Source organism: Variovorax palleresanus (genome assembly GCF_051144945.1).
Lineage (GTDB): Bacteria > Pseudomonadota > Gammaproteobacteria > Burkholderiales > Burkholderiaceae_C > Variovorax > Variovorax paradoxus_S.
In genome coordinates this window covers 1225714-1281411 of record NZ_JBJNVP010000002.1, presented here as the reverse complement: position 1 = coordinate 1281411, position 55698 = coordinate 1225714, and the positions used below count along the sequence as shown (strand labels likewise).

Genomic DNA, 55698 nt, shown 5'->3' with positions numbered 1-55698 from the left:
GGTGCCCAACGTGGTGGTGGTGAATGCGTCGGTTCCCGCCAAATCGGTGCAGGACCTTATAGCCCTCAGCAAAGCCGAGCCGGACAAGTACAACTATGGCTCGGCGGGTCCTGGGTCTGCGCATCATTTGATTGGGGAAATGTTCAAGCTGCGCACCGGCGCGAAGCTGATGCACATTCCGTATCGCGGGAGCGCGCCGGCGGTCGCGGATCTGCTGGGCGGCCAGGTTTCGGTCATGTTCGACACGGTCACTTCGGCGCTCCCGCATATCAAGGCCCAGAAGACCAGGGCTCTGGCGGTCACTACCGCCAAGCGCTCCAGCGCACTGCCGGACGTGCCCACGCTCGCCGAGGCTGGCGTTGCCGAATTCGATGTCGGTACCTGGTTCGGCCTGCTGGCACCTGCGGGGACGCCGCAGGCGATCGTCGACAAGTTGAATGCCGAGGTCGTCGCAATCGTCAACGACCCCGAAGTTCGAAAGCAGATGCTCAACCAAGGCATCGAGCCACTCACCAGTTCGCCCGCTGAGCTGAAAGCCCGGATCGCCAAGGAGCTGACCGAGTTCGGCGCATTGGCAAAGCAGGCCAAGTTGTCCGTCGAATAAGGAAGACCAATGAAGCCACTCGAAGGACTGCGCATCCTCTCCATTGAGCAATTCGCGGCCGGTCCGTACGGCTCGATGTTCCTCGCCGACATGGGAGCCGAAGTGATCAAGATCGAGAACAAGGAAATCGGCGGCGATCCAGCCCGCTTCATGGGGCCCTATTTCCTTGGGACTGACGACAGCTTGGTGTTCCAGGGATGGAACACCAACAAGAAGTCCGTCTCGCTTGACTTGAAAACCCCGGAGGGACGCGCTGCCTTCGAGTCACTCGTGGCAGGCGCCGATGCCGTCGTCAACAACCTGCGCGGAGATCAGCCGGAGAAACTCAGGTTGGAATACCAGCATCTCCAGGCGGTCAAGCCGGAGGTCGTCTGCCTGCACATTTCCGCCTATGGCCGCAACAACTCACGCGCGGCCTGGCCCGGGTACGATTTCTTGATGCAGGCGGAGTCCGGCCTCATGGATCTCACAGGCGATCCCGAAGGTGAACCTGCGCGTTTTGGCGCATCGGTGATTGACTACATGACGGGCATTACCGGCATGTTGGGCCTGCTCGGCGCAGTGCGGCGCGCGCAAATGACGGGGGTCGGCTGCGATGTGGATGTCAGTCTCTTCGACGTCGCGCTCCATCAGCTGGGATACGCAGGCACCTGGTATCTGAACGAAGGTCATGCGTCCCGACGGCTGCCTCGAGGTGCTCACCTCTCTGTCACCCCGGTGCAGACTTTCAAGACGGGTGATGGTTGGATCTATGTCATGTGCATGACCGACAAGTTCTGGAATGCGCTGCTGGCGGTCATTGGCAAACCGGCGCTCACGGAGGATGCACGCTTCACTTCCCAGAAAGTCCGCGCCCAGTACCGTGCCGAACTGACGAAGGCACTCGATCTGGCGTTCAGCGAGTATCCAACGGCGCACTGGCTGGAAGTGCTGACTGGGGTGCTTCCGATCTCGCCGGTCCTCAACGTAAAGCAGGCGCTTGAGAATCCATTTCTCCAAGAGATCGACATGGTCGCGAATGTTCCGCACCCGTGCGACGCCGAAATGAAGCTCTTGTCCAATCCCATCAAATTCAATGGCGCCCGGCTTGCGCAGCGGGTGTGTGAGCCGATCAACCTGGGTGAGCCGGAGGGCGCCCGGAGGACGAGCCGGCGTGCCGGCTGAAAGCCAGTTCGCGGAACGCTGTGGGTGGTTCGAATTCTTTGTGGCGAGTGAAGGCCACGCGTGATGCCCGGCTCGGAAGTAAGGGCTGCGTTCAGGGGGAGGCCCTCGGTCGCGGCACGCCTGTGGTGGTGATTCCGATTCTTGGACGGCATCGACAACTGTTCCGATGTTGCTCCAAAAAACAAGGCCATCGCATCCCTGTGGCAACAGCTCGGGAACCAGTCTGGAAGACGGGGAGCCACGCCTTTCGTTTTCTTCCTTCCGATCTCTGCGGGTGAATGCGTGTGCCAGGCCGCTGCAAGTGCGCCCAAAAGCCCGTGAGAGAAGCCAGCCGCTGTAGACGTTGTCTCTTGGTGCTCGCCGCCGATCACCCGTGGCCATCAAGAACGCTGATGGCAGGTATGCCAATATTCTATTGTTATCTGTCTTTGATCAAAACCTATGATTCTTGTTGATCCTGCCCATAAATAAACGGAGACATGAGCATGACCGCCACCAAGCTATCTCGGCGCAATATGATGAAGTGGGGTGTTGCAGCCACGCTGGGCGCGCCGTTGTCGCACGTCTTCGCGCAATCGGTCTTGCCGAAGGGATCGATCTCGTTGGTGGTCCCTTTTTCGGCCGGAGGAGCGACGGATATCGTTTCCCGCCTGATCGCGCAGAAGCTGTCGGAACGCATCGCGCACAGCGTGGTAGTGGAAAACGTTGCCGGGAGCGGCGGGGCCATCGGCGCCGTGAAGGTTGCGAAGGCAGCCGCGGACGGCAGCATGCTGCTGATGGGCACGGTTGCGACGCACGCGATCAACCTGCTATCGACACCGCCTGCTCCCTACGACGCCCAGCGCGACTTCACGGCCATCTCACTTGTCGCGACGGTCCCGAACGTCCTTCTGGTCAACTCGTCCGTGAAAGCGCAAAACGTGCAGGAGCTGATCGCGCTACTTAAGTCGCAACCGGGCACATTCAGCTACGGATCGTCCGGTGTCGGGACGCCGCCGCACCTCTCGGGCGAGCTGTTCAAATCCATGGCCGGCGTGGACATCGGTCATGTTCCGTACAAGGGTGGCGGCCCCGCCATGACCGACCTGGTCGGCCGCCACATTCCCATCCTGTTCGACGTTCTCACCGGTGCGGCCTCGCACATTCGGGCTGGGTCGGCACGTGCACTGGCAGTGACAACCAGCAAGCGTTCGCCTTCTTTTCCAGACATTCCGACGCTCGCCGAAGCTGGGATCCCTGGTTACGAAACCTACACCTGGAACGGCGTGTTCGGGCCCGCAAAGCTGCCCCGGCCATTGGTCGAACTGCTGAGCCGTGAGCTGCAGGCAGTGGTCGCGCTGCCGGAGGTACAGGCGAAGCTGAAGGACCTCAGCGCGGTGCCCGTGGGATCGATGCCCGAAGTGCTGGATGCACTGGTCAAGTCCGAACTCGCCAAGTGGGGCGCGGTCATCAAATCCATCGGCGGACTCAAGAGGGAGTGAGTCGTGTGTGTCATTGCCCAGGAGAAAGCATGAGTCTCGACACCGCTGCTTTGCTCGACCAGTTCGCCAAGATCGTCGGCGCTACGCGGGTGCTGACCGATACGGGCATCACGCAGCCGTACCAGCAGGACTGGCGCGGGCGATACCGGGGTGCGGCAATCGCGGTCCTGCTGCCGGGCAGCACGAACGAAGTGGCCGAGATCGTGAAGGCCTGCGCGAGCCAGCAAGTGGCGATCGTCCCGCAAGGCGGCAATACCGGGTTGACGGGCGGCGCGGTCGCGGAACCCGGGCGCTCGGCCGTGATCCTCAATCTGTCGCGCATGAACCGCATCCGGGAGATCGATGCCGGCAACAACTCGCTGACGGCCGAAGCCGGATGCATCCTGGCCCATGTGCGAGAGGCCGCCGAACAGAGCCAGCGCCAGTTCCCATTGGCGCTGGGCAGCGTCGGCAGCTGCGAGATCGGCGGGCTGGTTTCGACCAATGCCGGTGGGACGGGCGTCTTGCGCTACGGCAACATGCGTGAACTGGTGCTGGGTCTTGAGGTCGTGCTACCGAGCGGCCGCGTGTGGGACGGCCTGCGGGCGCTGCGCAAAGACAACGCCGGCTACGACTTGAAGCAGCTGTTCATCGGCGCCGAGGGCACGCTCGGCGTGGTGACAGCCGCAGTGCTAAAGCTCTTTCCCCGTCTCAATGTCTCCGCCACGGCCATGGTGGCGCTGCCGGGCGTCCAGCCTGCGGTGGACCTGCTGCGCTTCATGCAGGAACTGGTGGGTAATCGCATCGAAGCTTTCGAGATCATGTCGCGCCGGCAGGTCGAGATGGTCCTGCAGCATGGCCATGGCCTTCAGTTGCCAATGGAGCTGGATAGCCCTTGGTTCGTGCTGATGGAGATCGCGGACAGTTCGCTGCACTGGGATGCTGTCGCGGAATTGCAGAACACGCTCGAACAAGCCTTCGAGCGCGACTTGGTAACCAACGCAGTAGTCGCGACCGATTTGGCCAAGGCGAACCGCATCTGGGAGCTGCGGCACAACATTTCCGAAGCCAACAAACGAGCGGGCTTTACCGTCTCGAACGATACGTCGGTGCCGGTCTCGAAGCTCTCGCGCTTCATCGACCTCGTGACCGAGCGCATCGAGCAGCAGGTGGCGGGAGCTGCGGTGTGCCACGCCGGACACATCGGCGACGGTAACATCCACGTCGTTGCGGTGCTGCCACGCTCGGTCTACGGCACGCCGGAGCAATGCGAAAGGGCGGCCGCGAGCGTTAACCTCATCGTGCACGCGGCAAGCGTGGAACTCGGTGGCAGCATCAGCGCCGAGCATGGCATCGGCAGGATGCACGTAGAGCGCCTGGTGCGATTCAAGCCGGCCATCGACCTGCAGATGATGCTGATGGTGAAGTCGGCATTCGACCCATGGAATCTGATGAACCCAGGGAAAATCCTTCGCTCTATCTCGTAGGCACGACTGGCCATAGGAAATGTTACGCCCCAGGACCTTGGAGCTGTGCACCGGCGCTAGATGCCCAATTCTCCCAAGACTACGGTAAGCGTGGCCTCAAGCTTTCAATTACCCACAACTTTCGCCGCGAGTTGCATACCGAGGACGATGTCGGTTAGGCGTGTGAGGCCGCGCCACATGACGATGTTGCCGGGTGGAGGGTCGCCTTTGCGCGCGAGGTAGCCACCGAGCTTGGCCAACTTGATGGTGTAGTGCGACAGCGTCCGAGGCAAGAACTCGGGAACAGCCGTGGTCGGTGACAGCTGATCCAGCACCGTGATCTCGGTATCGGTGAACGCCTCGCCTGGGCCGGTGTCAGGGTGGGCGCGGTTGAGCATCGTCAACCAGAAGATGCGCCAACTCAGGATGCAGTAGATCGCGATCAGATTGGTCAGGCGGTCGGCTGTTCGCAGCCGGGAGTCCTCGGCTCGGCAACCCGACTTCAGGATTTTGTGGAAGGTCTCGATCTTCCAGCGCATGGCGTACCAGTCGATTTTCTCGATGGCCTCGGCCTTGGAATGCACCGGCAGGTTTGTGATGAGCTTCCACTGCAGCGGGGCGCGACTGGCTGGCGCTTCACGCTCTTGCGCATGGAGTACCGTTAACTCGAGCGCCGGGTACAGCTTCTGCTTGCCGATGGGCGGCAGCACTCCAATACGGCGGTATCGGATCTCGAGGGTGGCTTGGCAAGGCTGGCCCCGCTCGTCGCGGAACTCGACGCGATGCAGACCCCGCACGCGAACCTCGGCCATTTCGTCAGCGATCGTGTGACCGCCATCGCCAGCCAGCCGATCGACGCAGGTTCGCACCAGGAAGCGAGTTCCGAGCTCATCGGCCAGGCAGAACAACTCGTAGATGTCGCTCTCGCGATCACCAATATGCACGCAGCGCTCGGGCTCGTCGATCAAGGCGCTCGACTGGCGCAGGTTCAGCAGCCACTTGACGCTTTCCTTCTCTTCAATCGGAACACGCGTCGGGTTGATCTTGCGTTTCAGCGCGCTGGTGCCTTTGAACTTCTGACGGCTCCAGAACTTGATCGCGCACAGGCCTAGCGGCAGCCCCTGTGCCGTCACGACGAGGCTCGAGTGCATCAAGATGCCGCAGGTAGTGTGCGGTTGGGGACGGCCCGCTTCGTCACGTCGGCTGTGAGTCACCCCCTTGAAGCCGATCAATTCCGGCTTGTCCCTCTTGTACGAGAACTCCGTGGTGTCCTGAAGGATGAGCAATGGGCCGCAACTCGCCTGGGCCCGATCACGCGTGGCCTGGAAGTGCCCAGCAAGAATGGCATGTTCGTCGACATCGACGTTGGACAGGAATCGGTAGGCAGCCTTGGTGTTAGCCCAGTCCTGGCATGCGAACGGGATCGTGCCTCCGATGTTGCCGCCGAGTTTTTGAAGCAAGCTGCTCAATCTCTTGCCCAATCGTGAGTCGCGAAACTCGCAACCGGCGACCTCGCCGGTTATCCATGACCCATTGTCGGATGGCTTGCTGGCTCCATCAATCCGCACAAACTTTGTCATCCGTTCCCGTTGGCAGAGTCCTCTTGCGAGGAATAACGGGAATCTCGATCATTCCGTGGACCGCCGAGACGCCAGACTTGTGGGTAATTGAAAGGTTAATTGACGGCTTACCGTCGACCGGCTGCAGAAGGTTGTCGATTCCGGCACGGTTCTTCCGGTGATTTCTCTGCGTGCAGACTTGGTCTCGCCCGTCGGGCCCAAGGTGTCTGGAGAGCCCGCGGAAATTGATCTGCATGTCACGCACTTGGAGGTGCTCTGGTGCTTCATCTACGCATGGTTGATTCGCTACGAAGAGGTGGTGCAGAGACCGAAACTGGAGCCTACCTCCGTCGTTGACCCTCAACTGCTTGCTCGAGCCGAGAAACTGCGCAACTGGGCGCAGACGGTGGCGGATGTCTACACGCCGTGGCCGAAGGGCCTGCCCTCCCCAATCACATCGGCGAGCGACCAAGAGCGCTACTTCACGGAGAAAACCAACCTAATTTTTCAGGAGGCCATATCGTTCTTGCTGTTGCACGAGTGGATGCATGGCATCAGCAACCACGCACACGGCTGGCGCGAGTTATCCGCGGAAGACAAGCTCGAGCGCGAAAAGGAAGCCGACAACGGCGCCTGGGACATCCTTGTGGGAGACCGCGACGACAAAGCCAAAATGCACCTGGCCTGGGCGGTAATGAGCGCGGTGTTGAGTTCGTTCTATCTTTTGTCGACCGACACGCCCGTCAAGCAGTTTCACCACCCTGAGCTACACCATCGCATCCAGCACTTGCTTCTGCGCTTCGATTTTTCCGAGGAACGACTTCAGGTCTACTTCCACGGACTTTGCGTCGAAGTGCTGATGAGCATCTTCGCCATCCCGTGGGAGCATCCCAGCGAGGGCTATGACACCTATGTTGAGTTGCTCCAGTCCCTTCTGGACCAATTGGACGCAGCACTGGGGCCGGCTGCGACCACCCCGTTGAAACGGTCTCGCGTTCCGTGATGTCTCGCCCGCGTAGAGAGGTCGAATGGAGCCACAGTACGCGGCTCATCAGCATTGATATACCGCTTTACAGCGGGCGGATCGCGCGTGGAGGTCCGACGGGATGAGGGGTTCATTTCATATGTGCGTCGAAGTGGCGATGAAGCTTGAGTGCCGCAGCTTTCTTGAACCAAGCACAGTTCGCCAACTGATCCTATGGCGGTTCAACGGCCGGCCGCGAACCGCAAGAAGTGCGAGCGCAGTTCCTGAAAGCTATCTTGATCGAACGCACGCTTGGGGTCGATGAGCACGAGCCGTTCGAAGCCCGCTTCAAAGTGCGAGGGCCAATCGTCAAGTGCGACCCATTCAGCGTCGCTGCGGCCGTTTCCGTCGAGCCAGGCATGGATCTCCAGCTGCCGCCGATGGTGGACAGCGACATGGGGGTCAATCTGCGGCGTCGCGCCGATGATCCGGTGTCGGATGTCGGCACTGAAATACCGCTGCAGCTGTTCGATGCTTTCGGCTCGCCGCCAATCCGACGAGATGACGACCTCTACAGACTTGAACTCTCGAAGCAGCTCTTCCAGCAGCGGCAAATGGCTGAAGAACCTGCTGCTGAACGAGTGGCCGGTCTCGACGGGATGAAGAACGCCATCGATATCCAGGAACAGCAGGTCGCTGGAGTCACCAACGTGGGTGGTGCGCGGAGTTGTCATCCGACGAAACCGGCTTGGAAGGACTCCAGGAGATCGAGCACATCGGCGGCTCGCCCCTCGGCCACCAGCGACTCAGCTGTCTTGTAGTCGAATGGCGCGAGTGGCTCTTTCCTGTACCAGAGGATGGCCGCCTCGAGGTCCCCGCCCGAGACCGCAGTCGCGGCAGCCAGCACTTGCTGGATCGTGCGGATAGATGACTGGATGTCACTCATAGCTCGACCATGAACTCGGGGTTGAACTGCTTGTTCTCCTGGTCACGGCCATGCCGCATGTATCCCCGGGGGTTGCACACCACGCGGCAGTTGCCGACCTGGTAATCGAAGCTCTCGTGGATGTGGCCGTGTACCCAGAGCGAGGGAACGTCGAAGAAAGAGCCCGGAAGCTCGCTCACGAAGGCGCCGGACAGCCAATTGGCCTGGTAGTGTGGTGCGAGCGATCCGCGGTGCGGTGCATGGTGGGTCACGACCACCGTCGGTCCGTCGAAGGGCTCGGCCAACTTCTGGGCCAGCCAGGCTCGGTCACGCTGGTGCAGCGCTCGCGTGTCCTCGGGCGTCAGGCGGCGCTTCCTCGGCTTGACGTGCACCATGGACTGATCGGCAGGCTCTGGTGTCTCGGCCCACCGGATCGATGAGTAGTCGTTGAGTTGGAGCTTGGCGATCTTCATGGCGCGCTCGATGTCGACGGTGGGGCCGGCCTTGGCCTGGATGGGCAACTCGAAATCGGTCCACAGCGTGCAGCCCAGAAATCGGACGCCCTCGATCACGGCCTCGCCAGGCGCCAGCAAATGAACCTTGCACGCGGCCGCAGACAGCGCCATTTCCTTCTGCGTGGTCTGCAGCACGCCGCTGTAGAACTCGTGGTTGCCCGGCACGAAGACGATCGAGACCGTGTCCCCGAAAGTGTCTGCCCGCCGGGCCCAGCGCATGGCCTTGGAGCCTGGCACGAAGACGTCCCCGGCAAGGATCACGACGTCGTAGTCGATCTTCGGGACGTTGAAGACGCCGAACTCGAGATGCAGGTCCGAAAGGATGAGCAGCTTCACGAGTCCTCACCTCCAGTAACATTTTGCACATCGATGACCAGACCAGGATCGAACGCCTTGTTCTCGATCCTGCCGCTCCAGTTCACATAGCCGCGCGGGTTACTCACGACTCGGCAGGAGCGGACCCGATAGTCGAACTGCTGATGCGTGTGCCCATGCACCCAGAGCACGGGCACATCAAAGAAGGTATCCGGAAGCTCGGTGACAAAGGCGCCCGAGGCCCAGTCATCGGCGTAGCGCTGCGCCAGCGAGCCGCGATGAGGTGCATGGTGTGTCACAACCACTGTCGGTCCGTCGAACGGTTCCGAAAGTTCGTTGCGCAACCAAGCGCGCTGCGCCTGATGAATCCGAAGCGTGTCGGCCGCTTGAAGCTTTCTGCCCTGCTTGTCACGCCAAGTGTCGGGCTCCGCCGACTCGTCGGCCGTGCGGATCAGCGCGTAGTCGTTCAGCAGATTGGTCGCCATCTTCATGGCACGCCCGACATCGCTGATCGGACCTTCAGGTGTCTCGATGGCGAGCGCGAAGTCGGTCCACAGCGTCGCGCCGAGGAACCGCACGCCGCCGATCACCAGCTCGTCACCGTCGAGCAGATGGACATTGCTGCCTTCAGCTTCGCGGCGCGCTTCTGCCAGTGTTGTATCCAGCCGTCCATCGTAGTACTCGTGGTTGCCAAGCAGGTAGATCACGGGCTTGCCGCGGAAGCGATCCATCGCCCACTGGAGGGCGCGCTTGGCCGGCGAATGAATGTCGCCGGCGAGGATGACGACATCGAATTCGAGATCAGGCACCGGCTCGAACGGAGCGAACTCGAGGTGGAGGTCGGAAAGAATCAGCACTTTCATCGGGACACCCCTTCAAAGCGCGTGCGAAGCTCGGCACTGGCCTTGTCGTCGAAGCCGGTGAATGAGCCACACACCACCAGGTGGTCCTTGCAGCGATCGAACTGCCAATAGGCATCGTCGAGCGCGACCCATGGCTCGTCGACCGCATCGTGGATCTGTAGCCAAGCGAGGATTTCTCCTTCACGCTTCCTGTACGGCGGCTGAAGGCCAAACCCCGAAGGAGGGGTAGCTCCAACGATGCGGGCCCGGATGTCGCTGGAGAACGGCTTCAGCAGCGTCTTGTTGAGCAGGTGCTCACGCCAGGACGAACTGATCACGATCTTCACGAACGGGAACTCGCGCAACAACGCCTCCAGGCGTGGCAGGAAGCAGAAGTCGACGCCGCCGTTGTGGATGTGATCCTCCCCTTCGGGATGAAGCACGCCGTCGAAGTCGAGGAAGAGGATCACTCTGGACCTCCGAATCCACTCTCATCGGGCCTCATACGACACCACCGTATTGGATGGCGTTGAGCATCGATCGGACCTTTTCCGACCCACCCCCGGCTGCGAAAGCTGCTGGCGTCTGGCCGTCGAGCAGCTTGTGTGGCTTGTCCAGCCAAGCTGGAGCCTCTGCGCCGAATACCTGCATGGCAAGGTCCAGCAAGTCTTGTGGAAGAACTTCCGATCCAGCCTCCTTTTTTGGATCCCGCGGCCACGTCAGGTGCGAGCCCATGTCGACGCCGAGGGCACGGAACGGTGCTGCAGCACTCTGCATCCCTTCCGCGAGATAGTCGATGCTCTGGTGATGGTGACCATGGACTACGAGCTGGACGCCGAGCGTCTCGGCGAGCTCGTCGATCGCCTGCCAGCCGTGCGGATGTGCTGCCGGCGCCTCGTGCGTCACCAGAATGTCGGCGGGCGGGCTCCGGAGTAGCTGAAGGTAGTCATCCGGGAAGATGGTGGAGCGGTGCCGGCGGGCAATGCCGTCCCTCCACCGCTCTTCGGGGCGCATGGAGCGGCGCAGCGCGTCGGTCGAGGCGAATGCGGCCTCTTCGATCGGCCGGCGCGGATCCCAGATCTTGCTGCGGAAGATGCCGCCCAGGCCCGCGACCCTGTACCCGGCGATATCGACGATCCGTCCATGCAGGTTGCGGTCCACGAGCTCCGATCCCCACAGGTTGTCATAGTCGGTATCGGAGTCCGTGTCATGGTTCCCGTGAATGAACCAGACCTCGGTGAGAGCCAGGATCGGCTGAAGCTCGAGGTGCACAGGCTGGCGCGCCTGGATGTCGCCCAGCAGCACGATCGCCCTGGGCCGCAAGCGCTCGACCGCGGCGATCACGGGGGCGAAGTCGCTATGAGGGTCGCCGACGAACAGGAGCTTGGGGCTGGCGCTTGTTGGCGGGAGAGAGGAAAACTGCTTCGGGCTGACCATTCTGGGCTCCTGGAGGGAGCCGAATCTGTCAGCTCCTGGACTGGGGAACGAGGATGAGGCGAGGCGATATCGCCGCCGCTATCCGGTTCGAGGTTCGGGTCGACGTCCGCGAACATATGACCATGTGCACAGCTGCGCCCGCGTCGAATGCGACGCGTTGTGTGGTTGCGGCTGAGAAGTTCAACATGGCGTTTGAAGTGGGTCTTGAAGGAGCGTTTTCGTCGGGCTTATCTTAGCGGTGGCTACTGCATCGGGCAACCGAGATTGTCAACATGCAACGGCTGAGCGGGGGCGGGCTCATCAGAGCGATGCTTGCCGGATTCGACCGGCCAGCCGCTACTGCAGCAGGATCGCCAGCTTCGCGTTCCATTGGTCACCCTCTGCCTTGGAAGACACATTGACCCGGATGGTCGGGCGATCGAAGTCACTCGTCTCAAAGAGGAAGTGCACGTGCAGGTACGGGCTCAGCGGCCCTTGAAACTGCTCGATCCACTTGAGATGCCACATCCGGAAGTAGTCGAAATCGACGGTATGGGCTGTCTTGCCTTTGACGACGATGCATGCCTTTCTGGCATCCGGGTCAAAGACGATGCACGTTCCCTCCCAGGATCCCAGCATGCGGCGCGGATCGAGCGGAAAGAATGCCGCCCCCGTCGCTCGACCTTCCGTCTGGAGGAGTGCCTCGCGTTGCACCTGGATCCCGCGCGGGGCCACGACCCAGACCCAGTAGAACAGGACAACGGCGACAGCCAGCGCGAGCAGGAGCGGAAGAGTCATGCACACCCTCTGCGCACTTGGGTCGAAAACCGCCATTTATTTGACGGCGTTTCTGCATCCATTCCGAAAACACTGAGCATCCAGTTTTCCTTCAATCTTCTGATGCATCAATTTGTACCATACAAGCGGGTGCATAAAGTAGGCCGTGCAACGAGATTCGTTGCATGCGGTCGACTCAAGATCCTGCGCTGCTGAGAGCCTTTGCGGCCGAGCTGAAAGCTCGGCGGGCAGCGCTTGGCTTCAATCAGGAGGAGCTGGCATTCGCAGCCGGACTCAACCGCACCTTCGTGGCCAAACTGGAGACAGCGACGACCAGTCCGTCCCTGACCAGCCTGGTTTCGCTTTGTGCAGGACTGACCGTCGAGCCGTCGGAGCTGATGCAATCTCTGATGAAGCGGTACAAGAAGGAACTTCGCACACAGTCGGCGCAATCTTGAGGTGATCCGACGAGCGCGACGTGTAAGCTCGATTCGCACCATTCTGAGTTTCTGGCGGACCTTTCATCCATAGAGCGCATCCGCCGGCCCTGATCGACTACTCACGAGCAAGCATGCGATTGACAAAAGAGACGCTGGCCCAAGGCGCCAGCGACAGAGGGGGATTTTCGCGCAGGCAAACGGACATCCTCGGTGTCAGCTGGCCCAGAGTACGCGGATGGCAAAAGGCACTGATGGGGAGTGAGGTCCCGGACGAGGTGTTTGCTGAATTCGTACGGCTCGCCAAGCGGGTTTCCTCCGCAGCGAGCCCGTTGAATAGCGTTCACCAGGAGCCTGCCGCCGTCGACCAAGGTGGCCGGCCCGGCGCCAACTCGCGCGTTCTCTATATTTACGCGCTCGCCTTGGAGGATGGGTTTTTCTATGTCGGAATGACCGACAACTTCGAGCGTCGATTTCGGCAGCACTGTGCGGGGATTGCTTCGGACTGGACGACCTTGCACCGGCCAGTCCGGCGCTTGCATTGCGTGTGCACGGGAACGAGTGACAGGAGCCAGGCTGCCAGGATGGAGGACGAGGTCACGCTGGAGCTCATGCTGCAGCATGGCGCCGACAAGGTCCGGGGCGGTCAATACATCTTCGCGTCCCAGGAGCTGGTCGATACGGCGCTCAGGTCGCACGGACACTGGCACAGGTTCAAGCGAAGGGACCTTGACCGGCAGACATTCGAATCGCAGGCAAGCTGGAGTGAGGCATTGGACGACTTCCTGAGGGTCGCGCTCGCCTACTACGAGGCAGGTGCGCCCACAGATCAGCGCGATGCCGTTTTCACGGCGTGCTATCGGCTCACCAGGTACCGCTATTGGCGCGAAGAGTTCGCTCCGGGACTCAGCTGGCACTTCTGGAACACGAAGGGCATCTTGCCGGTACTTCTCACTTTCAAGCACGGCCGTGTCATCGGTAGCCGCTCGAACAGCCCTTCCGAGGTGCTCGCTGCTGCCCTCCAGCGCGGTCGTCGAAACGAGCCCACGCTACGGCGCCTGTTCCTGCTCGCGTGGCAAGGCCATCGGCCGCCTGCAACGCCCAAGCAAGACCAGACCATCAGAGGCCTCAGGGACAAGCATCTGGTGCCAGGGGCGGTTTTCGACAACCGATACGACGAGTTCGTCTCGGTTCTGCTTCCTTCCTTGAGGCATCTGCTCAGGCGTTGATGCACGCATGAAAACATCCCGTCCGTCGAACGGTCCGGCAGCGCTGGATAGAGGATTTGCCGCGGCTCGGTACTCAAACGAAATGGGTGCGGACGTCGAACAACTCGTTGCCGCTCCATTGCTGCCCCGGAGAAGAGCTTGCGGCGCTGCGCGCCCGGTTCGCAATATCGGGCGGAAGCCTGGACAACACCTTCGGAAAGGCTCGGCAGTACGCGGTGGCTACGCCCGCCAGTTGCCGGTATGCGACGAGCGCTCAAACGACCCATGTTGAATTCCGGACCCGGTCAGGCAGGGGGCGACTTCCAGAGGGGGGCAGAAGTACTTCGATCCGGCTGTCGAGCCGCGTAGGCAGTCGCTGCAATTCGCCTCTGATGTAAGCGCAAGGGGCGTGCCAGCTGATCCGCACCGTGGGCGCAGCGTGCGATTTACTCGTCAAGGCAGTCTTCCCACCCCGCGAGCAGCGTGCTGATTCAGTGCAAGTAGACCTTGAAAATGCCCGGCTGGTCGATCCCGTTCTTCACTCCGGCGTCGAGGATCTTTCCGTTGATACCCTGAATCGCGTTAATGAGTTGGCCGCGCTCCAACTCGAGTTCGGCGGCGGCGGCCGCCGCCCGAGCCCCAGCGCCTTGCACGGCCCTCACAACATCTGCCGAAGTCTTCAACGGCGCAGTGGTCGACTTCGAAATCGCCTCTCCACCCATCATGCCGCTGGCCATGGTCATCACTTGCGTGAACTGGAGAGCTTGGCTGATCCCCCCCAAGAGTTCGGCAGTATTGGCAGCCTTGGCAGCCCGCCGAAGCTCATCCTGCAACTGGACCTCCACCTTGTCCCGGCGGTCCATCGCCTTGTTTCGATTGGCAATGAGTTCGCCTACGGCGGACCGTTCAGCTTTGGAGTTCAGATTCTCCGCGAGTGCCTTCGCGTATCCCGTGAGTGACTGCTGGTACGCGAAGTCACGGTTGGACATTGACGCGAACAGCGAAGACGTCGTGGAGGGCGCAGCAAAAGAGTTACTTGAGTCGGAGAAGCTAAAAACCGCATTCAAAGCCGATGTTGGATTTGAGTTGCAAAACCTGATCACAGCTCTGGCGGTACTGTCCCAGGCTCAAAGGTCCGGGTTCGACGACGAGCTCTCACTCTCGTACGCGGCGGCCCCCGAGCGGATCGTGCAAGTTCTTGTTGAAAGCATCGATCGGCTCGAGCCTGAGGAGGCGAAAAACATCGTGTCGTTCCTGACGCTCTCAGAAAAGGGCGTTCTCAGGCTTTTCGGAAGAGATGTCGACGAAGCGGAAGTTCCCTACTGGGAGCACAGCAAGCGAACCCATCGCTACGCGATCAGGCCACTGGTTGTAGATGGCGCCCAACTACGTTGGGGCGCGGAGGCGACGAGCCGGTCCATGTACAACTGGATGTCACCGGTGCGTGATGGCTACCTTCCCGCAGATTTCGATTGGCCCAACGTCGAGCCGCTTATCCGCGAAGTCAAAGAGGGAATCGAAAAGCGCCTGGAGATTCGCACCAAAGATATATTTGACCGTCACACTCCATTCGTCGAGCGGGGCGTCGATTTCTACAGGAGGTTTCGCAGCGAGCGCTTCGATGACGTTGGCGACTTTGACGTTTTCGCCTATTGGCCGGAAGAGAACCTTCTCGTGACTGGGGAGTGCAAGTACAACCAGCCGACATATACGGCCAAGGATGGACGTCGACTCCGCGACCGGATATTCGGCAAGTCGGAGAGCGACAGGGCGGGGCAGTTCAGTCGAATCCTGGGGCGCAGGCAGTTTCTTGAAAAGAATCGCTCAAAACTGCTTGAGCTATTGCGATGGCCGATTCCGGAAGGGAAACCCGCCAGGCACCTGGAGCTCTACGTGAGTCGCAACGTGTACTACTGGATGGTTCATCCGCCATATCCTGTGCCCACGAAGTTTGTCCGGGTGGACACCCGAATGCTGATTGGCGATATCGAAGGAAAACGAGCACAAGCCAACGAGTTGCGGCTCGCCGCAGTTGGTGCGTCAGTGCAGAGCTTTACAGGGCCGGCGCTTCAGACTGTTGATGCAATGATCAAAGCCGTGCCATTCGGCTCATTGGTTTTGGCTTACATCGACCCGTACAACCTCGAATACCTCTCCTTCTCAATCATCGAGCGCCTAGCCAAGCTGCAATACGTGGACTTTGCCGTTCACTTCAGCCTGATGGACCTGACGCGCAATATCGATATGGAATTGAACCCCAAGCGGGATCGGTTCGACCACGCATTGCCGGGCTGGCGCGCCTCGGTGCCCGCCGATGCGCTGTCCAAGTCCAGCTTGCCTGGTTGGTTCTTCACTGCCTGGTGTCAGGCGGTCGAGGCGCTAGGCTTCACGGTCAGCGGCCAGATGCCTCTCATCACCGATGGCAAGGGCCGCTCTATCTACCGTCTCGTGTTTTTCTCACGACATTCATTGCCCGATCGCATCTGGGGCGACATTGCGCGCAGCCGCAACTTCAATCTGTTCTGACCAGCAACTCCAACCTCATCTGACATTGCCTGAAGAGTGCGGCCTCGGCTGCATCCGCAACTTTTCTTTGATTAGTGGACGATTGTTCACTAAAATGCCGCGATGGCCCGACCGAACAACGACCACGCGCATCTGCGCCGTTTGCGCGACACATATGCCCGCATGGGTTGCTTTCCGTCGTACAGCCGAATGGCCGAGGCTCTGGGATTCAAGGCGAAGAACGCTGCGTTCAAGTTCACCCAGCGGTTGATTGCTACCGGCCACCTGGCCAAGTCCGTCGGTGGACGACTGGCGCCTGGGCCAAGCTTCTTCACGCTGGACCTCAGTGACGACGAAGTGCGTGCGGGTTTCGGCGCGGGCGGAGACGCCACTGGTCTTGTGCAGGCTCAGGCGCTGGACCAACTCTTGGTGGCTCGGCCTTCCAAGACCGTGCTCGTGAAAGTGCGCGGCGACTCAATGGTGGACACAGGCATTCTGAGCGGTGATGTGGCGGTGGTGGAGGCGAGTGTGCAAGCCACACACGGTGACATCGTGGTGGCTGAGATCGATGGCATGCACACCATCAAGGAATTCAGGACAGACCACGGGCGGCCTCACCTGATGCCACATGGCGTTGATACACAGGCTGTAGACCCTCGGGAAACGCTGAACATCATCGGCGTCGTCAGAGGAATTGTTCGTAGTTACCGACCGCTCGCGCCAAGGAGCGCTAAGCTAACTAAGCATTGGAAATCACAATGACAACCATCAGCAAGATCGAATGGACTGAGCAGACTTGGAACCCGACTGTCGGGTGCACCAAGATCTCGCCTGGCTGCAAGCATTGCTATGCGGAGGCCATGGCCAAGCGGCTGAAGGCCATGGGAACGGCAGGCTATGAGAATGGATTCGCGCTTACCTTGCTGCCTGATCGGCTGAACGATCCGCTCAAGCGAAAGAAGTCGACGGTCTACTTCGTGAACTCCATGTCGGACCTGTTCCACGAACGCGTGCCGGACGAGTACATCGCCAAGGTGTTCGAGGTGATCGCGCAGACGCCCCACCACACCTACCAGATTCTGACCAAGCGAGCGGCCCGGATGGCGCGCTATTTCCGTACTCGCCCTGTCCCGGCCAACGCCTGGCTGGGCGTTTCGGTCGAGGATCGGAAGTACGGTGTGCCGCGTATCGACTATCTTCGAAAGGTACCCGCCACGATCCGCTTCCTGTCGGTCGAACCCCTACTGGCTGATGTGGGAGAGCTCGACCTTACCGATATCCATTGGGTGATCGTTGGCGGAGAGTCTGGGCCGAAGGCACGTCCAATGAAGACCGAGTGGGCAGAGGCTGTGCGGACCCAGTGCCAAGAGCAAGAGGTTGCATTTTTCTTCAAGCAGTGGGGCGGATGGGGCGCTGACGGCAAGCGTCGGGCCAAGCAAGCAAATGGCCGCTTGCTAAATGGCCGTACCTGGGACGAAATGCCTGCCGCAGCGGCAATTTAACGCAGGAGATGAATTGGCCGTGTTGGAGAGCGCGGTTAGGATCGGCCTATTCCCACTGCGCCACCCACGATGGTCAAACGAGACGAAAAGTACGCTTGGCACCTAGGCAGCCGCCCTCCGCCCATAGATCCACACAGCTTGGTCAAGCACCAAATTGTTCGAAGTTATCTTGAGCGATACATCCAGGTGCTCATGAGCAACGTGCTCATCGAGAAGTTGACGCTGTCAATCGTGGATGGCTTTGCCGGCGGCGGGGAGTACATGGCCGAAGACGGCATCAACTTCCACGAAGGCTCGCCACTCATTGCTTTGAATACAGTCGCGGAGCAACAAGTCGCACTCAACGTTGGCCGACTGAAGCCGCGGCACATCGCCGCGAAGTATTACTTCGTCGAAAAAGACAAAGGCAATTTCGACTACCTGCGGCAGCTGGTTTGCGCGCGGGTAGAGCAGAGCAGACTGGGGAGCGACATCGAAATGCTTCGAGGCACGTTCCAAGAACGCGTTTCTTCGATCATTGCGGACATCCGCGCACGAGAGCGCGGTGAGCGTGCCATCTTTTTGCTCGACCAGTATGCGTATGATCAGGTTTCGGCACCGCTGCTTCGAACGATCTTCTCGCAGGTCAAAGGCGCGGAGGTCCTCCTCACGTTCAACGTCGACTCGTTGATCGCGTTCCTCAGCAACACCGCGCAGAGCCGAAAGAAACTCAAGGAATTGGGGCTAGACCGGTACATCAATTGGGAGACCATTGATGGTCTCAAGCTCGCTGGCGGCAATGTCTGGCGATCGGCCATCCAACGCAACCTGGCCAAGAGCCTGGTCGAGGTCAGCGGGGCCAAACACTACACGATCTTCTACATCACCCCGAAGGGCAGCACGGCCTGGACGTATTGGCTTGTGCATCTCTCCAACAGCTTCAAGGCGCGCGACGTGATGATGGAGTTGCACTGGAAACTCTCCAATCATTTCTCGCACTACCTCGAGCCAGACATTTTCACGCTCGGCTACAGCACAAATGTTGACGGTTCGGTCACGGGGCAAGACTCACTCGACCTAGGAGAAGCCCATCACTTCGATAAGGTTGCTTCGGAGCGGTGCCTGTCAGGGCTGGCTGCGAAGTTGGTCCCGACAATTTACGATCACGGCAAGCCCATCCTCTTCGGCGAACTTTTGGAGCGATTCGGAAGCTCGACGCCGGCGACTGCCGACATGATCCGTATGTCCCTCGATGCGGCGATTCGCAGCGGCGATATCGGCGCGTCAGCAGCCGCCGACGGCAGCCGGCGATTGCGCGGCTCCACTCTGCGACCTGGCGATGTTCTGACCGCTGCTCCGCAGCGGCCCATGATCTTCCTTTGACCGCGCTTGGACGATCTGTGGTGCCCCGCGCCTGTGATCGGCAGGGGACACGTCAACGTCGTTAACAGCGCCTCGATCGCGCTCTACGCCACCCAAGCAAGGCGCTCGCCGATGCCTGCTTCAAAATGCAGGGGGCGCTTATAGCGACGCGACGCGTCGGCCGATCGGTTGACGATACGACCTGCCTTGATCAGCCTTACAAGTGAAGATTGAAGATCGCCTTCAAACCAGTCTGTCTTTTCGAGGATGTTGGCGAAGGCGGCGGTATCGATAAGACGATCACCGTCGGCGAGGTAGGCCTGCCAAAACTCGTCGACATCCTTTGGGGCGGCATGAGTGGCGTCGAAATCCACCATCGATCCGACGGGCCAGAGCTCGTCCATTCCCTTGTCGACCGCCTTCTTCTTATCGCGCTTGACCGCACGCACCTGGGATTGAATGCGATCGGCGGCTTCCGATATCTGCATAAACTTCACGATACCCAGCGGGTGCGACGTCACGTATACCAAGTGGTATTTCGTGCGATCACGCTGTGGGTTCATCACGCGCGCATGTGCCGCTCGTGCCGGGTGGGTCGTCGACGCGGGAACGCAACGCTTGAGGTTTTCACGATAGGTGCGAACGATGGCGCGTTCACGCTGCCGCGGCGCTAGATCGGCCACCTCGAGTTTCTCGCCAAGCAACGTCGTCATGGCACTCTTCATGCCGTGCATCGACATCGCACGGTTAGCGTGGTCGTACATCAAGTTGATGAGGAACTCCGAGCGCGGGCGGCGGAGCAGCGGGCAAAGCGTTGGGACAGCAATCTCGGTGTAGCCCATGGGGTCGATGAAGAAGAACGCGAAGGATTCCGAACCGACCCAATCCAGGATGTCCTGCCGAAGCGAGACAAAGTCACCTTGCATGCAATGCGATCGGACGCTCCGAGGCGTGCTAGCAGCCAAGTAGGTCTGTAGCCGCTGAAACGACGCGAGTTTCTCTTCGACGTAGAGAGCCCTGATTTTTACGTAGACCCCGAGGCTGGCAAGCTTTTGACGGCAGCCGTCAAGAGTCTTGAGCGAGATCGCTATCGATGTCGTCTGCATTTCCTCTGACGAGTCTCCCCAGGGACCGGCGAAGCAGTCGACATAGCAAAGTTCGGCGGTACCACCGCTTCTGGACGTCAGACCGATGATTAGAAAAAGCTTCTCGAGGTAGTCCTCGAGCATTCGATGCTTAACGAGCGCTTGTTCGCGCCCGTCATAGGCGGCAGGGATCATCGTGTTGACAACGTCGTCCATGTGCGTTTCATCATGTCGAAACTGTATAGACGACCAGTATGCCAGTGATGATCGCTGGCGCGAAGGAGCGATGCACCCTTCAGAGAACTGCCCTAGGCCCTCCAGGTAAGCCAGTCCAGAACACTATTACTTGCACAGTTGCCCCATGGGGTCGGGGCTGAAGGAGCGAGTCCATAGCTTTGTTGTTTTGACCACTTCTTGCGGCCATGGCGGATCAATGACTTAACCGTCTTCTGGTCCATCAGTTTGTTCCCCTTGGGCAAATGTAGGCAAGAAGACTTCGGAGGGGTCAGAGGGTATTCCCGGGCTCGCTCTTCAGCACCCACCCACCCGATATCGCGCTTCAATCCGCCCGGCTGACAAGGACGTCGCCGGTCTCGGGCCCGTTGACGATGGCGCCTGCCGCGTCCCGCCGTACCTTGATGCCGACTCCGCACCGCTCCCGGTCCATCCGCCACACCCAGCCGTAAAGTGCGCGCGGGCTGCCTTGGGGCGACATGAGCGGCATGTTCTTCCGCAGCCCGTCGTTGCTTCCCAGATCCACCCAGACCATCACGGTGTCGTCTTCCGGGTCGCTGTTGGCGGCGACCTCGACGATCGTCGCCCTCAGCGGCTCGCGGTGCACCAGGGCCTGCAGCGCAACCGGCAGGTCCTCGAAGGGCGGAGTGTCCATCCCGTCGGAGTCCTCGACGGGAAAAGGATCGTCCAGACGCACGGGCCGGAAATAGTGCTCGGAGCTGCCCATCGTTGCTGCGCGGCCGCCGATGGCCGTCGCCATGTCCTCGAGGCGGGCGGCCTGCAACAGCAGCGGCTGTCCGCCGCTGCGCATCAGATACAGGCCGTCATCGTTGGCATCGCTGCCCAGCGACTTGCTGGTGAACACCAGGTCGAGCTGCAGCAGGCAGTCGCCTTCTTCGGTTTCGAGCACCCGATACTGCCCGCTGTAGCGCCGTATGTCCGATGCTTCGCCCGTCTTGTGATCGTTCTTCCAGAAGAGCAGTTGGTAGCTGCCATCCGCGTCGAGCGCGACCAGCCGGCGCCAATCGATGTAAGTCGATAGATAAAGCCCGCTCGGGTGGCCGTCTTTTCTTTCCAGGTCCTTGAAGGCCGCGCGATATTTGTCGGGCAGGGCCGCGCGGACGCTGTCCGGGGGCGGCGCGGGCGGCGTCTGCTCGTGGTCGACCTGCGCGCGAAGCTTCTGGTGAAGCGCGAGCGCATCCGTCCTCGCGATCTTCAGCATCTGCATGGACAACAGCATCGGGTCGACGTGGTACGCCTCGCCGGGAGCCAGCGTGCCGGCTTGTTGCTGCGCGGTTTCGAGCATGGCCGGTTGGATGAATTCATCGATCTGGCTCGGGTCGCTCAGAACGTTGTTGAACAGATCCACGAGGTCCCAGCTCAGGATGCTGATGCTGCGGGTCACGGGGTTCAGTGCCGCAACGTCCTCGTCTGCAGCAGTGAGCTTTCTGTAAAAAAGAAGCGTGCCGAATGGCGTCAGCGCAATGGGCACGCGCACGGTGGCGCTGGGTGGCGAAACGATCCATCGGTCGAGCATGGATTGCCACGCCTGCGGATCGATCAGGCAGATCTGCCGGCGGCCATAGAACCCAAGTCCGTGCTTGCGCCACAACTCGAGCAGCGCGGCGGGCAACTGCCCCTCGTACATGTGCAGCAGTGCCTTCGTCGCCGGCGCGCAGTCGGCATGCGGAGGGTTCGCCTTGATGAATGGATGGAGCTTGATTCGACCGAACATGGACTTCGATTTCGAAAATGAGTTTGAATTTTTCTCAGAGGCACAGGCCTCCTGGCGAAGAGGGTGCGACCTCGCGGCCATCCGTGCAGGCTTTCAGGGACGAGCGGGCATGCCGGGCCACTTGCCGTACGCAAGCCGCCAGAGCACGCCGATGTCCACCAGGGGGATGAAGAACAGGACTGCCATGGCGCCGGGTTGCCCGTGCGTGCGACGATCCGCCAAAGCGGTACGCCGAATATCACTGCGGTGACCCAGTGCTCGAGAATGTAGCCAGGGGTGCGTGCCGGCGTCAACCGATCGGCGTGGACCAATGACCGCTCCAATGCTTCGGCCGACTCGAAGCATCCCGCTGGCCCGACAATGGCGGCCCCCGCAGCACGACGAGAATCCGATGAGACCCGACCTCGATTCGCTGGCGCTTTTCCTGCGCGCCATTGAGCACGGCAGCCTGTCGAAGGCCGCCGCCGAGAGCCACATGGTGCTGTCGGCCGCGAGCCGCCGCCTGGCCATTCTCGAAGGCCACCTGGGCGTCGCGCTGCTCAACCGCACCTCGAAGGGCGTGACGCCCACCGGCGCTGGCGAATCGCTCGCCATGCATGCGCGCCAGATCCTGCGCGACGTCGACCGCATGCGTGCCGACCTCTCCGACTACGCCCAGGGCGCTACCGGCCGCGTGCGGCTGCATGCCAATGCATCGGCCATGGGCCAGTTCTTGCCCGACGACGTGGCGAGCTTCCGCCAGCGCTACCCGGAGATCCGCGTGAGCGTGGAAGAGCACCGCAGCGTCTACATCGTGCAGGCCATTCGCGACCGGCAGGCCGATGTCGGTGTCATCACCAGCGAGGCGGCCGACCCCGCGCTCAACTTCATTCCCTACCGCACCGACAGGCTGGTGGCCATCGTGCGGCAGAAGCATCCGTGGCGCGGGCGCGAGGTGTCGTTCGAGGAACTGCTCGACTTCGATTTCGTGGGGCTGGAAGACGACTCCGCCATCTCCCGCACGATGGAAGACGCCGCCATGAGCGCGCGCAAGGTGCTGAAGCTGCGCGTGCGGGTGAAGAGCTTCGAGGCCGTGTGCCGGATGATCGAGGCGGGCATGGGCGTGGGCATCCTGCCCGAGGGGGCTGCGGTGACCTATCGCAAGGAGATGAAGCTGCGGTTCATCAACCTCACCGACGCTTGGGCTTCACGACGGATGTATCTGTGCACGCGGCAGGAGGCGTTGAGTTTTCCGCAGCGTCGGCTTGTCGATCATTTGCTGGCGCGGGGGATGCCTTAGGGCTCGGGCTCGGGTTCATTCGCGGCGACGCTCCCGCCGACGGGGTACCTTGCTCCGCGAATGTCCTCCGGCCTGCGGCCTCCCCCTTTATTTCGCTGCGCAAGGCACCCCATCGACGGGAGCGTTATTCGGAGCGGTTGTTGATCGGCGGTACACCAGCAGCGTGCCCAGGTGCCCAGGTGCACAGGGCGCCGGGTACTCCCCGCAGCGAAATAAAGGAGGAGCCGAAGGCGGGGGACATTCGCGGAGGGGAGTACCCGGTGTCCTGTGCACGCGCCCTGAACAACAGCGCACAGAACACAATAAAAAATCAGCGCATCGCTTCGACCAGATCGAGCACCATGCGATCCGGCCCGAACTTCTCGACGCCATGCGTCAGCAGCGCATCCACAGCCTGCGCAATGCCATGGCTGGAAGACGACTGCTCCGCCATGTCGTTGTAGTACCCCAGGTCCTTCTTGGCATTGGCCATCGAGAACTTCAGCGAATCGGTGCTGCCCGTCAGCAGCTTGGGCTTGACGCGCTCCAGCGCCACGCCATTGCCGCCGCCCTTGGCGAGCACGTCGACGAACACGTCGGGCTTCACGCCGGCGCGCTCCGCACAGGCAGCAGCTTCGCACAGCAGCGCCACGGTGCCCAGCGACACGAAGTTGTGCAGCAGCTTCATCGCATGGCCCGCGCCGATGCCGCCCACGTGCGTGACGTTCTCGGCAAAGCAACGCAGCAGCGGCAGGCACGAGGCCAGCACCTCGGCGTCGCCGCCCACCAGCAGATTCAGCCGGCCTTCTGCGGCTTCCTTTGCGGTGCGGGTCATCGGTGCATCGATGAACTTGCCGCCCTTGGCGCTCACCGCTTCCGCCACCTTGGCAGTGGAGGCGGGCACGGCCGTCGAGCAGTCGATCACCACCGTGCCGGGGCGCAGCGCAGTCAATGCACCCTTGTCGCCCAGCATCACCGCCTCGACCTGCGGCGTGCCCGTAACGCACAGGATCAACACGTCGACCTGCGCGGCCAGCGCGGCCACGTCTTTCACCGAAGTGGCGCCGGCCTTCAGCAGGCCGTCGATGGGCTGGTTGCCCGCGTGCTCCAGCACGGTGAGCTGGTGGCCGTGCTTGACGATGTTGCTGGCGATGCCGTGGCCCATCAGGCCGACGCCGACGAGGCCCACGCGGCGGGGGGCTTGTTGCTGTTCAGTGCTTGTCATGAATTCATCCGTGCTTGATGGCGATGGTCTTGAGGGTCGTGAATCCGAGCAGGGCCTCGAAGCCCTTCTCGCGGCCGAAGCCGCTCGATTTCACGCCGCCGAAAGGCAGTTCTACACCACCCGCCGCACCGTAATTGTTGACGAAGACCTGGCCGCAGTGCAGCTTGTGCGCCATGCGCAGCTGGCGCGCGCCGTCGCGGGTCCACACGCCGGCCACCAGGCCGAAGTCCGTGCCGTTGGCCAGGCGAACCGCCTCGGCTTCGTCGGCGAAGGGCATCACGACCAGCACCGGGCCGAAGATCTCGCGCTGCGCCAGGTCGCTGTCGTGCGGCACGTCGCGGAACAGCACGGCCTCCTGGTAGTAGCCGGTGGCCGATGCATTCGGCGACACCGTGCCGCGCGCCGCCACCTTCAGGCCGTTGGCCTCGGCCGTCGAGACCATGTCGCGCACCTGGCGAAACTGCTTCTCGTTGATCAGCGGCCCCATGTCCAGGTCTTCGGCGGGCGTGCCCGCGCGCACGGCCGTGAAGCGCTTCGCGAGCCGCTGCACCACCTCTTCGTAGACCGACTGCTCGACCAGCACGCGGCTGCCCGCCGAGCAGGTCTGGCCGGCGTTCTGGATGATGGCGTTCAACAGCACCGGCTCGGCTGCGTCCAGGTCGGCGTCGGCGAACACGATCTGCGGCGACTTGCCGCCCAGCTCCAGCGTCACAGGGCAATGGCGCTCGGCCGCGGCCAGGCCCACGCTGCGGCCCGTCATGGTCGAGCCGGTGAACGAGATGTGGTCGATGCCCGGGTGCGCGCACAGCGCGGCGCCGGCTTCCTTGCCGTAGCCCGTCACCACGTTGAGCGCGCCAGCCGGAAAGCCCACCTCGGTCGCAATCTCGGCCAGGCGCAGCAGCGACAGGCTCGCGTCTTCCGCCGGCTTCACCACGCAGGCGTTGCCCGCGGCGAGCGATGCGCCCACGCTGCGGCCCGCGATCTGCATCGGGTAGTTCCAGGGAATGATGTGGCCCGTCACGCCATGCGGAATGCGCACCGTCAGCACGGTGTAGCCGCGCTCGTAGGGCAGGGTGTCGCCGTGCAGCTTGTCGCAGGCGCCGGCGTAGTACTCCATGTAGCGGGCCAGCGCGGTGGCGTCGTTGCGCGCCACGCGCAGTGCCTTGCCGGTGTCGCGGGCTTCGAGCTGCGCGAGTTCTTCATGGTGCTGCATCACGGCGGCCCCCAGCTTGGCGAGCAGCCGGCCGCGCTCCAGTGCGGTCATCGCGCCCCAGGGGCCGTCGAAGTTCTCGCCCATGGCCTGGCGTGCGGCGCGCACGGCCGTGTCCACGTCGGCGGCCGTGCCGCGCGCGATCTGGCCGAATTTCTGGCCGTCGCTCGGGTCGATCACATCGATGGTGGCGTTGCCTTCGGACGGCACGCGGCGGCCGTCGATGTAGTGGGTTGCGTCCATTTGATTTGTCTCCTTGCGGCCGGTCACCTAGGCTCCGGCCAGGGGTGTTGTGCTTCGCGGATCTGCTCGAAGGCGCGGCTGAACTGCAGCACGCCCAGGTCGTCGAAGCGTCGTCCGGCAATCTGCAGGCCGATGGGCAGGCCCTCGGCTGAGTAGCCGCAATTGATCGAAGCAGCGGGCTGTTCCGACATGTTGTAGGGCACGGTGAAACCGATGTGCTCCAGCGGCAGCATCGGGTCGTTGGTCGGCGAGGCATGGTCCGCGGGCGCGGGCATGTTGGGCGACACCGGCGAGATCACGAAGTCGTAGGCCTTGGTGGCTGCGACCGTGGCCGCTCGCGTGGCGACGAACTGGCTGTAGGCGTCGAAGATGTGCGCGCCGGAGAACCCGGCGGCGCTCTCGGCCCAGTCGCGGATGTACGGCAGGATCTTCGCGCGCTTTTCGGCCGGCATGGCCTGCATGTCGAGGCACGAGCGCATGCGCCAGAAGTGGTCCATGCCCTGCAGCATCTTCGGCGTCATGAAGGGCTTGATTTCCTCCACCAGCGCGCCGGCCGCCTCGATGCGGTTCGCCGCGCGGCGCACCGCATCGGCGATCTGCGCATCGAGCGGCAGGCCGCAGCCCGCGTCCATGTGCAGCGCCACGCGCTTGCCCTTGAGGAACGACGGGTCGACCTCGAAGGCGGTCCAGTCGATGGCTGGCGCGGGCAGTTCCGAATAGTCGCGGTCGTCGGGTTGCGCGACCGAGGCCATCATCAGCGCCGAGTCGGCCACCGTGCGCGTCATCGGTCCCGCGCAGCGGCCCATGTAGGGCGTGCTCAACGGAATGCGGCCGAAGCTGGGCTTGAGCGTGTAGATGCCGCACCAGCTGGCCGGCAGGCGCAGCGAGCCGCCGATGTCCGTGCCCACGTGCAGCGGGCCGTAGCCCGCGGCAGCCGCCGCACCGGCACCCGCGCTGGAGCCGCCCGGCGTGCGAGACAGGTCCCACGGGTTGCGCGAGAGTTCATGAAAGCTCGACAGGCCCGACGACAGCATGCCCAGGTCGGGCATGGTGGTCTTGGCGACCAGCACCGTGCCGTCTTTCTTCAGGCGTGCGGCGGGCGGCGAGTCTTGCGCCATCGGCACGAGGTCGTAGGCGGCGGTGCCCAGCGGCATCGGATCGCCCTCGGTCGCGAGGTTGTCCTTGATGGTCACGGGCACGCCGTCGAGCGTGCCGCGAGGCGAGCCGGCCAGCCAGCGCGCTTCGGAGGCGCGGGCCTGTTCGAGCGCAAGCTCGGGGCGGAACAGCCACGTCGCGTGCAGTTCGGGCTCGCAGGCCGCGATGCGTTCGTTGACCGAGCGCGTCACTTCCACCGGCGAGAGTTCCTTGCTGCGATAGGCCGCGTGCAACTCCTGCACGCTCAGGGAGTACAGGGGCTTGGCCATCGCATCAGCTCCACGAGATTGCGGCCAGGTCGTTCACCACGATCGGCATGCTCGGCCACAGGCCCTTCACTTCCTTGCGCGCGATGGTCGGGAACACCGCCTGGTACAGGAAGCCGTTGACCGCGTCGGTCGCAAGCTGGCGCTGCGCCTCGGCCAGCAGGTCGGCGCGTCGCTTCTTGTTCTCTTCGTTCTGGATGGTGACGAACAGGTCGCGGAACTTCTTCGAGTCGTAGCCCCAGTAGTAGTCGGGCTCGGTGTACTTCACGAGGTCGAAGGGCTCCACGTGCGCGACCATCGTCAGGTCGAAGTCGTGCGCGCCACCGAAGGTGCCGCTGAGCCATTGGGCCCACTCCACGTTCTGGATCTTCACGTTGATGCCGATCTGCGCGAGTTGCGCCGCGATCATCTCGCCGCCCTGGCGTGCATACGAGGGCGGGGGCAGCTGCAGGCGCAGTTCGAGCGGCGTCTTCACGCCGGCCTCGGCCAGCAGCTTCTTCGCCTTCTCGATGTCGAAGGGGTTCATCGCCGTGGTGTCGATGAAGCCCGGTGCGCCCAGGGCGTAGTGGCTGCCGATGGGCCTGCCGAAGCCGTCCGCCGCGCCCTGGACGATGGCGTTGCGGTCGATGGCCGCGAGGATGGCGCGGCGCACGCGCACGTCGTCCAGCGGCTTCTTGCGGTTGTTGATGGTCAGGATCACCTTGCCGCGCGTGCCGACCTCGATCACCTGGAAGCGCGGGTTGCCCTTGAACTGGCTCACCGAGCGCGTGCCCGCGCGCGGGAAGATGTCGATGTCGTTCGACAGCAGTGCGGCGGTCTGCGCGGCCGTGTCCGACATGAAACGGAACACGAACTTCGCGGTCTTCGCAAGGTTCGGGTCGCGGTAGGTCGGCGACTTCACCAGCGTGCACGAAGCGCCGCGCTGCCATGCGCTCAGCTTGTACGGGCCGGTGCCGACCGGCGCGGTGACGTTGGTCTCGGCACTCTTGGGCTCGACGATACAGGCGGTCGACTGGCCCAGCATGAAGGGCAGGTCGGGGTTGGGCAGCGTGCTGTTGACGCCCACCATGTACTCGTCGAGCGCCACGGTGCTGATCTCGCTGAAGAAGCGCTTGTCCTTGTTGGTGCTCTTGGCGTCGCCCGCGCGGTCGAACGAGAACTTCACCACCGACGCGTTGAAAGGCTGGCCATTCTCGAAGCGCACGCCCTTGCGCAGCTTGAAGACGAAGGTCTTCATGTCGGGCGACGACGTCCAGCTTTCGGCCAGCATCGGCGTGACCGAGCCGTCGGCATTCACCTTGGTGAGCGTCTCGAAGATGTTGTACTGCGTGATCTCCGCGATGGCAGACGCGGCGCCGCTCGTCGGGTCCAGGCCTGGCGGCTCGAGCGGCATGCCGATCGTCAGCGTGTTCTTGCCGGCCTGCGCGCGGGCCTGGGGCAGGAATACACCCGGGATTGCCGCGGCCATGGCGGAAGTCATGAGTGTGCGTCGCTTCAACATTCGATAGATCCTGGAGATGTGAGGGTGGAGGAAAAGAGAGCCCGTTTCGGCTAGCGGGACGGTGTGTGCAGAACGGCGGAAAGCAAGGTGCGCGTGTATTCGTGCTGGGCGTGCTGGAACAGGTCGGCCGGGCGACCCCGTTCGACGATGCGGCCCTTGAAGACCACGCACACTTCGTCGCACAGGTGGTTCACCACCGCGAGGTCGTGGCTGATGAGCAGGTAGCTGATGCCGAACTGCTGCTGCAGGTCCTGCATCAGGTTGAGCACCTGGGCCTGCACCGATACGTCGAGCGCGCTCACGGGTTCGTCGGCCACGATGAGCTTGGGGCGTGTGATGAGGGCGCGAGCGATGGCGATGCGCTGGCGCTGGCCGCCCGAGAACTCGTGCGGGTACTTGTCCATGTCGGTGGTGCGCAGGCCCACGGCGGCCAGGGCTTCCGAGGCGCGCTCGCGCTGCACGGCGCGGCTGGTTTCGGCCAGCGCCTCGAGCGGCTCGGCCACGATGCGCGCCACGGTCTGGCGCGGGTCCAGCGAGCCGTAAGGGTCCTGGAACACCATCTGGAAATCTCGCCGCGCGGTGCGAAGCTCGGCCTTCGGCAGCGCATGCAGGTCGCGGCCTTCGAGCGATACGCTGCCCGAGGTCGGCGTGTCGAGCGCCATCACCAGGCGCGCGATGGTCGACTTGCCCGAGCCCGATTCGCCGACGATGCCCACGCTCTTGCCGGCCCGCACCTCGAAGCTCACGCCGTTGAGCGCCTTCACGGTCGGTGGCGGGCCGAAGAGCTTTTCGCGCGGCAGCGCGTAGTGGCGGTAGAGGTTGTTCACGGCAAGCAGGGGCTGGCCGGCGGTGGTGGACTTGCTCATGCGGTGGCCGCCTTGGCATTCGACGCGGCGATTTCGCCCAGCCGCAGGCAGCGCACCGTGTGGTCGTTGGGCAGCATCGTGGCTTGGGGCCGCGTGCTCTGGCACAGGTCGATGGTGTGGGCGCAGCGGCCCGCGAAAGCGCAGCCGCGCGGCATGTCGACCAGTTCGGGCACGCTGCCGCGAATGGTCGGCAAGCGGCCGGCACGCACGGCCCCGATGGCGGGCCGCGCCGCGAACAGGCCGCGCGTGTAGGGGTGGGCGCGACCGGCGAAGACCGTGTCGGTCGGGCCGCTTTCCACGGCGCTGCCGCCGTACATCACGAGCATGCGCTGCACGCTGTTGGCGATCACGCCGAGATCGTGCGAGATCAGGATCAGCGCCATGCCCATTTCCTTGACCAGGCCCTGGATCAGGTCGAGCACCTGCTTCTGGATCGTCACGTCGAGGGCGGTGGTGGGCTCGTCGGCAATCAGCAGGTCGGGCCCGCAGGCGAGCGCCATCGCGATGCCGATGCGTTGGCGCTGGCCGCCGGAGAACTGGTGCGGGTAGGCGTCGAGGCGCGAGGCCGCGTCGGGAATGCCCACGCGGTCGAGCAGGCTCAGTGCTTCCTTGCGTGCCTGCGCCTTCGTCAGCCCGCGATGCAGTTGGAGCGGCTCACCGACCTGGCGCGCGATGGTGTGCACCGGGTTCAGCGCGGTCATCGGCTCCTGGAAGATCATGCCGATGCGGTTGCCGCGGATCTGACACATCTGCTTTTCCGGCAGGCCGACGAGCTCCTGCCCGTCGAGCTTGATGCTGCCCGTGACCTTGGCGCTCGATGGCAAGAGGCCCATGAGCGACATCACGGTGATCGACTTGCCGCAGCCCGATTCGCCGACGATGCCGAGCGTTTCGCCGCGCTCCAGCGAGAACGAAATGCCGCGCACGGCCTGCGCCGGCCCGCGCTGGGTCTGCAGGCCGATCTGGAGGTTGTTGACTTCGAGGAGAGGCATATTGCTTACCTGGCGCGTGCGAGGCGTGGATCGAGCAGGTCGCGCAAGCCGTCGCCGAGCAGGTTCAGGCCCAGCACCGCGAGCGCGATCGCCATGCCGGGAAAGACGGCCAGCAGCGGCTGCTGGAACATGAGGGTCTGCGCTTCGCTGAGCATGCGGCCCCACGAGGGCTGCGGCGGCTGCGTGCCCAGGCCGAGGTAGGAGAGGGCGGCCTCGGCCAGGATGGCAATCGCGAAGCGGATCGTGATCTGCACGATCAGCACCGCCGAGATGTTGGGCAGCACGTGCTGCATCGTGATGGCGAACGAACCCTTGCCGCAGGCGCGCGCGGCGGCCACGTACTCGCGTGACCAGATCGCGTTGGCCGAGGCCCGCGTGATGCGTGCAAACGTCGGGATGTTGTAGATGCCGATGGCGACGATTGCGTTGACGATGCCGGCGCCGAACACCGCCGTCATCATGATGGCCGAAAGGATCGCGGGGAAGGCCAGCGTGAAGTCCGACAGGCGCATCACTGCTTCTTCGACCCAGCCGCGCTTGGCTGCGGCGAGCAGGCCCAGTGCGGTGCCGACCACGAGGCCGATGCCGACCGCGATCACGCCGACGAGGATCGATGCACGCGCACCCACCAGCAGCAGCGACGCCACGTCGCGGCCGAATGCATCGGTGCCGAGCCAGTGCGAAGCCGAAGGGGCCTGCATCTTGCTCGCCATGTCCATGGCATAGGGCGACCAGGGCGTCCACACGAAGGACACGAGAGCCGCCACGAGCAGCAATGCGGCCAGCACGCCGCCGATGACGAAGCTGCGGTGCTTCAGCGCGCGCTGCCAGAAGCCGGGGACCTTGAGCGCCGCAGCGCTCGGGCTTGGAATAGCAAGGGTGTTCATATGTCGCTGGCCTTGATGCGCGGATCGATCACGGCATAAAGCACGTCGACCACGAAGTTCACGATGACCACCATGGCCGCGAGCAGCATCACGCAGTTGCGCACCACGATCAGGTCGCGGTTGCTGATGGCCTGGAAGATCAGGCGGCCCAGGCCCGGCAGGTAGAACACGTTCTCCACCACGATGGTGCCGGCCAGCAGTTCGGAAAACTGCATGCCCATGACCGTGATGACGGGGATCATCGCGTTGCGCAGCACGTGGGTCCAGAGCACGGCGCGCTGCGAAACGCCCTTGGCGCGCGCGGTGCGCACGAAGTCTTCGCGCATCACCTCGAGCACCGCCGAGCGCGTGATGCGCGCGAGGATCGCGGCCTGCACCACCGCCAGCGACAGGGCCGGCAGCAGCAGCGACTTGATGCCCGAGAAGATGCCCTCGCTCCATCCCTCGAAGCCGCCGGCCGAGAACCACTGCAGCTGGACCGAGAACACCAGGATCAGCAGGATGGCGAACCAGAAATTGGGAATGGCGATGCCGACCTGGGCCATGCTCATCAGGCCGACGTCGCCGAGCTTGTTGTGGCGCGCGGCGGCGGTCACGCCCACCAGCAGCGCAATCACGACGGTGAGGGCCATCGCCAGCATGGCCAGAGGAACGGTAAGCGCGAGGCGTTCCAGGATCAGGTCGAGCACCGGCGAGCTGTAGGCGTAGCTGTCGCCCAGGTTGCCCGTCAGGAGGCCGGCAATCCAGTGCCAGTAGCGGGTCCAGGCGGGCTGGTCGAGGCCGAGCTTGGTGGCGAGGGCGGCCACGGCCTCGGGTGCGGCATCGGGGCCCATCAGCATCTGCGCTGCATTGCCTGGAAGAATCTCCAGTACCAGGAACACGATGATCGATGCGCCCACCAGGGTGCCGATCAACGTCAGCGTGCGTTTCAGCAGGAACAGGCCCATTTCAGTGACTCCGCTCGGCGTTGTGTCGTGGGATGCTCTTGTTCAGGGCGCGTGCGAATGACACCGGGTACTCCCCTCCGCGAATGTCCCCCGCCTTCGGCTCCTCCTTTATTTCGCTGCGGGGAGCACCCGGTGCCATTCGCACATGGACGCAGCGCCTGTGCCAACCGATCAACAAGTGCTCTGAACGATCACGTCGATGGTGTGCTCTGCGCAGCGAAATAAAGGAGGAGGCCGCAGGCCGGGGGACATTCGCTTCGCTCCGCACACCGTCGGCGTGATCGCGCCCTGAACAAGAGCAGCGCGTCATGCCGAAATGCAGCTAGCAATCGCGCGACCAACATCCACGGTCGAAGCGTTCCCACCCATGTCGCGAGTACGCGGACCCTCGCTCAGCACAGTCTCGATGGCCGAGATCACCGCAGCCGAAGCCTCTGCGTACACCGGGTCGTTGTTGCCCAGATGGTCCAGCATCAGCGCGGCCGACCAGATCTGGCCGATCGGGTTGGCGATGCCCTTGCCTGCGATGTCGGGCGCCGAGCCGTGCACCGGCTCGAATAGAGAGGGGAATTTGCGCTCGGGGTTCAGGTTGGCCGAGGGCGCGATGCCGATGGTGCCGGTGCAGGCCGGGCCCAGGTCGGAGAGGATGTCGCCGAAGAGGTTGGAGGCCACCACCACGTCGAACCAGTCGGGGTGCTGCACGAAGTGCGCGCACAAAATGTCGATGTGGTACTTGCTGGTCGCGATGTCCGGGTGGCGCTTGGCGATTTCGGCGAGGCGTTCGTCCCAGTAGGGCATGGTCACCGAGATGCCGTTCGACTTGGTCGCGGCCACGAGGTTCTTGCGCTTGCGCCGGCTGGCAAGCTCGAAGGCGTATTCGATGATGCGGTCCACGCCGATGCGCGTGAACACCGCTTCCTGGATTGCCATCTCGCGCGGCGTGCCTTCGAACAGGCGGCCACCCACCGAGGTGTACTCGCCCTCGGTGTTCTCGCGCACCACCAGAAAGTCGATGTCGCCGGGTTTGCGGTGCGCCAGCGGGCCGGGCACGCCGGGCATCAGGCGCACGGGGCGCAGGTTGACGTACTGGTCGAAGTCGCGGCGGATCTTGATGAGCAGGCCCCACACGGCAATGTGGTCGGGCACCTTGTCGGGTGCGCCCACCGCACCGAAGTAGATCGCGTCGTGGCCTTGGATCTTGTCGGCCCAGTCGGCCGGCATCATCAGGCCGATGCGCACATAGTGGTCGGAGCCCCAGTCGAAGTGGTCGTACGAAAAATCGATGCCGAAGCGGCGGCCGACCGCGTCGAGCACGCGCAACCCTTCGGGCATGACCTCGACGCCGATGCCGTCTCCGGGAATGACGGCAATCCTGTGCTTTCTCTGCATTGACTCAACCTGTTCCAAGTTCGTTTCGTTCGGTGCGCCAGCGCTCGTGACGCGGGCTGCTTTCGAAAAATTCTAGAAGCGAGAACCAGGCCAGAAGAGGGGGTTGGCACCCAGATTGCCTTGACAAAATAAGAAGGCCACGCGGAATGCCTTCACTGGAGAGATCAAAAATTCCCTGTCATGAAATTGACTTTGACTTCAAATAATTAGAAGGCTCGAGGCATCTACGGCCATCTGCCTGCCGGCTCTCGCAACCGGTTCATGTGTCCCCCGTACCATGGCCCGATGCGAACACTCCAACTCCCCACCGGCGGCGAGATGCCGGTTCTCGGTCTCGGCACCTGGCGCATGGGCGAAAACGCCGGCCATCGCGCGGCCGAAGTGAAGGCGGTGCGCGAGGCCATCGTGCTCGGATACCGGCTCATCGACACCGCCGAGATGTACGGCGAGGGTGGCGCCGAAACCGTCCTGGGCCAGGCCATCGGCGAAGCCTTGCGCGCAGGTGACGTGCGGCGCGATGAGCTCTTCATCGTCAGCAAGGTCTATCCGCACAACGCCAGCCGGCGCGGCACGCCCGAGGCTTGCGAGCGCAGCTTGAAGCGACTCGGGATCGAGACGATCGACTTGTACCTGCTGCACTGGCGCGGCAGCCATCCGCTGCGCGAGACGGTTGGGGCGATGCATTCGCTGGTGGCCGACGGGCGCATCGCTCGCTGGGGTGTGAGCAACTTCGACACCGACGACATGGAAGAACTGGTGCAGGCCATCGGCGACGGCCCTGGGTGCGCGGCGAACCAGGTGTACCTGTCGCTGGGTGAGCGCGGCCCGGAGTTCAGCCTGCTGCCGTGGCAGCGCGAACGCGGCATGCCGCTGATGGCCTACAGCCCGATCGACCAGGGTGCGCTGGCTGAAGATGATGGGCTGGCTGAACTGGCCGAACGGCTTGGCGTGACGGCCGCGCAGCTGGCACTGGCCGCGGTGATCGCCCGGCCCGGCGTGGCGGCGATCCCGAAGGCGGTGCGCAGCGCGCACCTGAAGGAGAACCTGACGGCCGCGGAGCTGAAGCTCGATGCAGCGACCCTGGCGGACCTGGACCGGCTGCATCCACCGCCGCGGCGCAAGGGGCCGCTGGCGATGATCTAGCAACAGCTCAGTGGGCTTCGGCCTGCTTGGCCGCGGCGATCACGGCCTCTTTGTCGTGCTTCGCACCGTTGAGGAACAGGTTGAGCAGCACCGCGCTGATCGACGCCAGCAGAATGCCCGACTCGACCAGCGAGTGAATCGCATGCGGCATCCACTGCTTGAAGTTGGGTGCGATGAGCGGAATCATGCCGATGCCGATCGACACCGCGACGATCATCGCGTTGTGCCGGTTGCCCTTGAAGTCCACGCCCGAAAGAATGCGGATGCCCGTGGCGGCCACCATGCCGAACATCACCAGGCCCGCGCCGCCGAGCACCACGGTGGGCAGCGACTCGATCAGCGCGGCCATCTTGGGCAGCAGGCCGAGCACGACCAGGATCACGCCGCCGGCCACGCAGACATAGCGGCTCTTGATGCCCGTGACGGCCACCAGGCCCACGTTCTGCGAAAAGCTGGTGTACGGAAAGGTGTTGAAGATGCCGCCGATCAGCGTGCCCAGGCCGTCGGTGCGCAGCCCGCGCGCCAGGGCCTTCTGGCCAATCTTGCGGTCGGTCATCTCGCCGAGCGCGAGAAACATGCCGGTCGATTCGATCATCACCACGATCATGATGAGCGTCATCGTCAAGATCAGGATCGGGTCGAACTGCGGCATGCCGAAGTGGAAGGGCAGCACCACGTCCACCCAGGCCGCCTTGCCGACCTTCTCGTAGGTCATGAGGCCCGTGGCCGAGGCCACCACCGCGCCGATCACGATGCCCAGCAGCACCGAGATGTTGGCGATGAAGCCCTTCGCGTACTTGACGATCAGCAAGATGGATACGAGCACCAGCGCCGCCACGCCGAAACCCGAGAGGTCTGCGTACTTGGGGTTGGGCACCGTGGGCATGATGGCAAAGCCCTTGGGCACCGCGGGAATCGAGCTGCCCGGCGAGGTCACCTCGGCCAGCCACTTGGCGTAGACCGGATCGACCAGCGCCGGCGCCGTCGGGCCCACAGGGTTGCCGAAGATCCAGTTGATGCCCACGCGCATCAGGCTGATGCCGATCACCGCGATGATGGTGCCCGTGACTACCGGCGGGAAGAAGCGCAGCATGCGGCTCACCAGCGGCGCGATCAGTATCGACACCACGCCCGCGCCGATGATGGCGCCGAACAGCAGCTGCGCGCCGTTCTGCCCGGGGTTGGCGTTGGCGATGGCCACCATGGGTGCGACCGAGGCGAAGGTCACGCCCATCATCACCGGCAGCTTGATGCCGAACCACTGCGTGGCGCCCAGCGCCTGGATCAGCGTGGCAATGCCGCAGCAGAACAGGTCGGCCGAGATCAGCAGCGCCACCTCGTCGGGCGAGAGCTTGAGCGCGCGGCCGACGATCAGCGGCACCGCCACGGCGCCCGCATACATCACCAGCACATGCTGCAGGCCGAGGGCCGCAAGCTTGCCCGAAGGCAGGCGCTGGTCCACCGGATGGACTGTCTGAACAGGGGAAGAGGTCTCGGCCGTCATCGTGTGTCTCCTGGCGCGGCAAGGGGAACGTGCGTGGACGGCGCGGTTGTCCGAGGCGTCCACAGTGTGTGTACGCCAAACTGTATACAATTTATGTCGCAAACTGGATGCAGGAAAACCCGCATCGCCGCGGTGCCTTCCAGCTGTCAGATCAATTTTCCATTTTCAGCCGCCGTATGAGCCAGTTCGCGGTGAACTCGAAGTGCTCTCGCATGTTCGATTCCGCCGTGTGGCCATCATCTCCAATTACCAGTTGCGTCACGTTGAAGCCAAGAGCCAAAAGAGATGCGGGTTCATCTCTGGAGACGAGGTCTTCGCGAGCGCCGTTCACCATAAGAATGGGTTTGCGCAACTGCACCGCAGTAGGCATCTTCAGTTGACGTGAGAGTTGGAATGCTTCGTAGTATTCGCACATCGCTTGACGGGGTGTCGTCTGCGGATTCATGTTCGCAAACACGGTGTAGGGCGCGACGATCCATGCGGGAGCAATCTGGCAATGCGCTTGCCCAAAGCTCGAATCGCTAGGTCCGCCTATGTTCACGATCGCTTTGTAGAAGTCGTTCCTCAGCCCGCCAAGCGTTCCCAGATAGCCTCCCATACTCCAGCCGTAGATGGCCACTCGGTCTGGGTCCAGGTCGCTGCGGGTCTTGATGTAGTGGGCAACGGCGTCAAACATCACGGAGGACTCCGGACGGAATCCAAGCTGGTTCTCCCCAGTGTCCGGATTTTCGACAATGAGGGTGGCGAACCCGCGACCGACGAAATAGTCGCTATGCCGGATCATCTCCGTCTTCAGGTTGTCGAGGCCGCCGAGAATCACCAGGACCGGCAGCTTTTCGTTGCCGCTGCGTCGTGTCGACGGCGCCCGGAAGTAGCCGATGAATTCTTTCTCTCCGGTCTTGAACGTGATCCGTTGGAGCGGCTTCCCCAGCACCGCGTGGGCTCGTTCGGTCGCCTGCAAATCCGCGACCGGGACACGCTTGGGGAGCCGGTTCATCCGCAGATAGAAGGCGGCCTTCTTGTATTCGGCCGATGCGGCCGTGTTGCGACCGCGCTCTTCGGCCGCGCGGGCTCGTTCCAGATGCGCCTGAGCGGGCTTGCTGAAAGTCGCTTGCCAGACCGGCTGCGACGGCCCGGCGTGTTCTGGCAGCGTTGCAACGATTTCGTCGAACGTGCTCGCTTCGATTCCGGCATCCTCGAGCCACCAGCAGATGTTGAATTTGAACGAAGGATGCATGCGAGCGATGCCTCCCGGGTACTCTGCCTGTCCTTTTCTGCAGAACTCGGCCATGCTGTCCGCGGCCCTGGCCGAAGGAACCCCCTGTGCTGCGGATTCGCGCGGCGCTGCCGCGACAAGAAAAACAGCGCCGAAGGCCGTCAAGAGTTTCAAAATCAATCTGTTCGTCACGGTCTTTCCTTTGGTTGGGTTTGGTGGCTCACGCCCGTTGCCGGGGCGAAGAAGCGGTCTGCTTGGCGCTATCGGGTCGACGCACTTGGCAGCCAGCCATTGCCGCGATACCAGGCGACCGTATCGGCAACGGTTTGCTCAATCGGACGAAACTTCAGCTGAAGTTTTTGCTCGCTCTTCGTGTGGTTGAAGTGGCTGCGCCCCGCCTCCTTGCGCATCAGCCGCACAGTGGCCAGGCTGAGCAAGATGGGCTTGCCGCTGATCCGCGCGTAGAGTTCCTGTACCGCCGCCAAGAGATACAAGAGCGGAAAGGGCAAATTGCGTGTCGGCGTCTTGATGCCCGCGATCTTCCCTACCAAGGGCACCAATTCCTGCATCGTCATGTGGCGGCCGGCAGCCAGGTAGCGTTCGCCGCGCTGTCCGTCCTCTGCGGCCGAAATTTGCGCCCTCGCCACGTCGCGGGCATCGACCACGGAAAAGCTGCCAGGCAGCAGCCCAGGTAGTTTTCCAAGCACCACGTCATTGACGAATTGTCCTGACGAGGTGGGGCCGATATCAGCCGGCCCCCACATCCATCCTGGCAAGACAAAGCTCGCGTGCATGTCCTGGTGCGCCGCAAGAAAGGCCGATACGACCTGATCGGCCAATATCTTGCTTCGGTAGTAGTCGTCGTCGGCATCTGCCAGGTCACGCAGACAGGTCTCGTCGATGGGCATGCCCGGCTCGCCGTTCAGCACCGCAATGGATGAGGTCTGAACGAAGCGCCGGATGCCGGCGTCGTATGCCCGCTCGATGAGCTGCTGCGTGCCGTCCACATTGATGCGCTTGAGTTCTTCCCAATGGCTGCCGCCCTTGAAGTTGTCCCGAAAGAACGCAGCGGTGTGGAACACCACGTCGCATCCACGCAGTGCGTTGGAGAAAGCGCGTACGTCCGCCATGTCGCCCAACACCAACTCGACGCCTTTCACCCCTGCAAACTGTTGCTGGCCCTTGGCCTTCGAGCGAACAAGGGCCTTGACGGAGACGCCTCGCGCGACCAGCTCGCGCACAAGGTTGTTGCCGAGAAGGCCGGTAGCGCCGGTGACAAACGCGGACCTCAAGGCCTTGGTTTTTTCCATATCAATTGAATTTCAAAAATCAAACGAGTTTTGAATGTACCGTCGCCATTTTGAAATATCAAGTGATATTTGAACCTTTGGTTTCCGGCCTTGGCCCCCGGACGCAGGTGCCCGCCAGTCGATATCCAAAGTTCATGTGATATCTTTTGAGGCATGAGCCCAACGACAGCAGGAAGGCGCCTGACCCGCGAGGAAAGCCGGGCGCAGACTCGCGAGCGTCTGATCGAAACCGCGCAGCACTTGTTTGTGTCGAACGGGTATGGAGGTGCGTCGATCCGCGACATTGCGGACAAGGCGGGCTACTCCCAAGGCGCCTTCTATTCGAACTTTTCAAGCAAGGAAGACGTCCTGCTGGAGCTGCTGCGACGGCATATGGAAGGGGAAGCGGCGCAGCTTTCCAAGGTCATGGGCAACGAGCGGCAAAAGCCCGAGCAGATGCTTGCCGAACTGGAAGCCTGGGCTTCCACGCTCAATCACGATGCCGATTGGTGCATGCTTTCCATCGAGCTGCAGCTGCATGCCAACCGCAGTCAAACGTTCGCTGCGGAGTACCAGAAGGTGTGGGACAAGCACCGGTCCGAGATTGGCGCCGTGATCGGCCAGTTGTTCAACAAGCTCGGGCGCACGCCTTCTGCCGCACCGGACGAACTGGCCGCTGCCTTCATGGCACTGTCGCATGGGCTGGCATTGCAGAGGACGACCACTCGTTCGGATCCCTCGGGACGGCTGATCATGGTGTTCCTGCACGGACTGATCGCAGGTGCGGAACGCCTGGGAACGGCCGCTGTCGCACCGGCTGGCTCTCCTGCGCGCAAGCCAAGGAAGCACTCTCCGAAAGCCAGGCACTGAATCGCCCCAGGCTCCCCGGGGCCCCTTGGGGCCGCTTTGCAGACCTTTTTCAGGCGAGCAGGGCCTTCACCAGGTCGAGCTGGCGGTCGGGCTTCTCGGTGCCGAGCTCCAGGCTGGCCTCGATGCGCTCCAGGTGCTCGGTCATGCAGGCCACGGCGCCTTCCACGTCGCCCTTGCGGCAGATGCGCAGGAAATCGGAGTGCTCGTCCGACGAGCAGTGCGGGTCGTTCGACGAGTGGTAGAGCATGGCGATCAGCGAGCTGCGCGCCACCAGCTCGCGCACCAGCTCGGCCAGCGTCTTGTTGCCCGTGGCCTCGGCCAGCGCCACGTGAAAATCGCCCAGCACCTTCTCGCGCACGGTGCCCGTGGTGGTGGTCTGGCGCAGTGCGGTGCGCTCGAAGCGGATGTGCTGCTCCAGCACCTGGTAGTCGCGCGGCCGTGCATTGGCGATGAACAGGCGCACCACTTCGCTTTCGAGGATGCGGCGCACCGCGAACACCTCGCGCGCCTCCTGCACCGTCGGCTGGCAGACGAACGCGCCCTTGTCGGGAATCATCTCGATGAGCTTGTCCTTCGACAGCATGAGCAAGGCCGCGCGGATCTTGGTGCGGCTCACCGAATAGACGCGGCCCAGCGCTTCCTCGCGCAGCCAGGTGCCGGGCGGCAGGCGCTTTTCGACGATGGCGGTGGCAATGTCCTGCGCAATGCTTTCGATGGAGCTGCCCTTGTCGGCGGCAGCCGCGCCGTTGTCGGCAGGAGCGGCGGTGGCAGGGGAGACGGGAGATTTGGAGCTGGCGCGGGGCATGTCGGGATTGTGGCTCAGCGGGATTGCCGGCACGCCCGTGCCATTCTTCTTGTTCTTGTTCTTCTTATGGGCCGACCAGGGTGAAGCCTTCGAGCGCGCCCGTCATGCGCTTGGGCAGCGGGTGGGCCAGTTCGCCGCGCTTGCTGGTCGAAAGCTTCAGCGTCACCAGCGATTCGACGAGCTTGGTGCCCGCGGCCACGCCGTCGATCACCGGCACGCCGAGCAGGCCGCCGATGTGCTCGCACAGGTCGGTCATGCCGGCACAGCCGAGCACGATGCAGTCGGAGCCGTCTTCTTCGAGCGCGCGCCGGCACTCGTCGACGATGCGTTCGCGCGCACGCGAACCGGGCTCTTCCAGTTCGAGCACCGGCAACTCGCAGGCGCGCACGTTGGCGCAGAAGCGCTCCATGCCGTAGATCTCGGCCAGGTGCCAAGCCTGCCCCATCGTGCGGCCCAGCGTCGTCACCACGCTGAAGCGGCTGCCCAGCATGCTGGCCAGGTGCATCGCCGCCTCGGCAATGCCCACCACCGGGCCGCGCGCCAGTTCGCGGGCGGCCTGGAGGCCCGGATCGCCGAAGCAGGCGATCACGTAGCCGTCGAAGCCGTCGCGCTCGCCGGCCGCAATCTCCTGCAGCAGGCCGGGTACGGCCAGCGCCTCGTCGTAGTGGCTCTCGATGGAGACCGGGCCCATGGCCGGGCTGACCGCGACGATTTCGGTGCTGGCGTGCGCCACCGCGCGGGCGCAGGCGCCGATCTTCTCGGTCATGCTCCAGGTGGTGTTGGGATTGATGATCTTGATGCGCACGGCGCGGCCTTTCTCTTTCAGTATTTCAAGTCTTGTTGTTGCGGTTCACGAGCACGTACAGCACGAAGCCCAGACCCATGCCGATGAACCATGCATAGTTCGCGCCACCGCGCAGCGCCGGCACCATCACGCACAGAATCGGCACCAGCGCGGAGGGGATCAGCGCCTGGATCGCCTTCGGGTTGTAGCCGCCGCTGTACCAGTACTTGCCCTGCTTGCTCATGGTGTAGAGCGCGTCCACGTCGATGCGCTGCTTGCGCACAATGTAGTAGTCGGCAATCAGAATGCCGAACAGCGGGCCGATGAACGAGCCCAGCACGTCGAGCGTGTAGTGAATGACCTCGGGGCTGTTGTAAAGGTTCCACGGCGTCAGAAACACCGAACCCACCGCGGCGATCATGCCGCCCGTGCGCCAGCTGATGTGCTGCGGCGCCACGTTCGAGAAGTCGAAGGCCGGCGAGACGAAGTTGGCGACGATGTTGATGCCGATGGTCGCGATCATGAAGGTCAGCGCGCCCAGCACCACCGCGGTGGTGCTGTCGATCTTGCCCACGGTGTGCACTGGATCGGTGATCAACTCGCCGAACACCGGCAGCGTGGCGGCCGTGGTGATCACCGTCAGCAGCGAAAAGAAAACGAAGTTGATCGGCAGGCCCCAGAAGTTGCCCTTCTTCACCGCGTCGAAGCTCTTGCCGTAGCGCGAGAAGTCGCCAAAGTTGAGCATCGGGCCGCTGAAATAGCTCACCACCAGCGCAATGGCCGAGAGCATCACCGGCAGCGCGTCCCAGCCCTGGAACTTGATGCCGCCCAGGTTCAGGTCGATCTTGCTCCAGCCGGCCTTCCACACCAGCCAGCCGCAGAGCACGGCCATCACCACGTACACGGCCGGACCGGCCCAGTCGATGAACTTGCGGATGGCTTCCATGCCGTGCCAGAACACGAAGGCCTGCAGCACCCACATGATCATGAACGCCACCCAGCCCAGCGTCGAGAGGCCCGCGAAGCCGTGCTGGGCCACGTCGGCATACGGCGCGAGGTTGGGGAACATGTGCAGCGCCAGCACCATGAAGGCGGCCGATGCGAGATACGTCTGCACGCCGTACCAGGCGACTGCGATCAGCCCGCGGATGATGGCCGGGATGTTGGCGCCCAGCACGCCGAACGAGGCGCGGCACACCACGGGGTAGGGCACGCCCGTCACCTGGCTCGGCTTGGCCACCAGGTTGCAGAAGAACTGCACGATGACGATGCCCACGAGCAGCGACACCAGCACCTGCCAGCTCGACAGGCCCAGCGCGAACAGGCTGCCCGCCGTGATGTAGCCGCCCACGCTGTGCACGTCGGACATCCAGAACGCAAAGATGTTGTATTGGCCCCAGGTCTGCTTCTTGAGCGGGGCCAGGTCTTCGTTGGTCAGCCGCGGGTCGTAGCCGGGCTTGATCAGCGCGTTGGATTCGGCATGCGGCGCGTGGCCGGCTTCGCTCGCCCCCGCGGGGGCCTGGCTGACGACTGTGCTCATGGGTCTTTCCTCGTGCGAATGGTGGGTTGAGGGACCGCTTTCCAACGCAAAATTCCGCGCCGGGTATCGGGTGCGTTATTTGTATACAAAAAACGTGTGCAATCAAGCCCATCCGGCAATTCATATATCCGTACATTCCCTGAGGCGCTCGGAGGACACAAAAAAAGGCGCCAATGGCCCGCAGCCATGGCGCCTTCGACTTCGACCGCGGTCGAATCAGCGGGCGGTCATTCCTCCGCGTCAACCGGCGCCAGCATGGTCCCGCGGCAGTTCGGCGAGCCGCAATGGCAGGGATAATTTTCGGCTGGCGAACCATCGTCCGCGGTCAGGGAATAGTCGATGAACAGCTCGTCGCCCGCGTCCACCGGCACGAGGGTCTGGAACTTGAGCATCAGCTCGCCCGCGTCGTCGTATTCCTCGACCGCCTCGCAGTTGGGGTCGCAGGCGTGGTTCAGGTGGCGGGTGCCGTTGCCGCCCTTGGCGCCGTCGATCGTCTCGTGGTTGGAGAGCGTGAACAGGTAGGTGAGCTGGTCGTTCCACGACTTGGCCGCGATCTCCTGCTGCGTGTAGCGCCGGCCTTCGTAGAGGCCGAGGAATGCCTCGGCCGGCAGGTCGCGCGCCGCAAATGCACCGAGCCCGTGCACCCCGCTGGGCGCGACCCGGATGTTGGGCGTGGACGAGGTTTGCTTGCGGGGTTTCATGTGCGAAAGAGGCGGCAGGGGGTTGAGAGACAAGGCGAGTGGCAAGTGTGCACCAGCCGCTTGCTCATTCGTCGGGATCTTCGTCGGCCTGGGCCTGGAACATGCGCGTGAAGTCGCAGCATTCCTGCGCCAGCATCACGATGGACGAGGTGAGCGCGCTGCGATGCTCGCCCTTGTGCATGGCCACATAGCGCACCACCGGCAGGGCGGGCACCACGTCGATCACGGCGAGCATGCCGGCCGAAACGAGCGGGTCCAGGCACTGGCGCGGAAGGTAGCTCACGCCCAGCCCGGACACCGTGAGCCCGGTCAGCGCCACGAGGTTGCTCACCACGATGGTGTCGGACGGCTGCACGCCCTGGTCCTTCATCCAGGCGTCGTAGGCGCGGCCGGTGCCGGAGTTCTTGCCCTGCACCAGCATGCGGTGCCGCGCGAGTTCGTGCAGCCGCATGCGGCCGGTGGCCGGCACCACGCCGGGCTTGCACATCCAGGCGCTCTTCACCTGGCCGATGGCCTTGCTCTGCATGCGCGAATCGGCAAAGGTGTCGGGCACGATCACCAGGTCGAGCTCGTCGGCCAGCAGCTTGTCGCGCAACTGGAGGCTGTCGTCGACGTCGGGTTCGAGAATGACCTTGGGATAGTGCTGCTGGATCAGGCCGACCAGCCGCGGCAGCCATGTCATCGCGGTCAGTTCGGTCACGCCGATGCGCAGCCGGCGCTCCACCACGCCCGGCTTGCCGAACTGCTCGACGGCGGCGTCGCGTTGCTCGAGCAGCCTGGCCGCGAGCACGAACATCTCCTCGCCTTTTTCAGTCAGGCGCGCGGTGCGCTGGCTGCGGTCGAAAAGCTCGGTGTCGAACAGCAGCTCGAGTTCATGCACCCGTTTGGACACGGCCGACTGCGAGGTGTGAAGCTGGTTGGCCGCCTGGGCGAAGCCGCCGAGCTTGGCGATCCAGTACAGGGCTTCGAGCTGCTTGAAGGTCATCATGGTGCGCGCCCTTGTATTGAATCCTTTTATTCATGTTATTCGATCACAAAAAATCGCTTTTAGAAATTTGAAGGTGCGCAGAAGATTCGCTCCGGTCCTGCCCCCCGTGTACTTCTTGCCTCATCCTCAAAGGAACATTCGATGAACCTCAAACAGTCCCTCGCGCTCGGCGCCAGCATTGCGCTGCTCTGCGGTGCTGCCGCCGCGCAAGAGAGCCCCACGCTGCGCAAGATCAAGGAAACCGGCACGGTGCAGATCGGCAGCCGCGACACGCAGATTCCGTTCTCCTACAAGACCGGCGCCGAAAGCGCGCCCATCGGCTTCACCAACGAGATCTGCCTGAAGGTGGTCGATGCCATCAAGGCCAAGCTCGGCCTTCAGAAGATCGAGGTGCGCTACACGCTGCTCAATTCGACCAACCGCATTCCGCTGGTGCAGAACGGCACGGTCGACCTCGACTGCGCGACCACCACCAACACGGTGCAGCGCCAGCAGCAGGTCGACTTTGCGCCGAGCCATTTCGTCACCAACATCACCGCCGCGGTGAAGAAGAACTCGGGCATCAACTCGATCGCCGACCTGCAGGGCAAGACCGTCGCCACGGTGGCCGGCAGCACTTCGATGCAGCTGCTGCGCGGCTTCCGCAAGACCGAGAACATCGAGGTGCAGGAAATTGCGGGCAAGGACACGGCCGACGCCTTCCTGCTGCTCGCGAGCGACCGCGCCGTGGCCTATGTGCTCGACGACGTGCAGCTGGCCGGCCTGATCGCCAACCAGCCCAACGCTTCCGACTACAAGCTGCTGAAAGACGTGCTGCGGCAAGAACCCTACGGCATCATGATGCGCAAGGACGACCCCGAGTTCAAGGCCATCGTCGACCAGACCGTGACCGAGATGATGAAGTCCGGCGCCATCGACAAGCTCTACGCCAAGTGGTTCATGGCGCCCATTCCGCCGCGCAACGTGAACCTCAACTTCCCGATGTCCGACGCCGTGCGCGAGGTCTACAAGAACCCCAACAACAAGGGCGTTTGAGGATGTCGGCAACTACACACCATGCCAACGGGCTGGCGTTTTCCGACGCGCTGATGCGCGAGGTGAAAGAGCGCTTTCTCCACGTCGACCACGACCACCACGGGCGTGAGCGTCTCTACTTCGACAACGCGGGCGGCTCGTTCCGGCTGAAGGCTGCGGCCGAGCGCTTCATGCAGGTCGATGCCATTCCCGACAACGCGGAGCGCATTCACGCCACGGCCGTCGAGCTGCAGCAGATCCAGGCCAGGGCCGCGGCCGACGTGCGCACCATCCTCAACGCGCGGGGCGGCAGCGTCTATGCATCGCTGACGGCATCGGGCGCGATGTTCGACATGGTGCGCGCGGTGGCCGAGAACGTGCCGGGCACGAACATGGTCACCACCGTGCTCGAGCATCCCTCGTCGTTCGACGCCATGAGCCTTTATGCGGGCAAGACCGGCCGCGAGCTGCGGGTGGCAAGGAGCAACCCCGAGACCGGCGGCGTCGATGCCGACGAGATCGTGCGGCTGGTGGACGAAAACACCTGCCTGCTCAACGTGATCTATGCATCGAACATCTCGGGTGCCAAGCTCGACATGGAACAGATCGTCCGGCGCGCGCGCGAGATCAAGCCCGATCTCTACATCGTGGTGGACGCCGTGCAGCATGCGCCGCACGGCCTGATCGACCTGCAGAAGACGCCCGTGGACGGCATCAACATGGCGCCCTACAAGTTCTTCGGCTGCCGTGGCTCGGGACTCTCATGGGTATCGGTGCGCGCGGCGCTGCTGCCGCACCACAAGCTCGCGGGCAAGAAGCCCGACTTCTGGGACCTGGGCAGTTCGGCGCCCTGGCAGTTTGCCGTGCTCACCGAAATCGTCGACTACGTGTGCTGGCTCGGCGGCCATTTTTCGGATGCCACCGAGCGCCGAGCGCTGTTCGAGGCGGGCATTGCGCACATCGAACTGCACGAGCGGGCCCTGCTCGCGGCGCTGCTCGACGGGAGCGGCAAGGCCACGGGCCTGCGCAATATCGAAGGCGTGAAAGTCTTCCTCGATCATCCAGACCTCACCAGGCGCGACCTGATCATCGGCATCGGCTTCGAGCACCTCGACTGCACGCAGGCGGTGGTCGAGTACGGCAAGCGCGGCGTCACCGTGTACGAGCGCGCGGCAAGCAGCATCTACTCGAAGCGCATGCTCGATTCCTTCGGGCTCGAAGGCACGGTGCGGGTTTCGCCACTGCACTGCCACTCGGCCGCCGACGTGGAGAAGTTTCTCCAGGTGACGCGGGAGATTGCCGTCAGCGTGAAGGGCCTGCGGACAGGAACCGGCGGATGACCGGAACCACCTGCTCGAGATGCGTCTCGAGCAGCCAGTGGCCGCCGTCCGTCAGCACCAGCTCGGCCTTTGGAAGGTCGCGCAGGTAAGCGCGGGCGGAGGCCTCGGGCATGTAGCCATCGTTGGGTCCCCAGACGATGAGCGCCGGCGGTTGGTGCTCGCGCAGATAGGCCTGGTAGCGCGGAAACCATTCGAGGTTCTTCTTCAGCCCCTCCATCAGCTTGAGCGAGAGCTTGCGGCGCGGCGGCGTGTCCATCAAGGGCCAGTGCAGCTTCCACAAGTCGGGCGGAATCTGCGTGGCCTGTCCGGCGGAAACCTCGCCGACGAACTCGGCGCGAAAGCCGTCTTCGCTCACGGCCTCTTCGAGCACCGCGCGATGCCTGGCCGATGGATCGCGCCAGTATTCTTGAATGGCCCGGTACTTGGGGCCGAGCGTGTCTTCGTAGATGTCGCCGTTCTGGATGATCACCGCGGCCACGCGCTCAGGCCGGCGGATCGCCAGGCGCAAGCCGATCTGCGATCCGTAGTCGTGCAGATAAAGCGCGTACCGATCAAGTCTCAGCTTGTCGCAGAAGGCTTCGAGAAAGGCCGCATAGGCATCGAAGTCGAAGCCGAAAGTATCAGCGGACGGCGTGTCGCTCAGGCCAAAGCCGGGATAGTCCGGCGCCACGAGGCGCCATTGGTCCGCCAGCGCCGGCATGAGCCGGCGGTACTGGAACGACGAGCAGGGATAGCCGTGTGGAAGCAGCAGCACAGGGGCGTCGCGCGGGCCGGCTTCACGATAGAAGATCTGCATCCCGCCCACATCGGCGAAGCGATGCGCAACCGACTGGGCATCGGCGGTCAGCGGGATCGTGGCGTTGGGGGGTGTTGAACTGCGTTCGGTCATGCAACCATGCTGCACGTCCATGCCCCCGCGCCTTTGTAGGCGACGACTGATGCGCCGCGTCGGACGCCCCCAGCGCAAGGGCCAAACTCAGTCGCGGTCGCGATCGATGCCGAAGGCGCGCAGCTGCGCCGCGAGCCGGTCGTACTCGGCCGCATCCAGCGCCACCAGCGGCGGCCGCACCCGCATCCAGCCCGGTGCGTCGTCGAGCATGGCCATCAGGCCCTTGAAGGCGGCCGTCAAACCGTAGCCGCCGAGAATCTTGAGCAGGTCCAGCACGCGCTGCTGATCGACCTCGGGCTGCGTGGAGCCCGCAACCAGGCGCTGCACGAGGCGCGGCATGACGTTGGCGATGCCGCTCACCGCGCCGAGGCTGCCGCGCGCGGCCATCGTTTGCAGATCCGGCTCGTTGCCCACCCACACCTGCATCGGCGGCATGAACGCCTCGGCGTAGGCCAGCGAATCCTCGCGCTTGCAGCTGCTGTCCTTGAGGCCCACGATCGTGTCCGGGTAGAGCGTCTTCAGCGTGCGGATGACGTGGTGGCTCAGCCCGACGCCTGCCACTTGAGGGATGTGATACAGCACGATGCGCAGCCTCGAATCGGCAACACCATCGATGATCCATCGGTAGGCGTCGATCACTCCCTGGTCGGGAACGCCCTTGAGGAAGAAGGGCGGCAGCAGCAGGCAGCCGTAGGCGCCCAGCTCGACCGCATGCCGGGTCAGCGCGAACGCATCGGGCAGCGCGGCGCAGCTGGTAGAGGCCAGGATGCGCCCGGCAGGCACGCCGTGGGCGACCAGGCCGGCCAGTGCGTTCATCCGCTCGCTCACGCTGAAGGAGGGGCCTTCGCCGGTCGTGCCGAAAGGCGTCACGCCGGTGCAGCCGGCGTCGAGCAGGCGCAAGGCGTGTGCGGCGAAGCGGGGGGTGTCGATGCCGAGCTTCTCGTCGAGCGGGGTCAGCAGGGCGGGCCAGATGCCGGTGTAGGGAACGGTGGAGGGGGTGTTCAAGGTCGGGCTTTCGGAGACGCACCGCCGCGTAATAAAAGCTCAGGCCAGCAGGTCGCTCAGCGTGCGCGCAATCACCTTGGTGGCGCGGCGCAGGTCTTCGAGCACCACGCGCTCGTCGCTGCGCTTGGCGTGCGACTCGAGCACGGTGCGCGGCCCCGCGCCGTAGATCACGCCAGGAATGCCGGCTTCTCCATAGAGCCGAACGTCGGTGTAAAGCGGCGTGCCCATGGCCTTGATCGGTTCGCCGAACACCGCCTGGCCGTGCTTCTGGATGGCATCGACCAGCGGCTTGTTGCCGGCCAGCGGCTGCATCGAATTGGCGAGCAGCAGGCGCTTGATCTCCACCGTGATGCCGGCGCTTTCGGCCGCGGCATCGGCGATCACCTTGCGGATCGTCGCCTCGACCTCGACCGGATTCTCTTCGGGGATCATGCGGCGGTCGAGCTTGAACACCACCTTGCCGGGCACCACGTTGGTGTTGGTGCCGCCTTCGATGCGGCCCACGTTGAGGTACGGGTGCGTGATGCCTTCGACCTTCGACGTAACCTGCTGGTAGAGCGTGTTCTGCGCGTAGAGCGCGTTGAGAATCTTGACCGAGCCCTGCAGGGCATCGACGCCCGTGGTGGGAATGGCCGCATGCGCCATCTTGCCGTGCACCGTGACTTCCATCTGCAGGCAGCCGTTGTGGGCCGTGACCACCTCGTAGCTGAAACCGGCCGCGATCATCAGGTCGGGCTTGGTCAGGCCCTGCTTGAGCAGCCAGCCCGGGCCGAGGATGCCGCCGAATTCCTCGTCGTAGGTGAAGTGCAGCTCGACGCTGCCCTTGGTGGGCCTGGCGGCGGCTTCGAGCGCGCGCAGCGCGAAGGTGAAGCTCGCGAAGTCGCTCTTGCTCACGGCGGCGGCGCGGCCGTAGAGGCTGCCGTCGGCAATTTCGCCGCCGTAGGGGTCGTGCGTCCAGCCGTCGCCCGGCGGCACCACGTCGCCGTGCGCGTTGAGCGCCACGGTTCGGCCACCGCTCCCATACTGGCGGCGCACGATCAGGTTGGTGATCGATTCGAGGCCGTAGTCCTTTACTTCCTGCTCCGGCACCGCGTGCTTCTCGGCTTCCATGCCGAAGTCTTTCAGCAGCTCGGCCGTGCGCTCGGCATGCGGCGCGTTGTTGCCGGGCGGCGTGTCGGTGGGCACGCGCACCAGCTGCTGCAGAAACTGCACTTCTTCGTCGAAGTGGGCGTCGATCCAGGCGTCGAGCTTGGCGTAGTCGGTCATGATTTTTCTTTTCAGTGAGCTTGTTCGGCGGCGAGGTTGTCCAGCAGGTGGCGGAAGGCCTCCACCGCGAGCTGAATGTCGTCGTTGGTACTCGCTTCGAGCGGGTTGTGGCTGATGCCCGAGTTGATGCCGCGCACGAAGAGCATGGCCTGCGGCATCACTTCGTGCAGCTTCATCGCATCGTGGCCGGCGCCGCTGGGCATGCGGAAGAGCGGAATGCCCAGCGCATCGACAGCCTTTTCCCAGCGCTGCTGCCAGGCGGGCGCACTGGGCGCAGCGGCAGCGCGCATGGTCTCCTCGAGTTCGTAGCGCACGCCGCGGCGCTCGCAGATGGCCTTGAGTTCTTCGACCACGTCGGTGGCCAGCGCGTCGCGCTGCGCGTTGTTGGGTGCGCGCAGGTCGAGGCTGAACTTGCAGCGGCCCGGCACCACGTTGATCGAGCCGCTGGGCACTTCGAGCATGCCTACGGTGCCGACCGAGTCGCCGTCCTTCGCCGCCCGCTGTTCGGTGTACAGAATGAGTTCGGCCACCGCAGCGGCCGCGTCGCGGCGGCGGTCCATGGGCGTGGTGCCGGCGTGGCTGGCCATGCCGATCACTTCGCCCACGTAGCGCACGCTGCCGTTGATGGAGGTGACGATGCCCAGCGGCAGGTCGAGCTCGGTGAGCACCGGGCCCTGCTCGATGTGCACTTCGACAAAGCCGAGGTAGCGCGCCGGATCGCGCTGGATCTTCGGAATGTCTTCCTGCTTCAGGCCCGCTTGCTGCATGGCTTCGCGCATGGTGATGCCGTCGGCGTCCTTCTGGTCGAGCCAGCGCGGATCGAAGTGGCCGATGAGCGCGCCCGACCCGAGAAAGGTGGCCTTGTAGCGCTGGCCTTCTTCTTCGGCAAAACCCACCACCTCGAAAGCGAAGGGCAGGCGCTTGCCTTGGCGCTTGAGCTCGCGCACGCAGGCCATCGGCACGAAGATGCCCAGGCGGCCGTCGTACTTGCCGCCGTTGCGCACGGTGTCGTAGTGGGAGCCGGTGAGCAGTGCCTTTGCGCCGGGCGTGGCGCCCTCGTAGCGCCCGACGACGTTGCCGACCGCATCGATGTGCACCGAGTCGAAGCCGCATTGGCGCATCAGGCCGGAGATCTGCGCGGCGCAGGCGCGGTGCGCATCGGTCAGGTAGGTGACGGTGAGCTGGCCCTTTTCGGCATAGCCGGGATCGGTGTGAACGGAGAGTGCTTCCTGCCAGTCCCACACGTCGTTGCCGAGCGAGACGTTGGCACCGAACTTGTCGTCGAGCCGGATCTCGGCAATGCGATGGATGTTGCGCAGCGCCTCGCCGAGTTCGAAGGCGGGGTGGTTGAACAGCCGGCGCTCGAAGGTGTCGATGATCTCGCGCTTGGAAAGGCCGGTGCCGCGCGGGCCGCGCACCGCGAGGATGAACGGGAAGCCGAACTTCGCGTTGTAGTCGGCGTTGAGTTGCTGGATCTTCGCAAACTCCTCGGGCGTGCAGTCGGTCAGGCCGGCCTTGCTTTGCTCGTTGGTCGATTCGGCCGTGAGCGTCTTGCTGACCATGGCCTTGCCCGCGAGCTCGGGGTGGGCGCGAATCAGGCCGATCTGCTCGTTGGCCGACGACGCGGCCAGCGCCTGCACCAACGCATGCTTGAGGTGCGCGAGCGAGCGGAAGGGGCGTGCGGCCAGCGCGCGCTGGGCGATCCAGGGCGAGTGCTCGTAGATGCCGTCGAGCAGCGCGACGGCTTCGTCGGGCGCGGCTGCGTTCAGTTGTTCGATGGTGAGGCTCATGGTCAGCTTCCTTTGGTGGCCGCTTCGAACGGATGCATCTGCTTCCAGTGGCGCGCGATGTCCAGGCGCCGGCAGACCCACACGCCGTCGTGCTGGCCGATGTGATCGAGAAAGCGCTGCAGCGCGGTAATGCGGCCGGGCCGCCCGAGCAGCCGGCAGTGCATGCCGATGCTCATCATCTTGGGGCTGTTGTCGCCTTGCGGATCGCCTTCGGCATAGAGCGCGTCGAAGGTGTCTTTCATGTACTGGAAGAACGGGTCGGCGTGCGAATAGCCTTGCGGCAGTGCAAAGCGCATGTCGTTGCAGTCGAGCGTGTAGGGCACGATGAGCTGGGGCACCACCGTGCCGTCGGTCTTCTGCACCTTCATCCAGAAGGGCAGGTCGTCGCCGTAGTAGTCGCTGTCGTACTCGAAGCCGCCGTAGTCGGCCACGAGGCGGCGCGTGCGCGGGCTGTCGCGGCCGGTGTACCAGCCCAGGGCGCGTTCGCCGGTGAGCCTTTCGATGGCTTCCATGCCCAGGCGCATGTGCTCGCGCTCGGTGGCTTCGTCCAGGTTCTGGTAATGAATCCAGCGCCAGCCATGGCAGGCGATCTCGTGGCCCAGCTCCTTGAAGGCGGCGGTCAGCTCAGGGTAGCGCTGCAGGGCCATGCCCACGCCGAACACGGTGAGCGGCAGGCCGCGCTTTTCGAACTCGCGCAGGATGCGCCACACACCGGCGCGCGAGCCGTATTCGTAGATGCCTTCCATGCTGATGTGCCGGTCCGGAAAGCTGGCCGGGTTGAACATCTCGGAGAGGAATTGTTCGGAACCCGCGTCGCCGTGCAGCGTGGCGTTCTCGCCGCCCTCTTCGTAGTTGAGGACGAACTGCACCGCGATGCGCGCGCCGCCGGGCCATTGGGCGTGCGGCGGATTGCGGCCGTAGCCGACGAGGTCGCGCGGGTAGGGCTGGGTGGTGTCGTAGACGGTCATGGCGTGGATCAGGACAAGGCGAGCGAGATGTCGTTGGTCGGAACCTTGCGGTCGAACGTGAGGTTGGCCTCGACGTGTTCCAGGTGTTCGGTCATGAGGCGCACGGCGCGCTCTTCGTCGCGGGCGGCCAGCGCCTTCACGATGTCGGCGTGCTCGTCGTTGGAGTGCTCGGCCGCGCTGGTGCTCTGGTACATGAGCGTGATGAGGGCGCAGCGCGAGATCAACTCGCCGAGAATTTGCGCCAGCACCTGGTTGCCCATGAGTTCGGCCATGCGCACGTGGAAGTCGCCGAGCAGCTCTGTGCGGCCCGAGATGTCTTCGCCCGACACGGCCGATTTTTCGAGCGCCACATGCTCCTTGAGCGCCTTGATCTTCGCGGGCGTGACGGTGCGCACGAACTCGCGCGTCATCTCGGCCTCGAGCATGCGCCGCACTTTGAACACCTGCCTGGCCTCGTCGACCGCGGGCGCGGCCACGAAGGCGCCGCGCGCGGGCTCGAGGCGGATGAGCTTGTTCTGCGACAGCTGGAACAGCGCCTGGCGCACCAGCGTGCGCGACACACCGAAGTGGTCGGCCAGCTTTTGCTCAGCCAGCTTGGTGCCGGGCTGCAGCCGGTGCTCGACGATGGCCTTGGTCAGCGCGTCGACGATCGAACGTGTGGTGGAGGACTCCATGTTTTTCATGATAGACCCAAAGCCGGTAACTGTATACACTTTTGTCCACCGGAATTTCCCGCACGATTTTGTTTTGATGAAGGAGCGCCCCATGGGCCTGAGCACCCACGTACTCGACACGATGCACGGCGGCCCCGCGGCCGGCATGGAGGTGGCGCTTTACACCACCGAGGGCGACGCCGCCACGCTGGTGAAACGCTTCACGCTGAATTCAGACGGCCGCAGCGACGGGCCGCTCTACGACAACGACTCGCTCAAGGTCGGCACCTATCGGCTGGTGTTCGACGTGGCGGGTTATTTCAAGGCGCGCGGCGTGAAGCTGCCCGAGCCCAATTTCCTGAACAAGGTGTCGCTGGACTTCGGCGTGGCGCACACCGACCAGCATTACCACGTGCCGCTGCTCGTGAGTCCGTGGAGCTACTCCACCTACCGCGGCTCCTGAGGTCAGTCGCCTTGCAACTGGCCTTCGGTGAGCGTGTCGAGCTGGAAACGCCCGCTCTTGTCCCACAGCCAAGTGTCGGTCCACGTGACCGCACCAAGGCGTGTGGCGGCGGGGAAGGGCGAGGCCTTCAGCACGAAGCGCTCGATCTCGGCGATGACCTCGGGCGCGTGCTTGGGCGCGCGCATCCAATGCAGCGACAGCACCTTGCCGCTGGCATCGAGATGGACTTGCAGCGTGCCGACGGCATAGAGCATGGGCGGCAGCTGGCCGCTGTAGATGCGGGACTTGTTGGCCTCGTAGATGTGGCGCGCGGCGTCGCGGCGGTACTCGCGCGCGGTGGCCGCGTTCGATGCGCGCGGCACGGCGCCGAGAATGGCTGCCGGCCCGGCCGGTTCGGTCTTGACCTCGCTCAACTGGCCGGGAACGGCCTTGGGGCCGCCGCAGCCGGCGAGCCAGAGGGCGGAAGAAAGTGCGGTTATCGCCCATGCAAGGCGGCGCGGCGTAGGCTGACGTTTCATCATCGGGTTATACGTGAGTCTTGTGCAAACTAAGGTATCGGAAATGAACGGCTTTGTCGATCAGCTGGTGGCCCGTCTCGCGCAGGAAGACGCGGTGCTGGTGCGCGTCGAATCGACGCAGGGCTCGGCGCCGCGCGAGGCGGGCACCTGGATGGCCGTGTGGGCCGAAGGGCTCACGGGCACCATCGGCGGCGGCCAGCTCGAGTTCCAGGCCACGCAGGAAGCGCGCGAGCTGCTTGCCGGCCAGCGCGCCATCGACGGCATCCGGCGCTATCCGCTCGGCCCGAGCCTGGGCCAGTGCTGCGGCGGCGTGGTGTTTCTCTCTTATCGCCGCATCACGTCCGCCGATGCACCGGCGTTGCAGCGCGAATTGGTCGCGCAGCTCAAGCCGGTGGCGCTGTTCGGCGGCGGCCATGTGGGCGCGGCGCTGGCGCGGCTTCTGGCCAGCCTGCCGTTCACCGTGCGCTGGATCGACAGCCGCGACGGCGTGTTTCCAGATGCCCTGCCGGCGCAGATCGACACCGAGCATTCGGAGCCCGTACAGGATGCCGTGGCCGCACTCGCACCGGGCAGCCGGGTGCTGATCATGAGCTTCAGCCACGCCGAAGACCTGGACATCGTCATCGCCTGCCTGAAGCGCTTGCGCACGCACGACGACCTGCCGTACATCGGCCTGATCGGCAGCAAGACCAAATGGGCCACGTTCAGCCACCGGCTCGAGGCGCGCGGCTTCACGCCCGAAGAGCTGGCGCGCATCACCTGCCCCATCGGCGTGCCGGGCATCACGGGCAAGGAGCCTGAAGTGATCGCCGTCGCGGTGGCGGCACAGTTGTTGCAATCCCTGGGCTGAACAGGGTTTTCCCGGCGGCAACGCCCCAAAAAAGCATTCCGCCCCTTGCCAAAACTGTATACACTTTCGGTCCACAACAAGCCGCAGCGGAGCGAGGCCCATTCCATGG

The 55698-nt window shown here is 63.6% G+C and carries 53 protein-coding genes (1 of these 53 only partly in view); 18 read left to right on the top strand and 35 right to left on the bottom strand.

Going from position 1 to position 55698, the window contains the following annotated elements; all coding sequences use genetic code 11:
• From ACJ7Z0_RS09675 to ACJ7Z0_RS09660, 4 genes are all read left to right on the top strand, one after another.
• Positions 1 to 604: the 3' portion of a Bug family tripartite tricarboxylate transporter substrate binding protein gene (locus ACJ7Z0_RS09675; protein WP_434792638.1), read on the top strand. The gene continues 377 nt to the left of window position 1, outside the view; 604 of the gene's 981 nt are visible here — the last part of the coding sequence; its start codon lies beyond the left edge, outside the window; the stop codon is at positions 602 to 604.
• Between the two features lie 9 nt (positions 605 to 613).
• A complete protein-coding gene (locus ACJ7Z0_RS09670) occupies positions 614 to 1768 on the top strand; it encodes a CaiB/BaiF CoA transferase family protein (RefSeq protein WP_434789677.1) in 1155 nt (384 codons plus the stop codon).
• 485 nt (positions 1769 to 2253) lie between these two features.
• The gene (locus ACJ7Z0_RS09665; protein WP_434789676.1) at positions 2254 to 3249 is read left to right on the top strand and encodes a Bug family tripartite tricarboxylate transporter substrate binding protein; all 996 of its coding nucleotides are present in this window, start codon (positions 2254 to 2256) and stop codon (positions 3247 to 3249) included.
• 29 nt (positions 3250 to 3278) lie between these two features.
• Entirely contained in the window at positions 3279 to 4715 is a 1437-nt protein-coding gene (locus tag ACJ7Z0_RS09660) for an FAD-binding oxidoreductase (protein WP_434789675.1), read from the top strand.
• 104 nt (positions 4716 to 4819) lie between these two features.
• Here the strand turns inward: ACJ7Z0_RS09660 and ACJ7Z0_RS09655 are convergent, their stop codons facing one another.
• Entirely contained in the window at positions 4820 to 6274 is a 1455-nt protein-coding gene (locus ACJ7Z0_RS09655) for an IS4 family transposase (RefSeq protein WP_434789674.1), read from the bottom strand.
• Positions 6275 to 6452: 178 nt separating this feature from the next.
• Between ACJ7Z0_RS09655 and ACJ7Z0_RS09650 the strand changes: the two genes are divergently transcribed.
• Positions 6453 to 7256, top strand: a complete 804-nt coding sequence (locus tag ACJ7Z0_RS09650) for a phage exclusion protein Lit family protein (RefSeq protein WP_434789673.1) — start codon at positions 6453 to 6455, stop codon at positions 7254 to 7256.
• Between the two features lie 203 nt (positions 7257 to 7459).
• On the opposite strand, the gene ACJ7Z0_RS09645 is transcribed toward ACJ7Z0_RS09650, so the two are convergent.
• From ACJ7Z0_RS09645 to ACJ7Z0_RS09615, 7 genes are all read right to left on the bottom strand, one after another.
• Positions 7460 to 7951: an HAD domain-containing protein gene (locus ACJ7Z0_RS09645; protein ID WP_434789672.1), complete on the bottom strand. Its 492-nt coding sequence runs from the start codon at positions 7949 to 7951 to the stop codon at positions 7460 to 7462.
• Positions 7948 to 8163: a hypothetical protein gene (locus ACJ7Z0_RS09640; RefSeq protein WP_434789671.1), complete on the bottom strand. Its 216-nt coding sequence runs from the start codon at positions 8161 to 8163 to the stop codon at positions 7948 to 7950. Before ACJ7Z0_RS09640 ends, ACJ7Z0_RS09645 begins: the two co-directional genes overlap by 4 nt.
• Positions 8160 to 8993 (bottom strand): metallophosphoesterase, encoded by an 834-nt coding sequence (locus ACJ7Z0_RS09635; RefSeq protein WP_434789670.1) that lies wholly within the window; start codon positions 8991 to 8993, stop codon positions 8160 to 8162. Before ACJ7Z0_RS09635 ends, ACJ7Z0_RS09640 begins: the two co-directional genes overlap by 4 nt.
• Positions 8990 to 9835, bottom strand: a complete 846-nt coding sequence (locus ACJ7Z0_RS09630; RefSeq protein ID WP_434789669.1) for a metallophosphoesterase — start codon at positions 9833 to 9835, stop codon at positions 8990 to 8992. The genes ACJ7Z0_RS09635 and ACJ7Z0_RS09630 overlap by 4 nt, the downstream gene beginning before the upstream one ends.
• Positions 9832 to 10284: an HAD domain-containing protein gene (locus tag ACJ7Z0_RS09625; protein WP_434789668.1), complete on the bottom strand. Its 453-nt coding sequence runs from the start codon at positions 10282 to 10284 to the stop codon at positions 9832 to 9834. Before ACJ7Z0_RS09625 ends, ACJ7Z0_RS09630 begins: the two co-directional genes overlap by 4 nt.
• 31 nt (positions 10285 to 10315) lie before the next feature.
• Positions 10316 to 11251: a metallophosphoesterase gene (locus ACJ7Z0_RS09620; protein ID WP_434789667.1), complete on the bottom strand. Its 936-nt coding sequence runs from the start codon at positions 11249 to 11251 to the stop codon at positions 10316 to 10318.
• Positions 11252 to 11587: 336 nt separating this feature from the next.
• Positions 11588 to 12028: a hypothetical protein gene (locus ACJ7Z0_RS09615; protein ID WP_434789666.1), complete on the bottom strand. Its 441-nt coding sequence runs from the start codon at positions 12026 to 12028 to the stop codon at positions 11588 to 11590.
• Positions 12029 to 12192: 164 nt separating this feature from the next.
• Between ACJ7Z0_RS09615 and ACJ7Z0_RS09610 the strand changes: the two genes are divergently transcribed.
• Together ACJ7Z0_RS09610 and ACJ7Z0_RS09605 are read left to right on the top strand one after the other, a co-directional pair.
• Complete coding sequence (locus tag ACJ7Z0_RS09610; RefSeq protein ID WP_434789665.1) at positions 12193 to 12465, top strand: helix-turn-helix domain-containing protein; 273 nt, start codon at positions 12193 to 12195, stop codon at positions 12463 to 12465.
• Between the two features lie 113 nt (positions 12466 to 12578).
• Positions 12579 to 13673 carry a GIY-YIG nuclease family protein gene (locus tag ACJ7Z0_RS09605; RefSeq protein WP_434789664.1) on the top strand — a complete coding sequence of 365 codons (1095 nt, stop codon included), beginning with the start codon at positions 12579 to 12581 and terminating at the stop codon, positions 13671 to 13673.
• Positions 13674 to 14143: 470 nt separating this feature from the next.
• Here the strand turns inward: ACJ7Z0_RS09605 and ACJ7Z0_RS09600 are convergent, their stop codons facing one another.
• Positions 14144 to 14641, bottom strand: coding sequence for a hypothetical protein (locus tag ACJ7Z0_RS09600; RefSeq protein WP_434789663.1), 498 nt, complete (start codon positions 14639 to 14641; stop codon positions 14144 to 14146).
• On the opposite strand from ACJ7Z0_RS09600, the gene tcmP (ACJ7Z0_RS09595) reads away from it, so the two are divergent.
• The 4 genes from tcmP (ACJ7Z0_RS09595) (at position 14634) to ACJ7Z0_RS09580 (ending at position 19021) form a co-directional block, all read left to right on the top strand.
• Entirely contained in the window at positions 14634 to 16178 is a 1545-nt protein-coding gene (gene tcmP / locus ACJ7Z0_RS09595) for a three-Cys-motif partner protein TcmP (RefSeq protein ID WP_434789662.1), read from the top strand. The two genes, ACJ7Z0_RS09600 and tcmP (ACJ7Z0_RS09595), sit on opposite strands and share 8 nt — an antisense overlap.
• A gap of 102 nt (positions 16179 to 16280) precedes the next feature.
• On the top strand, positions 16281 to 16919 hold the full coding sequence (locus tag ACJ7Z0_RS09590; RefSeq protein ID WP_434789661.1) for a LexA family protein: 639 nt from the start codon (positions 16281 to 16283) through the stop codon (positions 16917 to 16919).
• Positions 16916 to 17659, top strand: a complete 744-nt coding sequence (locus ACJ7Z0_RS09585) for a DUF5131 family protein (RefSeq protein ID WP_434789660.1) — start codon at positions 16916 to 16918, stop codon at positions 17657 to 17659. The genes ACJ7Z0_RS09590 and ACJ7Z0_RS09585 overlap by 4 nt, the downstream gene beginning before the upstream one ends.
• Before the next feature lie 69 nt (positions 17660 to 17728).
• Positions 17729 to 19021, top strand: coding sequence for a three-Cys-motif partner protein TcmP (locus ACJ7Z0_RS09580; protein ID WP_434789659.1), 1293 nt, complete (start codon positions 17729 to 17731; stop codon positions 19019 to 19021).
• Positions 19022 to 19104: 83 nt separating this feature from the next.
• Here the strand turns inward: ACJ7Z0_RS09580 and tcmP (ACJ7Z0_RS09575) are convergent, their stop codons facing one another.
• Positions 19105 to 20301, bottom strand: coding sequence for a three-Cys-motif partner protein TcmP (gene tcmP / locus ACJ7Z0_RS09575; protein WP_434789658.1), 1197 nt, complete (start codon positions 20299 to 20301; stop codon positions 19105 to 19107).
• A gap of 343 nt (positions 20302 to 20644) precedes the next feature.
• The gene (locus tag ACJ7Z0_RS09570; protein WP_434789657.1) at positions 20645 to 22054 is read right to left on the bottom strand and encodes a GAD-like domain-containing protein; all 1410 of its coding nucleotides are present in this window, start codon (positions 22052 to 22054) and stop codon (positions 20645 to 20647) included.
• Positions 22055 to 22445: 391 nt separating this feature from the next.
• Here ACJ7Z0_RS09570 and ACJ7Z0_RS09565 point away from each other — a divergent pair, with 391 nt between their 5' ends.
• Positions 22446 to 23333, top strand: coding sequence for a LysR family transcriptional regulator (locus tag ACJ7Z0_RS09565; RefSeq protein WP_369655054.1), 888 nt, complete (start codon positions 22446 to 22448; stop codon positions 23331 to 23333).
• Positions 23334 to 23643: 310 nt separating this feature from the next.
• Here ACJ7Z0_RS09565 and ACJ7Z0_RS09560 read toward each other — a convergent pair whose 3' ends face one another.
• The 9 genes from ACJ7Z0_RS09560 to ACJ7Z0_RS09520 form a co-directional block, all read right to left on the bottom strand.
• Entirely contained in the window at positions 23644 to 24537 is an 894-nt protein-coding gene (locus ACJ7Z0_RS09560) for an NAD(P)-dependent oxidoreductase (protein WP_434789656.1), read from the bottom strand.
• A 4-nt stretch (positions 24538 to 24541) separates the two neighbouring features.
• Entirely contained in the window at positions 24542 to 25990 is a 1449-nt protein-coding gene (locus ACJ7Z0_RS09555; protein ID WP_434789655.1) for an aldehyde dehydrogenase family protein, read from the bottom strand.
• Between the two features lie 23 nt (positions 25991 to 26013).
• Positions 26014 to 27414, bottom strand: coding sequence for an amidase (locus ACJ7Z0_RS09550; RefSeq protein WP_434789654.1), 1401 nt, complete (start codon positions 27412 to 27414; stop codon positions 26014 to 26016).
• Between the two features lie 4 nt (positions 27415 to 27418).
• Entirely contained in the window at positions 27419 to 28912 is a 1494-nt protein-coding gene (locus ACJ7Z0_RS09545) for an ABC transporter substrate-binding protein (RefSeq protein ID WP_434789653.1), read from the bottom strand.
• A gap of 50 nt (positions 28913 to 28962) precedes the next feature.
• Entirely contained in the window at positions 28963 to 29778 is an 816-nt protein-coding gene (locus tag ACJ7Z0_RS09540) for an ATP-binding cassette domain-containing protein (RefSeq protein ID WP_434789652.1), read from the bottom strand.
• The gene (locus tag ACJ7Z0_RS09535; RefSeq protein WP_434789651.1) at positions 29775 to 30770 is read right to left on the bottom strand and encodes an ABC transporter ATP-binding protein; all 996 of its coding nucleotides are present in this window, start codon (positions 30768 to 30770) and stop codon (positions 29775 to 29777) included. Before ACJ7Z0_RS09535 ends, ACJ7Z0_RS09540 begins: the two co-directional genes overlap by 4 nt.
• 5 nt (positions 30771 to 30775) lie before the next feature.
• Positions 30776 to 31657, bottom strand: a complete 882-nt coding sequence (locus ACJ7Z0_RS09530) for an ABC transporter permease (protein ID WP_434789650.1) — start codon at positions 31655 to 31657, stop codon at positions 30776 to 30778.
• Positions 31654 to 32604, bottom strand: a complete 951-nt coding sequence (locus ACJ7Z0_RS09525; RefSeq protein ID WP_434789649.1) for an ABC transporter permease — start codon at positions 32602 to 32604, stop codon at positions 31654 to 31656. The genes ACJ7Z0_RS09530 and ACJ7Z0_RS09525 overlap by 4 nt, the downstream gene beginning before the upstream one ends.
• Positions 32605 to 32910: 306 nt before the next feature.
• On the bottom strand, positions 32911 to 33993 hold the full coding sequence (locus tag ACJ7Z0_RS09520) for a tartrate dehydrogenase (protein ID WP_434789648.1): 1083 nt from the start codon (positions 33991 to 33993) through the stop codon (positions 32911 to 32913).
• A 285-nt stretch (positions 33994 to 34278) separates the two neighbouring features.
• Here ACJ7Z0_RS09520 and ACJ7Z0_RS09515 point away from each other — a divergent pair, with 285 nt between their 5' ends.
• Positions 34279 to 35136 carry an aldo/keto reductase gene (locus ACJ7Z0_RS09515; protein ID WP_434789647.1) on the top strand — a complete coding sequence of 286 codons (858 nt, stop codon included), beginning with the start codon at positions 34279 to 34281 and terminating at the stop codon, positions 35134 to 35136.
• 7 nt (positions 35137 to 35143) lie between these two features.
• Here ACJ7Z0_RS09515 and ACJ7Z0_RS09510 read toward each other — a convergent pair whose 3' ends face one another.
• From ACJ7Z0_RS09510 to ACJ7Z0_RS09500, 3 genes are all read right to left on the bottom strand, one after another.
• Positions 35144 to 36640, bottom strand: coding sequence for a nucleobase:cation symporter-2 family protein (locus tag ACJ7Z0_RS09510; protein WP_434789646.1), 1497 nt, complete (start codon positions 36638 to 36640; stop codon positions 35144 to 35146).
• A 151-nt stretch (positions 36641 to 36791) separates the two neighbouring features.
• Positions 36792 to 38048, bottom strand: a complete 1257-nt coding sequence (locus tag ACJ7Z0_RS09505) for an alpha/beta hydrolase family protein (protein WP_434789645.1) — start codon at positions 38046 to 38048, stop codon at positions 36792 to 36794.
• A 68-nt stretch (positions 38049 to 38116) separates the two neighbouring features.
• Entirely contained in the window at positions 38117 to 39166 is a 1050-nt protein-coding gene (locus ACJ7Z0_RS09500; protein ID WP_434789644.1) for an SDR family oxidoreductase, read from the bottom strand.
• 153 nt (positions 39167 to 39319) lie between these two features.
• Between ACJ7Z0_RS09500 and ACJ7Z0_RS09495 the strand changes: the two genes are divergently transcribed.
• Entirely contained in the window at positions 39320 to 40015 is a 696-nt protein-coding gene (locus ACJ7Z0_RS09495; protein WP_434789643.1) for a TetR/AcrR family transcriptional regulator, read from the top strand.
• A gap of 49 nt (positions 40016 to 40064) precedes the next feature.
• Here the strand turns inward: ACJ7Z0_RS09495 and ACJ7Z0_RS09490 are convergent, their stop codons facing one another.
• From ACJ7Z0_RS09490 to ACJ7Z0_RS09470, 5 genes are all read right to left on the bottom strand, one after another.
• Entirely contained in the window at positions 40065 to 40820 is a 756-nt protein-coding gene (locus ACJ7Z0_RS09490; RefSeq protein ID WP_434789642.1) for a GntR family transcriptional regulator, read from the bottom strand.
• 64 nt (positions 40821 to 40884) lie between these two features.
• A complete protein-coding gene (locus ACJ7Z0_RS09485; protein ID WP_434789641.1) occupies positions 40885 to 41625 on the bottom strand; it encodes an aspartate/glutamate racemase family protein in 741 nt (246 codons plus the stop codon).
• Positions 41626 to 41650: 25 nt separating this feature from the next.
• A complete protein-coding gene (locus ACJ7Z0_RS09480; RefSeq protein ID WP_434789640.1) occupies positions 41651 to 43144 on the bottom strand; it encodes an NCS1 family nucleobase:cation symporter-1 in 1494 nt (497 codons plus the stop codon).
• Between the two features lie 227 nt (positions 43145 to 43371).
• Entirely contained in the window at positions 43372 to 43845 is a 474-nt protein-coding gene (locus tag ACJ7Z0_RS09475; RefSeq protein WP_431128784.1) for an SET domain-containing protein, read from the bottom strand.
• A gap of 64 nt (positions 43846 to 43909) precedes the next feature.
• Positions 43910 to 44830 carry a LysR family transcriptional regulator gene (locus tag ACJ7Z0_RS09470; RefSeq protein WP_431132162.1) on the bottom strand — a complete coding sequence of 307 codons (921 nt, stop codon included), beginning with the start codon at positions 44828 to 44830 and terminating at the stop codon, positions 43910 to 43912.
• Between the two features lie 144 nt (positions 44831 to 44974).
• Between ACJ7Z0_RS09470 and ACJ7Z0_RS09465 the strand changes: the two genes are divergently transcribed.
• Entirely contained in the window at positions 44975 to 45868 is an 894-nt protein-coding gene (locus ACJ7Z0_RS09465; RefSeq protein ID WP_431128787.1) for an amino acid ABC transporter substrate-binding protein, read from the top strand.
• Positions 45869 to 45870: 2 nt separating this feature from the next.
• Positions 45871 to 47187, top strand: coding sequence for an aminotransferase class V-fold PLP-dependent enzyme (locus ACJ7Z0_RS09460; protein ID WP_434789639.1), 1317 nt, complete (start codon positions 45871 to 45873; stop codon positions 47185 to 47187).
• Here ACJ7Z0_RS09460 and ACJ7Z0_RS09455 read toward each other — a convergent pair.
• The 6 genes from ACJ7Z0_RS09455 to ACJ7Z0_RS09430 all read right to left on the bottom strand — a co-directional run bounded on the left by ACJ7Z0_RS09455 (position 47150) and on the right by ACJ7Z0_RS09430 (position 53788).
• Positions 47150 to 48097 (bottom strand): alpha/beta fold hydrolase, encoded by a 948-nt coding sequence (locus tag ACJ7Z0_RS09455; protein ID WP_434789638.1) that lies wholly within the window; start codon positions 48095 to 48097, stop codon positions 47150 to 47152. The two genes, ACJ7Z0_RS09460 and ACJ7Z0_RS09455, sit on opposite strands and share 38 nt — an antisense overlap.
• Before the next feature lie 66 nt (positions 48098 to 48163).
• Positions 48164 to 49081 carry a dihydrodipicolinate synthase family protein gene (locus tag ACJ7Z0_RS09450; protein WP_434789637.1) on the bottom strand — a complete coding sequence of 306 codons (918 nt, stop codon included), beginning with the start codon at positions 49079 to 49081 and terminating at the stop codon, positions 48164 to 48166.
• Between the two features lie 39 nt (positions 49082 to 49120).
• A complete protein-coding gene (locus ACJ7Z0_RS09445) occupies positions 49121 to 50347 on the bottom strand; it encodes a M20 family metallopeptidase (RefSeq protein WP_434789636.1) in 1227 nt (408 codons plus the stop codon).
• An 11-nt stretch (positions 50348 to 50358) separates the two neighbouring features.
• A complete protein-coding gene (gene uraD, locus ACJ7Z0_RS09440) occupies positions 50359 to 52137 on the bottom strand; it encodes a 2-oxo-4-hydroxy-4-carboxy-5-ureidoimidazoline decarboxylase (protein WP_434789635.1) in 1779 nt (592 codons plus the stop codon).
• A gap of 2 nt (positions 52138 to 52139) precedes the next feature.
• Positions 52140 to 53105 (bottom strand): allantoinase PuuE, encoded by a 966-nt coding sequence (puuE, locus tag ACJ7Z0_RS09435; protein ID WP_434789634.1) that lies wholly within the window; start codon positions 53103 to 53105, stop codon positions 52140 to 52142.
• Between the two features lie 8 nt (positions 53106 to 53113).
• Entirely contained in the window at positions 53114 to 53788 is a 675-nt protein-coding gene (locus ACJ7Z0_RS09430; protein ID WP_157615081.1) for a GntR family transcriptional regulator, read from the bottom strand.
• Positions 53789 to 53870: 82 nt separating this feature from the next.
• On the opposite strand from ACJ7Z0_RS09430, the gene uraH reads away from it, so the two are divergent.
• Positions 53871 to 54221 (top strand): hydroxyisourate hydrolase, encoded by a 351-nt coding sequence (gene uraH / locus ACJ7Z0_RS09425; RefSeq protein WP_434789633.1) that lies wholly within the window; start codon positions 53871 to 53873, stop codon positions 54219 to 54221.
• Positions 54222 to 54223: 2 nt separating this feature from the next.
• On the opposite strand, the gene ACJ7Z0_RS09420 is transcribed toward uraH, so the two are convergent.
• Entirely contained in the window at positions 54224 to 54739 is a 516-nt protein-coding gene (locus ACJ7Z0_RS09420; RefSeq protein WP_434789632.1) for a hypothetical protein, read from the bottom strand.
• Between the two features lie 43 nt (positions 54740 to 54782).
• Between ACJ7Z0_RS09420 and xdhC the strand changes: the two genes are divergently transcribed.
• Positions 54783 to 55589, top strand: coding sequence for a xanthine dehydrogenase accessory protein XdhC (xdhC, locus tag ACJ7Z0_RS09415; protein ID WP_434789631.1), 807 nt, complete (start codon positions 54783 to 54785; stop codon positions 55587 to 55589).
• Positions 55590 to 55698: the final 109 nt, after the last annotated feature.

Coding starts and splice junctions, on each gene's coding strand:
- ACJ7Z0_RS09615 (WP_434789666.1), bottom strand. CDS start 12,028: ATGACTCTTCCGCTCCTGCTCGCGCTGGCTGTCGCCGTTGTCCTGTTC.
- ACJ7Z0_RS09630 (WP_434789669.1), bottom strand. CDS start 9,835: ATGAAAGTGCTGATTCTTTCCGACCTCCACCTCGAGTTCGCTCCGTTC.
- ACJ7Z0_RS09470 (WP_431132162.1), bottom strand. CDS start 44,830: ATGACCTTCAAGCAGCTCGAAGCCCTGTACTGGATCGCCAAGCTCGGC.
- ACJ7Z0_RS09530 (WP_434789650.1), bottom strand. CDS start 31,657: ATGAACACCCTTGCTATTCCAAGCCCGAGCGCTGCGGCGCTCAAGGTC.
- ACJ7Z0_RS09570 (WP_434789657.1), bottom strand. CDS start 22,054: ATGTTCGGTCGAATCAAGCTCCATCCATTCATCAAGGCGAACCCTCCG.
- ACJ7Z0_RS09580 (WP_434789659.1), top strand. CDS start 17,729: ATGGTCAAACGAGACGAAAAGTACGCTTGGCACCTAGGCAGCCGCCCT.
- ACJ7Z0_RS09535 (WP_434789651.1), bottom strand. CDS start 30,770: ATGCCTCTCCTCGAAGTCAACAACCTCCAGATCGGCCTGCAGACCCAG.
- uraH (WP_434789633.1), top strand. CDS start 53,871: ATGGGCCTGAGCACCCACGTACTCGACACGATGCACGGCGGCCCCGCG.
- ACJ7Z0_RS09590 (WP_434789661.1), top strand. CDS start 16,281: ATGGCCCGACCGAACAACGACCACGCGCATCTGCGCCGTTTGCGCGAC.
- uraD (WP_434789635.1), bottom strand. CDS start 52,137: ATGAGCCTCACCATCGAACAACTGAACGCAGCCGCGCCCGACGAAGCC.
- ACJ7Z0_RS09665 (WP_434789676.1), top strand. CDS start 2,254: ATGACCGCCACCAAGCTATCTCGGCGCAATATGATGAAGTGGGGTGTT.
- ACJ7Z0_RS09555 (WP_434789655.1), bottom strand. CDS start 25,990: ATGGACGCAACCCACTACATCGACGGCCGCCGCGTGCCGTCCGAAGGC.
- ACJ7Z0_RS09645 (WP_434789672.1), bottom strand. CDS start 7,951: ATGACAACTCCGCGCACCACCCACGTTGGTGACTCCAGCGACCTGCTG.
- ACJ7Z0_RS09420 (WP_434789632.1), bottom strand. CDS start 54,739: ATGAAACGTCAGCCTACGCCGCGCCGCCTTGCATGGGCGATAACCGCA.
- ACJ7Z0_RS09465 (WP_431128787.1), top strand. CDS start 44,975: ATGAACCTCAAACAGTCCCTCGCGCTCGGCGCCAGCATTGCGCTGCTC.
- ACJ7Z0_RS09515 (WP_434789647.1), top strand. CDS start 34,279: ATGCGAACACTCCAACTCCCCACCGGCGGCGAGATGCCGGTTCTCGGT.
- ACJ7Z0_RS09550 (WP_434789654.1), bottom strand. CDS start 27,414: ATGGCCAAGCCCCTGTACTCCCTGAGCGTGCAGGAGTTGCACGCGGCC.
- ACJ7Z0_RS09445 (WP_434789636.1), bottom strand. CDS start 50,347: ATGACCGACTACGCCAAGCTCGACGCCTGGATCGACGCCCACTTCGAC.
- ACJ7Z0_RS09455 (WP_434789638.1), bottom strand. CDS start 48,097: ATGGACGTGCAGCATGGTTGCATGACCGAACGCAGTTCAACACCCCCC.
- ACJ7Z0_RS09460 (WP_434789639.1), top strand. CDS start 45,871: ATGTCGGCAACTACACACCATGCCAACGGGCTGGCGTTTTCCGACGCG.
- ACJ7Z0_RS09605 (WP_434789664.1), top strand. CDS start 12,579: ATGCGATTGACAAAAGAGACGCTGGCCCAAGGCGCCAGCGACAGAGGG.
- xdhC (WP_434789631.1), top strand. CDS start 54,783: ATGAACGGCTTTGTCGATCAGCTGGTGGCCCGTCTCGCGCAGGAAGAC.
- ACJ7Z0_RS09510 (WP_434789646.1), bottom strand. CDS start 36,640: ATGACGGCCGAGACCTCTTCCCCTGTTCAGACAGTCCATCCGGTGGAC.
- ACJ7Z0_RS09540 (WP_434789652.1), bottom strand. CDS start 29,778: ATGAGCAAGTCCACCACCGCCGGCCAGCCCCTGCTTGCCGTGAACAAC.
- ACJ7Z0_RS09480 (WP_434789640.1), bottom strand. CDS start 43,144: ATGAGCACAGTCGTCAGCCAGGCCCCCGCGGGGGCGAGCGAAGCCGGC.
- ACJ7Z0_RS09565 (WP_369655054.1), top strand. CDS start 22,446: ATGAGACCCGACCTCGATTCGCTGGCGCTTTTCCTGCGCGCCATTGAG.
- ACJ7Z0_RS09620 (WP_434789667.1), bottom strand. CDS start 11,251: ATGGTCAGCCCGAAGCAGTTTTCCTCTCTCCCGCCAACAAGCGCCAGC.
- ACJ7Z0_RS09500 (WP_434789644.1), bottom strand. CDS start 39,166: ATGGAAAAAACCAAGGCCTTGAGGTCCGCGTTTGTCACCGGCGCTACC.
- ACJ7Z0_RS09525 (WP_434789649.1), bottom strand. CDS start 32,604: ATGGGCCTGTTCCTGCTGAAACGCACGCTGACGTTGATCGGCACCCTG.
- ACJ7Z0_RS09600 (WP_434789663.1), bottom strand. CDS start 14,641: ATGTCCAACCGTGACTTCGCGTACCAGCAGTCACTCACGGGATACGCG.
- puuE (WP_434789634.1), bottom strand. CDS start 53,105: ATGACCGTCTACGACACCACCCAGCCCTACCCGCGCGACCTCGTCGGC.
- ACJ7Z0_RS09585 (WP_434789660.1), top strand. CDS start 16,916: ATGACAACCATCAGCAAGATCGAATGGACTGAGCAGACTTGGAACCCG.
- ACJ7Z0_RS09640 (WP_434789671.1), bottom strand. CDS start 8,163: ATGAGTGACATCCAGTCATCTATCCGCACGATCCAGCAAGTGCTGGCT.
- ACJ7Z0_RS09475 (WP_431128784.1), bottom strand. CDS start 43,845: ATGAAACCCCGCAAGCAAACCTCGTCCACGCCCAACATCCGGGTCGCG.
- ACJ7Z0_RS09610 (WP_434789665.1), top strand. CDS start 12,193: ATGCGGTCGACTCAAGATCCTGCGCTGCTGAGAGCCTTTGCGGCCGAG.
- ACJ7Z0_RS09490 (WP_434789642.1), bottom strand. CDS start 40,820: ATGCCCCGCGCCAGCTCCAAATCTCCCGTCTCCCCTGCCACCGCCGCT.
- ACJ7Z0_RS09430 (WP_157615081.1), bottom strand. CDS start 53,788: ATGAAAAACATGGAGTCCTCCACCACACGTTCGATCGTCGACGCGCTG.
- ACJ7Z0_RS09660 (WP_434789675.1), top strand. CDS start 3,279: ATGAGTCTCGACACCGCTGCTTTGCTCGACCAGTTCGCCAAGATCGTC.
- ACJ7Z0_RS09545 (WP_434789653.1), bottom strand. CDS start 28,912: ATGTTGAAGCGACGCACACTCATGACTTCCGCCATGGCCGCGGCAATC.
- ACJ7Z0_RS09495 (WP_434789643.1), top strand. CDS start 39,320: ATGAGCCCAACGACAGCAGGAAGGCGCCTGACCCGCGAGGAAAGCCGG.
- ACJ7Z0_RS09670 (WP_434789677.1), top strand. CDS start 614: ATGAAGCCACTCGAAGGACTGCGCATCCTCTCCATTGAGCAATTCGCG.
- ACJ7Z0_RS09560 (WP_434789656.1), bottom strand. CDS start 24,537: ATGACAAGCACTGAACAGCAACAAGCCCCCCGCCGCGTGGGCCTCGTC.
- tcmP (WP_434789658.1), bottom strand. CDS start 20,301: ATGGACGACGTTGTCAACACGATGATCCCTGCCGCCTATGACGGGCGC.
- ACJ7Z0_RS09655 (WP_434789674.1), bottom strand. CDS start 6,274: ATGACAAAGTTTGTGCGGATTGATGGAGCCAGCAAGCCATCCGACAAT.
- ACJ7Z0_RS09520 (WP_434789648.1), bottom strand. CDS start 33,993: ATGCAGAGAAAGCACAGGATTGCCGTCATTCCCGGAGACGGCATCGGC.